This is a genomic window from Vreelandella titanicae (genome assembly GCF_014697095.1).
In the GTDB taxonomy this organism is placed as follows: Bacteria; Pseudomonadota; Gammaproteobacteria; order Pseudomonadales; family Halomonadaceae; genus Vreelandella; species Vreelandella titanicae.
In genome coordinates this window covers 4593582-4649265 of sequence record NZ_CP059082.1, presented here as the reverse complement: position 1 = coordinate 4649265, position 55684 = coordinate 4593582, and the positions used below count along the sequence as shown (strand labels likewise).

Genomic DNA, 55684 nt, shown 5'->3' with positions numbered 1-55684 from the left:
GTGCTTTGGGTTTCAGTGCTTTGGTTTTCGATCTTAGTGGTCATGGTCGTGTCCTATAAAAGAAAAGGGGTAGGGCCACCGGAGGTGGCCGTTGGGTGGAGGTGCTTTACACACCCAGGGCGGCGCGGCGCTCTGCCAAGCGATCCTTGCCGCGGACTTTGAAGATGAAGCCAGGCACGTCGCGCTCGATGACCTCTTCGCCATCGACGATTAACTTGAAGTACGAAAGGGTGGTGGTGACGCTGATTTGGTTGTTGTCGCCCTTTGATGCGTCACCCATGTTGATGGTCTTGTGGCGGCCGCGCATGACGATCTCGACAGGGATGATCCCGCCGTCTTCGTCGGATTCGTAAGAGCCGGTCATACGCAGCATGGCGGCGTCGTGGATAGGGCTGCCGAAGCTGTCGTAGATATCGACAATCATGCCGCCGGCCGTCCATTCGAATTCCTGCAGTTGACCACCTTGGTCGATGTCAACTGGCCCTTCCATACCGCCGCCTTCGTACTCGACCATGCGGCGGGCCAGCTCGGGCAGGGTGAGTTCGGGGATTTGGCCCTGCCAGTTGTTGCCGTCGCCGAACAGGTTGAAGTCTTTAAGAATGTGGGGAAGTGCCATGGTCAGTTGCTCCTGTTAGGCGTTGATGCGGTCGGCAAAATCGACGAGGTATTGGTCGGTAATGCGCTGCTGCAGCATGAGGTTTTCCAGCGGGGGCACCGGGGTGTAGTCGTAGTCGATGTAGAGCTTGCCGCTTTTCAGCACTTCCTTGCTGTTCAGCTCGGGATCGAACCAGGCCTCGCCGCCCAGGATGTAACCTTTGCGGGTGAGTTCGCGGAACTTGGCGTTGATGCCTTCGATAATGTCGCGCACCAGGCTGGGGTGCATGGGCTTATCCACTGCCCACAAATGCGCTTCCGCGATGGTGTCGGCGAGCACCTGGGCGGTGCGGGTATAGGATTCAAACGCGAACAGTGGGTCTTCGGTGCAGGTGCGAGAGCCCCAGAAACGGAAGCCGCTTTTGTTGATGAGCGTGGTGACTTCGGCGGCGTTGAGGTACCCGGCATCGGTGGCGGGGTCTTGGAGATCCCAAAACACATCGTGGGTAATGCCGGTGACGCTGTTCACGGGCATGTTGGAGAGGGTTTTGTGCCAGCCGATTTCGTTATCCAACCGGGCGCGGTGACCCAACGCCTTGGCAACGGCGGAGAGCGGGCGGGATTCCTGGGCGTTAACGTCGAAGTTCTGGAAGTTGGGCCAGATCACCATGGCTTCCCGTTCGCCGAAGTTCTCCCGGTACATCACCGCCTCTTCTTTGGTTTCGCAGCCGTGAGCAGATACGTAGGCGAAGGCGCGTAGCTTGATGGCGATGCTTACCAGGGCACTTGCGACGTTTTCGTTATCCAGCTCTGGCACGCCGAGGATGCGCGGTTTCACGCCAAAGCGCTGTTCGGCGGCCAGTAGTGCCTGAATGCCGGTCTTTTGCCCGGTGGGGGTGACGCTGCCAATCACGTTGGCGGTGGTTTCGCCTTCGTCTTGGCCTTCAGCGACGCGCACCACGACACACAGGGCGCGAGTTTCTTCGACAATGGCACGCAGCGAGCGGGCCAGGGTGCCGGTGGTGCCTGCCGCGCCAATAGCACTATAAATGTCGGTGACCAGCACCGGGGTATCGAGGGGGAAGCGTTCGGCGTCTGCCTCCGGGCCAGTGGCCACCAGCCCGATAACGGCGGTGGCCACCGTGCGGATGGGGCGTGTGCCTTCGTTGATTTCAACGACGCGGACGCCGTGATGGTAATCCTGGGCCATGCTTGTCTCCTGCGCAGGTTCAAGCGGGTACGGTTGAGGTGTGCTGCTATGGTGGGCAGGCTTCGCGCGGGAGGGTAGTGGCGGGCGTTGTGCGGAGAAGGTGGTACAGTATTGTTAAGAACATAATATTCACATACACCAAAATTATTGAAGCAAGGACTTAATTTTTATGGGAAAAGTTACTTGGAAATGCTGCAGTGTATTGGTTGCTATCGTTGTGATTGCCGCAGCATTGCCTGTATTAGTTGAAAATTCTTTCTATGTTTCTGAGTGGGATGCCGCTTGGATTCAAGCTATAGGCTCAGTTTTTGCCGTTCTAGTAGCCATTTACGTTCCCTGGAAAATAAACGAAGATAGAAATAAGGCTGAAAAAGCTAGAGCTGATGAGCTTAGTAGAATTTCTGGCAGTGCTATAGCCCATGAGTTATGGGTGATGAAAGAGTTTTTTGTATATAGTAAATATGCAGTTGAAAATTATATCGAGGTTGATATTTCGTGTTTGTCAGCAGGCTTGGCTCCTATAGACACCAAATCATCTGTTGTTATTGATCCAGAAAAATTCTGTATTATTGAAAATCTTCCAAATGATATTGTTGAGATTTATTTTAAAGCTTTGTCAATGCGTCATTTGGCTATAAGTTTTATGAGAAGTTTTCGTTTTGTGTTAATGACTGAAGACAGGCTTAGAACTACTGAATGTCGAGAGACTGCTATGTCTTATTGTGATCAGGGCGCGATTTTGTGCCAAAGTGCAATTGATAAACTAGGTTATGTTTTTGATGAATCCGCTGACATTATAAGTTTAGATTTAGATGTTTTTAGATGATTAGTGATCGCCACCATATGACAGGCTTTTACTTTCAATCACCATTCAAGGCTACTTGATAACCGCCACATATTCCGGCGCTTCCGCTTAGGCTGCAGCATCTTTTAGCTGCCAGCCTTGCTGGTATATGGCCCGCATGCACTCAAAAAAGTTGACTAACCATAATTTACCTTTAAGGTTTCCCGGCAAACTAAACCTCAAAACTAAAAAATGATGCTGCAAGGGGAACACATGAAGTGCTTGAAAATTATCGGGTTATTGGCAGGGTTAGCGCTGTTGCACGGCTGTGCGGCCGTACCCGAGTCTCATAAGCTGGCCTATGAACCACAACCAGACGTTACCCCTGTTGAGGGGGCTTCACAGGTTGCGGTCAATGTTGTGGTTGAGGATGCGCGTGAGGATCAGCGCCGTATCAGTCATAAACGACACAGCTGGGGCTTTCCGATGGCATCGATTCATAGTGAGGAGCCAGTAGAAGAAGCTGTGAAAGCTGCCATCGAGCAGGAGTTAGCAGCCAGAGGGTTTGGGTTAGACGGTGATGCTTCTGTCATTATTCAAGGCGATATCACCGAGCTGTACTCGAACTTACACCTGATAGACACCTTCTTTACAGGCAAGGCGGTAGGTAAGTCTACGATTCAGCTAGAGGTGATGTCAGAAGCCGATGAGGTGCTGTTCAGCAGAGAAATATCCGTTGCCCCTGAACATAAAGGGGTGGTGTATCAGTCGGCCTCTAACCTAGCCAGGCCTGTAGAATTGGCGATTGAAGAAACGCTTGATGAGCTGTTTGATGATCCGCTGTTTATGGATGCTTTGCTAAGCGATAGCCATATCAGTGGCGTTAGGTAACGTATCGTTCTAGCTCCGAAGAGTGAAGCCCACCAACATTGGCGGGCTTCATTCGTTTAGAGTTGGTGTTACGCTTCCGGCGGCCGGTAGCGGTTGAGCTGCTCAATGGCTTGCTGGGCCGCCTCTTCTGCGGCTTCGATGGTTTCGGCGCGTTGCACTGCTGCTTTACCACCCAGGCGCAGGTTGCGGATATCGCGCAGGGCGGTTTCCCAGGCTTCAGCGGTGGCGACGATCTCCTGGGCGGCGGCCTCGGCGCTGACCCCAAACATATCGATGTGATCCTGCACGCTGGATGGAATCGCCGCTTCATCCTTGCCGCCTGCTAACCACTCGCTGGCTTCTTGCTTGGCCAGTAAGTACTCCTGATCGATGTAGCTGCCGGGGCTGACGAACGCGGCGCGGGCGTTGCCTGCGGCGGTGTCGATGTCATCGCCTAACTGCTTATGGGCAGCAGGCAACAGCACCGCTAAACGAAGGTTAGTATCACTAGTCGAGACACCAATATGGATCTGTCCATTATGAATAACTTTAGAAATAAACATGGTGCAAGTACCTTATTACTGAATAGTGAAAGAAGAACGGACGTTTTTTAAATCGAGGTTGTCAAACAAGTCCGCGGTAGAGGTAAGACTGCCACCTACTACCAACTGGTTGGCTACAATGTCGACTGGCACATAAGGGTTAAAGTAGACATGCAGGAGCCTGGGGTTATGAACATACTGACCACTACCGGCGCCCGGTGCTTCTCCGGTAACCTCGCAGCTAGCCCCTAGTACGACTTCATAACTGGCAAAATCGCCCAGGCTGCCGCTCATGTAGATTGTGCTGAATGGCAGGTCGTGTAATTTAAGCTTTACATTGCGAAGCTTAAATCTAGACGCGTTTGAGAGCAGCGAACCGGCATAACATATCCAATCAGCATCTCGGTTATTCGCTGCAATTTCAGGCCAGTCATGGCCACTCGGAAACTCAGCGGTATGCACTTCCAAATCCGAGTCCCCTCCACTCTGATCAAACATCACGTAAGGCGCATTACATGGCTGCACTGGGCGCCCATGAGACCTAAATCCTTGATATATTTTAGTAGGCTCCCCAGGCGCAGTTATTGCCCCGTATTGCGTAATACGCAGCATTTCGCGTGCATTCAATACGGTGTCCATCACTAGCGTCGTACCTGAGCGCACTAGCACAACGACACGATCATAAATAGTTAAGGTTCCTCCCGTTATTTCACGAGCTCGCGCCCAGTTTTGGATAGGCGCTGAGGAAGCCACACCACTATTACTGTCACTGCCCTCTAACGGGTCGATGTAGATATTCAACTGCCGAGCGCCACTAACACGCTCTGGAAAGTCTTTACCCGTAAACTCTTCAAATTTCTTTTGAGCCGCCGTCAGGGAGCTATCAATCCCCTTCATCTTGTTAGCGACTTCGCTGGTGAGCTTATTGGCGGCGCCAACCAGCGCGGTGATTTGGGTTTCTAGGCTCATGTGGCCTCCTGTTCGTTGGTGGTGCTGTTTTGGATAGTGGCGGCGCCTTGGGTGAAGGCGTCGGTTAGGGCAGTGAGGGCTTCGCCGAACTGGGTTTCGATTTCACCCACCTGGGTCTTGGTGGCTTTCTTGGCCAGCTCTTCGGTGATGGTGGTGGCGAAGTTGGGGTTGTTGCCCAGGGCTTCGGCGAGCTCGGCGAGGGTGTCCAGGGTTTCCGGGGCGCTGCCGATCAGCGCTTGAACACGCTCGTCAATTTGCGCCGTGGTGGGCACGTCGGCCTTATTCGCCTTGTTGCGCAGCTTGCCGTCGATCACCCCCAGGGTGTGGGTGACGGCTTGGCGCAGGGCGATGAGATTTTCATCAAAGCTCATGGGGTGGCGTCCTCCTGGGCGGCGATCATGCCGCCGTGGTAGCTAATGGCGTCGGTGAGCGCGGCCATCATGCTGCCGAGCTGCTGGGTGGCGTGGCGGGCTTCATCCACTTGGGCAAGGATCTCCGGCGAGAGGGTGCCGGGCGGGCCTTGGGTGCCATGGCTGATGACCTGAAAGCGTTGCGGCGCGGGCAACCGAACCGTTACCGAGCGCGCGGGCATGGTGATGGTTAAGCGGGTGGCATTAGCCATGGATCACCCCCGGCGTTAGTTGGAAGTGGCCACGCAGCAGGCTGTACACATCGCCGGATGGGAACGTGATGCGCAGCTCGTAACGGGCGCCCGACCACTCCGGCGATACGGCGCCCGCTGTTTGCTCGGGGCGGATATGCACGTTAATGCTGCCTTCGCTGGGTGCCAGCTCGATGCCGTCGCCGGTTTCGCAGGTGAGCAGCGCCGTGCCTTGAGTCGTGGCCACCACGAACGTGGCTGCGCAGCCGGTGAGGTCCACCGGGGTTGCGGCCGTGTCTTCACTGGCCCAGGTCGCGCTAAAGCGGTAGGTGGTACCGGCGACCATGGAGAGCGTGGGGGCCTGGTTGCTCATGGGCGTTTCTCTAACGCTTGCACGCGGAAGAGAAGATCTACTTGCCGGGCCATATTCTCAACGATGGCCGCCGCATTGGCGGTGTACTGCTCGCCCCAGGCGGCCAGCGAGAGGTTCGCGCCGGTGCCTTCCACGGTGACGGATTCGGCAGGCAGGGCGTCCAGGCGCAGGTCGAACGCCAGCAGCAGCGGTACCGCGTTGGAGATGTAGGCTAGCGGCTGGGAATCAGACCAGACGGCGAGCAGGGTGCCGTCTTCTAAAAAGAACCCCACTTCATGCACCCAAAACTCGGGGCCATCGCCATCCACTACGCCGGTGAGGTGAATTTGGTGGGCGCTGACGCGTTGGCCATCGGCGATGCTGACGCGCCTGCGCTCGTTGACCAGCTTGAATTCGTTCTTGCCGGGGTTGCGGGCGTTGTCACCGATGGCGATATGGGTAATACGCGCGGCGAGGCCATCGCTCTCGGCATTGAATACGGCGGCGAGGCCTGCCGTGGTAATAACGGGTACCAGCGCTGTCATGTGGTGCTCTCCATGGTGTGATGAGTAACGGCAAATCCGCGACAGGCACCGGCGACTAACAGCGAAGCCGCCGGGAGGTTGGCTTGGGCCACAGCATCGGGCAGGTCGGTATCTGGGGCGTTGGCCATAAGCCGACGAGTGACGGCCAGCCCGCGATAGGCACCGGCGACTAACAGCGAAGCCGCCGGGAGGTTGGCTTGGGCCACAGCATCGGGCAGGTCGGTATCGGGTGCGTTGGCCATGAGCCGACGCGTGACGGCCAGCCCGCGGCAGGCACTGATAATGGCGAGCCATGCCGGTGCAAGCGTGGCGTCCGCCGTTGCCTGGGCCGCGCGGCGAGTCAATCCACCGGCCTGATGTGTTGCTGTCACGGCCATTTCGGCGTTGATCTCAAGTGGCGGTTGGGTCGGGCGGGCAGCGTTGCGCGCTACCCCCGCCGCCCGTTGGGCGCTGGCTACGCCAATACGACTAGGGCCGAACTGGGCGGAAAGCGAAAAATCGTAGTGGCTGCGCAGGTTCTTGGCGCTTTGAATGGCGTGGTGGATCTGCTGGTAAAACGTGCCGCTGAGCTGGTCGGCCACTTCACGGTTGTCGTTAAGGTGCAGCCGCGCGTGGAAGGTGCCTGGCTTGGTCGTCGGTTGCTGCTCAAACCATTCGGTGAGCGTGACGGTGATGCCCATGGCGGCCAGGGCTTTTTCTACCGCTAAGCGAGTGCCTTTGATGCGGTGCACGGCAAAGCTTTCGGCGATCACGGTGCGCTTGGTGGCTTCTGGCCAGTCGGCTTCCCAGACATCTACCGAAAATGCCCAGGCCAGAAACGGCAGCAGTTCCGCCGGGCAGGTGGCCGGGTTCCAGAGCGTGCGCAGCGGTACCGGCAGGGCCAGCGGGTGCGAAGCAGCAACGCGGGCTTCCAGTGGGCTACGGTTGGGCGGTAACAGGTGCATCATGGTAGCCGCTCCGTAGCGATGTGAATCGCAGTGCAGCGGGGTGCTTGGTGGGGTTGGCTGCGTAGATCCTGCCAGTTCTGGAGCGTGACGTTTTCCACGCCCTGCACGGTGAGCGCGGCGCTAATGCCGGAGCGGGTCACCCAGGTGCCGAGCTTGTAGCGGGCGTCGGTGTAGGTGTTTAACTCCCGGCGGGCTTCCTCGATCACCAGCTCGGCATCGGGGCCGGGGCGTAGGGTCAGCGTGGCGTTGATGGTGTAGTCGACCCGGTCGGCGGGCTGCAGGGTGAGCCGGTCGGTCAGCGGCCGGAAGGGTTCCAGGTAGTCGCGCACTGTGTTGAGCAGCGCAGGGGTGGCGATGCCGTCGTTTTTGCGGGACAGCACGGTCAGCACCACATCCACCGGTTCGGGGCTTTCCACGGCCACGTCGCGGACATCGGGATGCGCGGCAGCGGCGTGGAACTGGTAAGCGCCCACCGGCCCGGCCACCGATAGCCCTTCGAACGCTAATTGGATGCGGGCGCGAAAGTCGCGGTCATGCTCATAGGTGGGCGGTACCGGCGGCACGGCGTTGGGGTCGCCGGGGTCGAGCATTAAGCGGGTGACTTGGAAATTAGCACCCAGCTGATCAAGATCCCCTCCGGCGGCGTAGGCAAGCATGACGGCGCGGGCGGCGTCGTTAATGCGTTCGCGCAGTAGCAGCTCACGGTAGGCGTTTTCCTGCAGCAGCTTGGTGAGCGGTTCGCTTTCAAGTTCCAGGGTGGCCGCGAGATCGTCGCGCTCATCAATGGGCGTGAGTTCGATTAGTCGCGCCTTTCGCTCGCTAAGCAGCGCTTCAAAGTCTAGCGGCTCGATCACATCCGGCGGGGTGATCTGGGAGAGGTCGATGGGCGTGCTCATGTGAACGGCACCTCCACATGGAAGCGCTGACCATCATGGGTTTGGGCGTCGATCTCCAACATGGCGCGGCCGTGCTGGCTGGCATCCACCTGGCGGTTGACGCGCAGCACGCGCACTCGCGGTTCCCAGCGGGTAATGGCCATCACGCTGGCGGCGTAGGCTTGTAAAAGCGTGGTGTCGTTTAGCGGCTGGTCGATCAGTTCCGGCAGCAGCGAGCCGTACTCCCGACGCATCACGCGGGTGCCAATCGGGGTGGTGAGAATGTCGCGGATGCTTTGCTGGATATGGGCCAGCCCGCTAACCACGTGGCCGTTTGATGTGCGCATGCCTGCCATGGTTAGCCTCCAACAAAAACGTTATTGGAGCCGGTGGCCACTAATGAGCCACACGCGACCGGATCACCGACACGCCCCTTGGGGCGGCCGTTCACGAATACTGTTTTGGAGCCCGCTGCTAACACGGATTCATGGGAGCAGTGACGCGCCCAGGCATCGGCCCCGCGGTGGCTGGGGATGCTGTTCACAAACACATTGGGCGATCCTGACACCGACGGCCGTGGGGAGCATGGGCCGTGGCCGGTACATATATCGCCTTGGCGGGTAGCAGCGGGCATGGTGTTCTCCTATAGCGGCGTGGGGGCCGCCATTTCCTGGCGCACGTTGTCGAGCTGATTGCTTTGCTTGAGCGCGTTGATCATCGCGGCGCGGCTTAGGCCGCCATCACCTTTCGTGATGGGGCGCGTGAAAATGCCCAGCTGCTCTTGGCTGGCCCGTTGGCGGATCTGCTCAATGGCCTGGGCAATGGCGTGTTGGCTGGTGGCCAGTGAATTGCCGTCGGCTTGCTTACCGGCATAGAGCGCCTCACGAATCAGCGTGAGTTCGTCGCGGATCTGTTCGCCGACGGCGATCATTTGCGCGAAGTCGTCGGTGTAGTCGATAGCGTTTTCATCGCTGGTTTTAACGCCCATAGCGCGGCCCCTTCGTTTTTCCCAACTCAGTTTTCATAAATGTTTCGGCCTTTGAGGTGCATATCGCCGCTGGCGGTAATGCGGATCTCGCCGGTGGCGTTGATGGTGATGTCGCCAGGAATGTCGACCTTCAAATGATGCTCAACGTGGTTGTAGTCGATCACCGCGCCGTCGGGCATCACGGCTTGGAAGTGGTCGCCGTTATCGCTGGGGGCGGGGTGAAGATCACGAAACAGACCCGTTAGCACCACGCCTGCATTGAGATCCCCACCGGGAGAAATAACGATGACCTGCTCATCGACCGTTGGCGGGCACCAGGTGCGTGTGGTGCCTGCGCGGCTTTCGATCCAGCGCAGCCAACCGGTTTTCATATCGCCAATGTCGACCCGCACGCGCGGTGGTTTCGGCGGGTCGGCATCGGGGTTGCCGTGATCCACCTCGGCGATGGTGCCGATGCGGATCAGGTTATGTATCAGGCGAAGTAGTTCGGCGGCGTTAGTCATGCCGCTAATGGTGGTGGCGTTACGCGCGGATGGGTAGCGGTGGGCGTTGTGCCAACTAGCCAGGACAAGTGACGCTTAGCGGCCGGGTGATGAAAGGTGATTGAGCACGCTGTCGGCGATGCGTTCGCTGTCGGCCGGTGTAATACCAACAAGCTCCCGGCGGGCGTATTGGTGTTGCGGGCCACCTTTCTCGACGCGGTCGCGCAGGCCGTAGTGGTGCACACGGGCGATGCGGTTGATGCGGCCCATAAAGCCCACGGCGGCTTCGTCGGCGTTGGTTTTGATCTTGAGGTATTTAGCGGTGCGCAGCTTGGTGAACATCGCTTTGCGGCGGATGGCTCTGCTGCGGCCGCGTAGTTGGGTGCGGGGTTCATAAGGCGTGCCGTCGGGGTTGGTTTGGGCCTTGATGCGATTGCGGTTGGCAATGCGCAGATCCCGCGCGACTTCCCTGGTCAGCACGCGGCGCTCTTTGGGGCTGAGCTTGTGGGTGAGTGGCGTTAGCCAGCTTTCCAACTGCTGGAGGTCGTCACTCATTCGCCGCCACCTGGGCTTTGCCATTCGCTTTTAAGTACGTGTTCGGCATCGCTTGGGCCTTTGACGTACAGCTGCCAGCTTTTCGCTGGGCAGGCATCAATGGGATATTCAGGCATGCGGTGTTCGGAGTCTATGCGGCCGGTTTCACAGTTCACCTTGGCGACGACGCGCTCGGTTAGGCGCACGGTGATGGCCAAATCCCAGCTGGTGTTATTGAGGATCTCGGCTTCCAGCTGGACGGCTTCGTCGGGATCGAGATCCGGCTGGTAGCTGTTGAGCCACTGGAGCAACGGCACCATAACGGTATCGAGTGAGCCGCTGTAGTCGGTGATGATGATTTGGGCATCTACCGTGTATTGGTGGCTCAGGTTCTGGCCCCTGGCGAATTTGATCTTGCCGTCATTCACGAAGGTGTGTAGCTGCTCGGGGTTGCGTGCCAATTCAGGAACACTAGCGAGTATATGCGCCCTTAAGTGCTGTAATTTGATCATTGCGGTGCTTCGCTGTGGCAAAGGATGATGGCATCCACTTCGGCGGCGCACTGTGCCCAGGCGGCTTCGGTGCTTTCCAACTGCAGGTGCAGTTCGCCGTTGGTTTGCGGGTTACTCGCTGGCAGGCTGCAGGGGCTGGGCGTCGCGCAGCGATTGATAGTAATCACTGGCACCGGTGACGGCGGGGCGCTTGCGCAGGCGGATAACAGCGCTAGGCAGGCGAGTGTTGGCCCAAGTGCGTAGCGTGGCGTTTTCACGTTGCAGTTCCTCTATGGTGGCCAAGCGGTTGGCGGCGGTTTGGCTAAGCGCGGCCTGTTGTTCAGCCAGGGCGCGGCGTTGGGCTTCCAGGCGGCGGGCGTTTTCCCAGAGCGCATCAATAATCACCAGGCTTTTTTGTTCCCGGTAGTGGGATGCAGCCAGCTGCTGTTCGGCCAGTTCGGCGCGGGCATCTGCGGCGATGCTTCGCTGCCAAAGTGCCCAGGTGACCAGCACCACCAGCAGCAGGATGGCCAGGGCGGCGAGCAGGCGGTTCATGGGGTGGATTCCTCTTGAATGCCTTCCAGGCACAATTCGCGTTCCGTGGCGCGGCGCTTGACCAGGCCGTTCAGCTTTCTACTCCCGGCGTAGACCCAGCGGCTTAGCTCTTGGCAGGCACCGCTTAGATCCCCGGCGTTGAGTTTGCGCAGCAGGGTGGAGCGGGCAAAGGCGCCTTCCCCCACGTTGTAAACAAACGAGGCCAGCGCGGCGCGGGTGGGTGGCGGCAGATCCACCTGGGCGCGTCGATCCACGGCCGAAAAGGCGTGACCAAGATCCGCCTGCAGAAGCTGGGTGCAGCGCTCCTGACTAAGCGTTTGCCCCATGCGTGCGGTGGCGGTGTGGCCAAAGCAGATGGTGGGCACGCCGACCGGGTCGCGGTAGGCGGTGGGCTGGTAGCCTTCGTAATAGGAGACCACGGCGGTGGCGATGCTGAGCGCGCCTGCCGTCGCGCCAATGGCAAGACGGCGTTTAAGACTCACGGCGGCGCTCCTCTAGGTAGTTACGGATGCGTTTTAAGTAGCGCGGCAATAGCAGGCCGATTTGCAGCGCGAGATAGAGCAGCGTTAACACCGTGACCCAATCGGCGGGCGTCATGCCGCCCATATGCAGTAGGGAGACGATGGCCGGAGGGGCGGCTTTGACGCTCTCGGTGGTGATTTCATACGGGTGGCTCATGGTCGCTTAGTTCCAAAGCTGGATGGGCGGTTGGGTGGTGTCGCGTGCTTCCGGTGGCGGGGGCAGCGTGACCGGCGTGCCTTCGCGCAGGACTGGCTCTTGATTAACCAGGTGCGGGTTTAGCTGCAGCGCATGCTCGGTGATATCGGCGGTTTTGCCGTATACGCGGTAGAGCAGGGCGTCCAGCGTTTCACCCTGGTGGGCGTAAACGGTGCGCTTCATATCAGCTCGACCGTGGTGTGGCTGCGGCCGACTAACTCGGCGATGGCCCAGCGGGCATCGGCGCGGTAGTCATCGGCGGCCAGGTCTTTGGTTTCGCCGCGTTCATCGCCTTTGCCGGTGGCGGAGGCGTCGCGGTAGCGCTCTAACAGATCCGCCTGGGCCTGGGCGTATACGGCGCGCGTATAAAGCAGCTGAATATCGCCGGGCGATTGCCAGGGTTCCGGCGGTATGGCATCCCAGGCCATGCGACCCGCCTGTTGGTGCGCGTGCTGGTAGTTGGCCAACTGGCGGTTAACATCGGCCACGGCGGCGCGCAGCGATTGGCGTAAACGCGTCGGCGTAACGTTGTGCACGCGCTCCTCTTCGCGGAATTCGTTGGGGTCGATATCCGGCCAAAAGCCGTTATTGATGATGACGTCCAGCGTTGGGCTGGGTGGGTTGGTGCTGTGGCCAAGCATAATGGCGACCTGTGGTTACCTACTGGGTTAAGAAGGGGGTGGGCGGCGTTTGAGCATGAGCGTTGCCGCTTTGCTCTCACGTCGCGCCCCCTGACGTCGGCGGTCGACTCGGTTGGCCGCTAGCCCGTAGGCTTTGCGGCAGCGTTCTGTTTAATTTCTCTGTCCAGGCGTTCCAGGTCTTTCTTCACGCCAATGCGGTCGTTGAGTGACAGGGCGCGCTCCAGGTTGGCCTGGGCGGCTTCTAGCTGGGCATTGGCGCGCTGGGCGTAACCCAGGGCTTTGTGAAGCTTGGCACGAATCTGATCGTGCATATCCGCATCGCCGGTGAGCTGCTTGACTTCCTCCAACTGGGCGAGCAGCTCGGCGGTGTTGGTGTTGTCATCGTCCAGCAATTTAAGGGCCTGGTCGGCGACTTCCTCGGCGATGATGGCGGCGGTGCCGCGCTCGAATTGATCCGGTGGGGTGAGGTCATGCTTGGTGGCGTACTTGGCGATCGCAATGGCACCGGCGAGGTCACCAGCATCTATTCGCCAGAGCATGACGCGCATCAGTACGTCGTCCTGGGCGCCTTGCCCGGCTTCCAGTACGCCGGCAACGTACTCGGCGTAGTTGGGCAGGATCTCGCGCTTGATCTCGATCTTGCGCTCGATCGATTGGGTAGCTTTGAGGCGGCGATAGTCTTCAAACAGCGCGGCTTGCATGAGTTCGAAGGCTTCGCCTTGCATGGGCGCTTCGCCCGCATCAGCGGCCGCGAGGGCGGCGCTGACGCGTTCATAGTGGCGGCGGGCTGGGCTGGTCATCGTTTACCCCTTATCTCTAAATTTAAGAGCCGTTGAGTGCTTTTTCGGAAAGCTCGATGTTTTCCACCAGACAGCCCGCGCCGAAGTCTTCCACCACGTAGGCGTCGTTGGATGACTCGTAGTTCTCCACGCGGTTGCGCTTGGGGTTCTCGGTGACGTAGCGGCGGCGGGCACCGTTTTGCCAGTAGACGGAGAGGTTATCCAGGGTGGTGACCATCAGCGCGTTATCGGGGAAGAAGGGCACATCCATACCTTGCAGCCCACCGATGCGCTTCTGGCTGATGACCAGGTCGGCCGCCATCTGCTCGGTGGGCGGTAGCTGGTTTAGCAAAGGGAAGTATTTATCCGACATCAGGTTACGGCCGAGGATGACCACCAACCCTGGGAGCTTGCGGAACCAGGGGGCGATCAAGCTGTTCACGACGTCATAGACCAACGCGTCCAGCGTGGAGTAGTCGCCCACGATGCCTGGTTCGTTTGCGTTGGCCGTTGGGTCGATCAGTACCTTGCCGTTGGTTTTGCCGTCCTTCATCACACGCGCCGGGGCCTGGGTGCGGTAATGCTGCAGCCAGCCGATGTTGACGTCTTCCAGGTAGGGATTGGCCACCGGATCGGTTTGGGAAGCGGCAGAGGTGCCGTTAAAGCCGATCATCATGCGATCCAGCGCCTGCTGGCGAACAATCACATCACGCACCATCGCCTGAAAGTTGGGGAACTTGGCCCAGGCATCCAGCTTGGCGTAGCCCAGGTGGGTGTCGAATTCGGTCATTCGGCACTCGTAGCCCTGGGCATCCAGCGTGGTGAGGTCGCGGGTTTTACGATCCTGGTTATTGACGTTGGTGCGGGCGGCGATAGGGCCGGTAACACCCAGGGCGAGTTTTTCGCCTTTCAGTTCATCGACGCCGACGATGTTGATGCGCGAGAGGAAGTCGCTGGACTCTTGGATGCGCTTCTCCAGCCGCTGCTGGATGGTAGGGTCGACGGCGAATTTCTGGGTGGCGTCCGGGACGCCGTTAAGCTTCGCCACCTGGGCGGAGAAGTTGTTGAAGTGCGTGCGGGTATCGTTGCGCATGGGCGTGGGCGTCTCTTAGCAGTCGGTTTCGATGGTGCCGTCGTTGCCGGTGGCAGGCGTACGCGACGGGCGGCTGGGGGTGTTGTCGAGCTGGGTGTAGAGCGCGTCGAACTCTTTTTTCAGCGTGTCGTGGGCGCTTTTGAGCTCATTGAAGGCGGCCTGGGTGGGACGCTTTTTAAGCGCTTCGCTGAGTGCCTGGTGTTTTTCCACGAACAGGCCGAGGGTCTCTTCCAGGTCGGCGCGGAAGGCAGCGAAGCCGGCTTCTGTTTTGGCGTCCTGCTTTTTGAACAGCGCTTTGACGCGCTCGGCCAGTGACGGGCCTTTCTCTTCCTGTTCTTCTTCCTCGCTGAATGAGAGCTCGGTTTCGATAGCTTCAGAGAAGAGGTTTTCCGGGCGCTGCTTGCGGGCGGCCAGCGGGGAGTTCTTACCTTCCGACGCGCTGAACTTGAGCATGGAAGTCCCCAGCGAGGCGGGGGAGTCGGTCACGGCCAGGCCGACCAGGTACGCCTCACCGGAGTCGGCAAAGTCGAGGTCGATCTCCATGGAGGTGTAGATCTTCTGGCGCTTTTCGACCATGGCCTTGAGCTCATCGGTCGGGTCGATCTCGGCGTATAGGCCGAGCTTGCCGTCGTCGTCCGCTTCGGTTTTGAGCGCGGTCACGTCGCCGTAGGCTTTGAAGGGGCCTTCCGGCAGCAGGCCTTTGATGTGTTCCATATTGACCCGGCAGCCGTAGTTGTCGGGGTCGAAATTGGCGGCCATTTGGGTAAGCCATTCGGCGCTGATGGTGCGGCCATCGGTGGTTGCGCCTTCTTTTGCAATGCGGTGCCAGGGCATGGGCGGGCCTCTGTTGGTGTGTTGGGCTGTAGCTGCCGTCAGGTTCCGCGTGTCGCGCGTTTGACTCAACGCTTGGGCGTTGTGCCAGTGAGGCAAGACAAGGTGGGGTAGGCGTCGGGTTGTCATGCGGCAGGTACGCTGGCGTCATGACACCGCTAGCTCATATCGACGAAGACCATCACCGCCTCTCTGCACGCCATCTCTATTGGATGGGGTGGCGGATTGCGCGCATTGCCGAGTTCCTGGATATCCCCCGGGCGACCATCGATTCGTGGAAGAAACGCGATGGCTGGGAAGAGGCAACGCCTACCCAGCGGGTAGAGGGGGCGCTGGAAGCACGCCTGGTGCAGTTGATCTGGAAGGAGCAAAAGGAGGGGAAAGACTTCAAGGAGATAGACCTGCTGGGCCGCCAGATCGAGCGGTTAGCGCGGGTGCACAAGTACCAGGACAGCGGGAAGGAGAGCGACCTTAATCCCAATATCGAGCGCCGTAATGAGGGGCCGAAGAAGAAGCCCGCCCGTAACGACGTGGGTGATGAGGGTGTGATTCAGATTGTCGAGGCGTTCGAGGCCTCGCTATTTGATTACCAGCGGGGCTGGTACCGGGCGGGGCAGCATGAGCGTATTCGTAACCTGCTCAAGTCGAGGCAGATCGGTGCCACCTGGTACTTCGCACGCGAGGCGATCGCCGATGCCATGGAGACCGGCAAGAACAAAATCTTTATGAGCGCGAGCAAGGCTCAGGCGCACATCTTCCGGCATTACATCGTGCAGTTTGTGAAGGAAGTCACCGGCGTTGAGTTGAAGGGTGATCCGATCATTCTGGCCAACGGCGCCGAACTGCATTTTTTGGGTACCAACGCCAAAACGGCCCAGGGCTACCACGGCGATACCTACTTAGACGAATACTTCTGGATTCATGGCTTCGAGACGTTCCGCAAGGTGACGTCGGGCATGGCGATGCACAAAAAGTGGAAACAGACCTACTTCAGCACGCCATCGTCCGTGGCCCATGAGGCTTACCCGTTCTGGACAGGTGACCGTTTCAACAAACGTCAGAAAAAAGCTGACCGGGTGAAGGTTGACGTAAGCCACGCGGCGCTGAAAGCTGGGGCGCGCGGGCCGGATGGCCAGTGGCGGCAGATCGTCACGATTGAAGATGCGATCGCCGGGGGCTGTGATCTGTTCGACATTGATCAGTTGCGCCTTGAATACTCGGATGATGAGTTTGCAAACCTGCTGATGTGCGAGTTCGTGGATGACACGCAGAGTGCCTTCCCGCTGGCGATGATGCAGCGCTGCATGGTGGATAGCTGGGATGCCTGGCGGGATCTGAAACCCTTCGCGCCGCGACCCTATGGCGAGCATCCGGTATGGATCGGCTACGACCCGGCCGGTGATGGTGAAGATGGCGATGGGGCGGGTCTGGTAGTGGTGGCACCGCCGAAAACCGCCGATAGCAAGCACCGCATCCTGGAGCGCCACCGCCTCAAAGGCCGCGACTATGAGGCCCAGTCAGAGTTTATCCGCAGCGTGACCCACCGCTATAACGTGACCTTTATCGGCGTTGATACCTCGGGCCTCGGTGAAGCCGTGGCCCAGCTGGTGGCGAAGTTTTTCCCCACAGTGACCCGCTACCGCTATACCCCAGAAATGAAGTCGCGCCTGGTCATGCAGGCGCAGCAAATCATCAATAAGGGGCGTCTTGAATTCGATGCGGGCTGGGTGGATCTCGCCCAGTCGTTTATGGCGATCCGCCGGGAGTTGACTGCCTCCGGACGCCAGATGACCTACACCGCCGGGCGCAATAACCAGACCGGCCACGCTGACCTAGCGTGGGCGACCATGCACGCTTTACACAATGAGCCACTCGATGGCCCGGTCGATCACGGCACGGGCCGTTCCCTAATGGAGATGTACGGATGAGCGAAGCGGCAGAAAAGCCGCGGGTACGCGTGCCCGCTTACGATGTGAATGAAGCGGGTGCGACAGCAGCGCCTGCTAAGGCGGAGGCGTTCACCTTTGGCGAGCCGACGCCGGTGATCGATGGCTATGACTTTTTCTATACCGGCTGCTGGATGCTGGGCAATGAGTGGTACGAACCGCCGGTGGATTTTCCAGCGCTGGCCCAGACCTACCGGGCCACGGCGCACCATGGTTCGGCCATTCAGGTGAAGCGCAATATCCTGGTGCGTTCGTTTATTCCCCATCCGCTGCTCAGCCGCCAGGCGTTTAGCGCGCTGGCCACCGATTACCTGGTGTTTGGCAACTGCTACCTGGAGAAGATCTATGGACGCTTGGCCAGACTGCTGGCGTTGAAGCCAGCACGGGCTAAATACGTGCGCCGCGGAGCGGATCTTAGCCGCTACTTCTGGGTGCCCAACTGGTCGGATCGCAGCGAATTTGACGAGGGCAGCATCATCCACCTGCTGGAACCAGATATAAACCAGGAGGTATATGGCGTGCCGGATTACCTGGGCGCGCTGCAGTCGATCTACCTCAACGAGAACGCCACGCTGTTTCGCCGCAAGTATTACCTGAATGGCTCCCACGCGGGCTTTGTGATGTACGTCTCAGATCCGGCCCACGATATGACCGACATCGATGCTATGCGTACAGCACTGAAGGAGTCGAAGGGCGTGGGCAACTTCCGCAACCTGTTCCTTTACAGCCCCAACGGCAAAAAAGACGGCATCCAGATCATCCCGATCAGCGAGGTGGCCGCCAAGGATGACTTCGAAGCCATCAAGAACATCACCCGCGACGACCAGTTAGCAGGCCACCGCATTCCCCCACAGTTGATGGGCATTATCCCCAACAACACCGGTGGATTTGGCGACGTGGAGAAGGCTGCCAAAGTATTTGTAACCAATGAGCTTGAGCCTGTGCAGGCTGTGTTCAGTGAGATCAACGATGTGTTGGGGGAAGAGGTGATTCGGTTTAGGGAGTATTCGTTGGAGCCATAAATAAAAAAAGCGCCTGGCGTGACCAGGCGCACATCGCTCGTTTCATCCCTGAAAACAGTGGGAGCGTCCCGGCCCCGCAAGCGATACCAACTACTGTATATCAATACTGTATATATGAACAGGTATCATGGATGATGAATCGACCGATATTGCCCTGGATGGGCGGCAAGCGACGCTTGGCCAAACAAATCTTACCGCTGTTCAAACCGCACACTGCCTACGTGGAACCGTTCTGCGGTGGGGCAGCGCTCTTCTTTATGAAAGGACCCAGCAAGGTGGAAGTGATCAACGACGCGCACGGGGAGTTGGTGAACCTCTACCGCGTGGTGAAGCACCATCCTGATGAGTTGGTGAAGCAGTTCCGCTGGGGGCTGATTAGCCGGGAAGAGTACCTCACTCAGAAAGAGATCGACCCACGCCACCTAACGGATATCCAGCGGGCGGCGCGGTTCTTCTACCTGCAAAAGCTAGCCTTTGGCGGCAAGGTCAGTGGCCAAACGTTTGGCACCTCTGCCGTCTCCCCGCCGCGCATGAACCTGCTACGCATTGAGGAAGATCTCAGCGCCGCACACCTGCGCCTGGCTCGTACAGTGGTGGAACACCTCGACTGGGCAGAGTGCATCAAACGCTACGATCGGGAAAGCACGCTGTTCTACCTTGACCCGCCTTACTGGGGAACAGCCGGCTACGGCTGTGACTTTCCGCTTGAGGAGTATTACCGCATGGGCGAGCTAGCTAGAACAGGGCAGGGGCAGTTCGTGATTAGTGTCAACGACACGCCTGAAATGCGGGATGCGTTCCAGGGTCTAACCCTCTACACCACGCAAATTCAGTACACGGTAGGACAGCAGGCAACCGAGCCACGCGGCGAGCTGATCCTTACAAACCGCTAGGCTCGTAACCTGTACCATACAGCCGCTCCAGGGCGGCTGTATCAGTCTTCGCAATGCTTACATTGCGGGATGGGCTGGCTTGTAAAAAACACAATTAGTAAACCAACCCCCAAGCTGATGTTAGTTGTACCGATAATTTGACCCCAAAATTTAGCGTCACTAAGTAGTTTACTCAATGCGTCAGATTCAATTCTTCCAGCATCATGAAGTACTTGATAAGTGGTGGTCATACTTTCAAACAAGTACTGTCCCGAAGCTCCGAAAAATATACAGATGAGGGCCGCTAGTAAAAAAATGGGGCTACGTGGGTTCCCGTTATAACCCCACATTGCAATTAATGCGAGTGCAAGGGGGACTCCACCGACGACTATTGCTAAGTGATGGTTCAATATTGGATCCATCTGGACTCCTTTCTTTTCAAGTTTACTTGATGATTTTATCAGACTCGTTTCACGGAAAGTGACGGAGCCCCTTGAGGACTGCCTACCGGCGCGCCGTCGACTCCCCGCCCCGCCTGCGCGCTAAACCTGTGTGTTTTTATGCACCCATGCACTAGCTACCAAGCCGTGCAGGTGCTGGGCTTTATGGCCCTTTTACAAGGGAGCTTTCTCATGCGGAATCTTGCGAATTTAATGGAGTCACCCGAGACAAGGAGGGCACGGGGGTAACCTCTCAGAAAGCATGGGGTTCTCGGAAAAAGGTAATCTGGGTAATTTGGCTGTTTTTCCTATATAAGCTTTTGTTTTTATTTGTTTTTAAGGTTACCTCTAAAAGGTAATAAAAGGTGATCTAAAAAGTAATCTTTGAGTAAGTTGCTGAAAATATTAGGGTTTATAAAAACAAGAATTTACCTATTTAAAAGGTAATGTGGTTACCTATTGATCACCTTTTTATTACCTTTTGAACGAGTGTTTTAATTACTTGTATTTCAGCAGCTTATATTATTTTTTCGAGATTGGTTACCTTTATTACCTTTTTCCGAGACCCCCGAACATTCTGACGTATCCCTCGTATATGATGCGCGCACGCACACGTCATGGGTGATTCTGTAAAAAGCTAGGGAACATGCTGGGAATGAAATATCTGAGAATGACCATGTATGTGCTTTATAAATCAGTAGGTTAAGTACCTAAAGGCCTGTGGGTGTGGTTTCGAATCCCTCCCCCTCCGCCACAGAATTTTAAAGGCCGTCAAGCTCTTAGCTCGACGGCCTTTTTTGTTTTTGGCTCTCAGGGACTAACTTGGGAATGCTTCCAGATTTAATTGCTTCTCAATGGCGCTGGAATATCTGGGCCGTCGCTGCGAATCCACTTACCATAACGCTGTTGGATCATGATGATCGTCGCGTGGCCAACGTGGTTAGAGATCCAGTGCAGCGGCACCACTTTTCCAATGAGAGCAGCTGGCTTATGAACGGGTGCCGGCACTGGTTGGGGCCGCGGTAGCGAACGCCGGCGTGTTTTAGGTGGGTTTTCCAGAAGCGCTCGCGGATAGCGTTCTCGTAAAAGGGCGAGTTAGCCCAACTGGTCACCATGGCGATATTGACCTTCTGTGGTGTTTGTTAGCTTACAGCTAAAAAATTTCTATATTTATTCTCTATTAGCTATAATGCTAGTAATGAAGACGATCACTTACCGTAAAAGTGCACTAAAGGTGCTGCAGCGAATGCCGCGGCCTGAGTCGAAGCGCATACAAGGTAAAATCAAGGCCTACGCGGAAGACCCGGAAAGCCAACGCAATAATGTGAAGGCGTTGAAGGGGAGCGATTATATTCGCCTGCGGGTAGGCGACTGGCGGGTGATCATCGACGAGCGTGGCGATGTGTTGGACATCATTAACATCGGTGCCCGTGGTGCTATTTATCAATAAAGCATCAATAATGCACCCGGCAATTAACAGGAGGCGGCATGAGTGCACCTCAGATTATTCAAACGCCCACTGGCGAGCGGCTGGTGGTACTGCCCGAGCAGGAGTACCACGCATTGCTTGCGCGGTTGGAAGACCAGGACGATATCGACGCTGCCAACGCGGTTGTGGCGCGTGGTGAAGAGTCATTTCCCGCAGCGGTTGTGGATGCGCTGCTGGACGGCGTGGCACCCGTGAAGGTGTACCGTGAATACCGTGGCCTACGCGCAGGTGAACTGGCGGAAAAAGCAGGGATTAGCCAGGGGTACCTCTCCGAAATAGAGTCAGGAAAAAAGAGCGGCTCGTTGAGTGTGCTGACCCGCATTGCGGCTGCGTTGGATGTGGAGTTGAGAGATATTACCTGACGGTCACGGCCCTCTCGGTGAGCAATGAACAGCGGCCTGCTTTTTGATATTGGCTCGCATGATCCTGAATAAACGCTTACCTCAGTCAGATCCTCTAGCGAAGCACGCGGCGGCCTTTTTTAATAGGCCCCGCCCTTCGATACGCGTTTTAGTTCCGTCTTCAAGCGTCGTCTTTCAGCTTAGATCATCATCTTTTTTTCCGGAGTTCTACAGGTCTGTCGTAGCGCTTGATCAAATGGTACAAACTGTGGTCTGAGACGCCTAACCGAGCAGCAACTTCAGCGACTCGATGGCCCCACGCTCTACCACCTGTTGGACGGCTTTGATTTTGAATTCTTCAGTATAACGGGGATGGCTCATGTATCCTCTAGATGCCTTTAGTATAAGGCCTAGAGTTGTCTACTAAACCCAAGGCGATTCAAGCTGATTAAACATGAGTGATTGGTTAGAAATCAAAAATGGCGTGAAAGCCAATAAAGGCTTTCACGCCATGGGTGTACATTGGTGGATAGATCAGTTAAACCAGCGCTTGAGGGTCTGTTGTGCCTGTTCATAGTGTTCATCTTTTATATGCGCTGCCACTATTGCCAGTGCACCGGCAAGAACGCCTATGTCGTCAGTATAGCCAAGAACTGGAGTTAGATCAGGTATGGCATCAACAGGAGAGATGAAATATCCAAGCGCACCATAAACCGTAGTTTTTGCCCACATTGGGGTGTCGCTATCCTTGGCTGAGTAGTACATCTTCAATGCTGGTGAGAGTGTTTTTTCACCAGCCTTCTTGGCGTACTTAGTCGTCTTGTTCCAGAAACTCTCATCTGAATAACTGTCTGCATGTGCGTCGATCTTTTCATCCAGTGATGCTTGTGGTTCGCCCTTGCTCACGTTGCCCCCTATAGTTAAATACTTGATATTATTTCATTTATCTTAGTCGTTAAGTTCCTTTGCTGGCAGTGATTGAGATTCACGGGTCAACCCAGGCTCAATCACCTTAGGTAATCATCCAGTAGATGAAGAAGCTTGTCACCCCCTGCCTGAAGAAAATTCAACTCAGCACCAATGATGCTCACTGCATTCGACTCATATCAAACGAACGCAATGAAGTTGCTCGCATTGACTTGGAAACATTTATCTGGAGGATTTAATTTGCTGGGTTTACGCTGCCTCCAGTTAAGCGAGCAATTATTGGCTTATTTTCATGCAGTTCATGACAGCCGTTCAGACTCAAGTTGCATCAACATCCGGTAAACCCTCAGCATGGCGGATGTATTTGCAGGTAGCTCTGATTTCAAGGTTGCTTTTAAAGATGTACTTGACCATGCTCGATATGCCTGGGTAGTGAGTTCAGGCAGTGCAGACCGACATCGGCATTGGTGGTTTTCGGAGCAGTAACGACAAGTGCGGCTACGTCATATTTTTAAATGAAGCAATTCCCCACAAGCACCCTAACTAGCGGGTGGCTTAAAACGCTAAGATGGATTAGCGAATTTTAGATGAATTCGGGATTAAAAACGTCCCTCCGAGAGGGCTACTCTAATAAGCAAGGGATATAGAATGAAAAAAGCGATTTTTGTTTTACTAAGCCTCATTTCTCTAACGGGCTGTACAACAGTTTCCTACAATGGGGGGGAAGAGTTGGTTAATCGGGTGAGTTATCCTGAGATCGGTGAAGTTATGACCGTGGGCGTGGGAGAGCACATGGTTGAGAAAGGCTCGATGGTTGAGGTGGGCGTTCTCCGAGTAAACCAAATGATTGATGGGGCTATGTATGACATCCCTAATAGAACCTATCGCCAGATTGGGCACGATACGGAAAATGATTTTTATGAACCTACAGGCGTGGTCAGAGGAGCCTTTGCTGATCCAATCCAAGCGCTAGCAGTTGCCAAAAAAGACAATGCTGAAATATGTGTCATAACTACTTTTGGAGGTAGTGCTTGCTATGCTGGTGACTACACAAAGGCGAAAAGGCTATCTGAGCAAGAAGACAGCTTCCAGCAGACGCTCATATATAATGGTCGCATTGGAGATAAAATCAACATTGGTTACAGAGAATTTAGCTCCAGTCTTGCCAGGCCAGCTTTCAATAACGAAGTAGAGTATGATTTAAGCACCTCCGACGAGATAAGTTACAAAGGAGCCTCCTTAGAGGTAATTGAAGCTGGAAACACAGGTATTACCTACAAGCTAATCCGGAACTTCCCTGATTGATGTAACTGTTACCTTTGAACCCGCCGCGCCGCCACTGAACTGCACCTCAAAAGTTGGACACTCATCCAACGATTGGGATGCAGTTCACAATCAGCGGGCTTTTTTTGTGCTCAGGTCAGATGCTTAGCGTCGAGTTCCTGAGAACCCTCTGTTCACGACGTTTAAAAAGGCAGCACTCCGCCGAAGCCAATACCCAGCACGGCAACGATAACCACAACGATAACGACGATAGTGGTAGTAGACATATTCTCTTCCTTTGAGTAGTGAGCGTTGCTATAGCGTAGTCGCGAAAGCGTTATTTCGCACGTAGGCGACAACGACTGCACTGCGGTTTCCTCACGACGGAATGAGGTGGTCGGCGGGAGTAGGGCAGGTAGGGGGGCTGCTGGGCTTGGCGCCGTGCTTACCTGACTTGCTGTTGTTCTTTTAGGCAGTTAAGCAGCAACTGACGGATTTCTTCATGCTCCTCCGAATCGCCGCGCCATATGCAGTGCGACTGGTGTCGTGTCGTTGAATCGGTTAGGGGGAGAAAGCTCACATTGGAAAACCCGGCTTTGGCAAGTGATTGAGGAACCAGGGCAACGCCCATCGCATTGGCTACCAGGGCAAGAATGGTCAACCAGTGGGAGACTTCGTGACAAATATGGGGGTTAACATCGGCGTGGTGGAACAGGCCAATGATCCTGTCGTAATAGTGAGGGGCAAGGTCGCGTCCAAACAGGATGATGGGCTCATTGGCCAGTTCCTTGACCGCCAACTCGCGTCGGCCTGCCAGGTGGTGATGCGCTGGCAAGCAGCACAGGAAGGGTTCGTCCGACAGGATGACCGACTCGATTTCCTCGGGTAACGGCATCGAGTGGATGAAGCCGATATCGAGCTGCTCCTGCATCACTGCTTCTACTTGATCTGCCGAGTTGCGTTCGATCAATTGTATTTCGATGCCGGGATAGCGGGATTGCAGGCGTTTGAGCAGTTCTGGCAGGCCGCGAAAGAGCATGGCGGGTGTAAACCCGACGCGCACCAGGCCGGTGGTGCTTGAGGCAATGCGCTGCACCAGCGTTTGCGAGTCTTCTAGCTGCTCGAGAATCCGGCGTGCCTGGCGCTGGAAGGCTTCTCCGGCGGGCGTGAGGGTAACGCGTTTGCTATTGCGCAGCAGCAGCTTGACCTTTAGCTCCTCTTCCAGTTGACGCAGGCTGGCACTTAGCGGTGGTTGAGAGATATGCAGACGCTGTGCTGCTCTGCCGAAATGCAGCTCCTCCGAGAGCACTAGAAAGTAACGCAACTGTCGAAATGTCAGCGCCATTGGCTTCGTTCCTTATCGTTTCTTGTTCTTCAATCATACATAAAACTGAATCAATGGATCCTAAAACAGTATTGGAGACGGCCTCCATACCGACCTAATGTGACGATAAAACATATAATAAGTCCAAGAGGTACGCCGTCGTGAATGAAATGATACACCGCAATATCCCCGATTCCTGGGGGCAGAACAGTTACCATAACGATCCCACCCTTTCCCAACTTCTGGATCTCTATTTGCCGGCGGCGCTACGTCAGCATCTGGAGCGCCACTTCAATGAGATGGGAGCCCTTGCTGGCGGTGAACTGGAAACGCTGGCTATCGAGGCTGACAAGCATCCACCTGAACTTGCCCTGCGCAGCCGAAATGGCGCCGAGCGTCAGCAGATCCTCAAACATCCAGCCTATCAACGCCTGGAAGCGTATGCCTATGGGCAGTTCGGGCTGGCGGCCATGTCGCACCGCGGTGGAGTGCTTGACTGGTCGGAACCCATGCCGCCGGTAGTGAAGTATGCGCTGACGTACCTGTTCGTGCAGGCAGAGTTTGGCCTTTGCTGCCCGCTTAGCATGACCGATGCACTGACTCGCACGTTGCGCAAGTTTGGCGACGAAGCGTTGGTGAACCGCTACCTGGAAGCGTTGACCTCACAGGATATGGATCTGGCCTATCAGGGAGCCATGTTCATGACCGAGCAGGATGCAGGCTCTGATGTAGGGGCGATTACTACGGAAGCGAGGCAGGAAGACGGCAAATGGCGCCTTTATGGCGACAAATGGTTCTGTTCTAACCCCGATGCCGCGTTGGCGATGGTGTTGGCGCGCCCCGAGCAGGGGGAGCGGGGCACTCGCGGTCTCACGCTGTTCCTGCTACCCCGGTATCTGGAAAATGGTGATCTTAACCATTACCGCATCGTACGCCTGAAAGACAAGCTGGGTACTCGCTCCATGGCGAGCGGTGAGATCCTGCTCGAAGGCGCCGAAGCTTATGTGGTGGGAGAGCCGGGGCAGGGCTTCAAACAGATGACAGACATGATCAACATGTCTCGTCTCTCGAACGGGGTGCGGTCGGCGGGGTTGATGCGGCGCTCACTCAACGAAGCTCTATTCATTGCCCGCCATCGTCAGGCGTTCGGTAGCCAGCTCATCGAGCTGCCGCTTATGCAGCGTCAGCTCAGCAAGATGATGCTCACTGCCGAGCAGGGGCGCACGATGGTTTTCCATACGGCCGAGTGCCTGCGGCGTGCCGATGCGGGGGATGCCCAGTCAGCCAAGCTATTGCGCATCCTGACGCCCATGATCAAGTTCCGTACCACGCGGGATGCACGCAAGGTGGCTGGGGATGGCATGGAAGTACGTGGAGGATGTGGCTACATCGAGGAGTGGTCGGATGCCCGCGTGCTGCGCGATGCCCACCTTGGCTCAATATGGGAAGGCACCAGCAATATCGTTGCCCTGGATGTTTTCCGGGCGATTCGGCGTGAACAGACCTTGCCGGTACTGGCTGACTACTTGCACCAGCAGTTGCAAGCGTCCGCCCTTGAGGAGCACGAGCGCCACCTGTTGCAGGTGCTCCTCGACAAGGCAGTGGCGAGCGCGAATGCACTGGCAGAGGATCCTGCCTGCGAGCACGACGCGCGGCGGATCGCCAGCGGTCTCTACCACATTACCTCCGCCATTCTTATGGCCTGGGAGGCGTCCAGGATCACGGGGGATAGGCGGCGACTGGCACTGGCCTGGCTGGTGGTATGCCACAAGTTACTACCCCTCGATCCGCTATCGGTCAGTCGAGCGTCACCGGAAGCGCTGGCGATGCTGCTCAGCGAAGCGCCGATGACCGACGAACAGGTCGTGGCGGTTGTGAATACCCAAGCACTGGCGCGTTCTCACGGGCTGGGGGTGGGTCATGGATAAGCCAAATGGCGCACTGAGCGGAATCAGGGTGATTGATCTTAGCCGTGTGCTGGGAGGCCCGTACTGCACCCAGGTGCTGGGTGACTACGGTGCGGATGTGATCAAGATCGAGCCTCCCGGGGGTGATGAAACCCGCGGCTGGGGGCCTCCTTTCGAAGGCGATGCAGCTTCCTATTTCCACGGCTTGAACCGCAGCAAGCGCGGGATGGCGCTGGATCTTCGTCATCCTGACGGCAAGGCACTGTTACTGCAGTTGCTGGAGGGCGCCGATGTGCTGGTGGAAAACTTCAAGCCGGGAACCCTGGAGAAGTGGGGGTTGAGCTATGACATTCTCAGCGCGCACTTTCCCTGCCTGATCCAGTGTCGAATCAGTGGGTTTGGTGCTGATGGTCCGATGGGCGGTTTGCCTGGCTATGACGCCATCATCCAGGCAATGGCGGGGCTGATGAGTGTCAACGGTGAGAAACAGGGGGAGCCACTGCGAGTGGGGCTGCCCATTGTCGATATCGTGACCGGCCTCAATGCCGTCATCGGTATCACCTTGGCTCTCCATGAGCGTACGTGCAGCGGGCGTGGGCAGTTTGTCGAGACAGCACTGTTCGACTCCGGGCTGTCCTTGATGCACCCCCACTTTCCCAACGTGTTCTACGGTGGGCCGCCGCCGGGCCGCACGGGAAATGAGCATCCCAACATTGCCCCTTATGAGGTCTACCGGACGGCGACACAGCCGATTTTTCTGGCGGTTGGCAATAATGTGCAGTTCGCGCGCTTATGCGAGTTGCTCGAATGCCACGACGTTAGCCAGGATGAACGCTTTGCAACCAATGGTGCCCGCCTGGGTAACCGCGATGCACTGCGTGATGTGCTGGAGAGTGCCATGGCCAGGTGGGAAGGCGATAAGCTTGCCGACCGGTTGATGCGTATCGGCGTTCCCTGCGGGCCCGTACTCGATACCACGCAAGCGCTGGCGCATCCGCATACCCAGCACCGCGATATGATCGTCAATATAGGCCATTACAAGGGCACTGGCTCGCCGATCAAGCTGGCTCGTACGCCCTCGCGCTATGAAACCCCACCGCCACGCTTTGCCGAACATACCGACGCAATCCTTCATGAAGCAGGATTGACCGTGCAACAAATAGAGCACCTGAGAGCGAAAGGCGTGCTGCCAGATATGCCGGTGGCATGAAGCCTTTTGCACAACACGCTGTACACCATTGCCCAATCCTAAGGGCTGAAAAAGAAACACAATTAACGTTACGCCAATAACAACACAATATGAGAGCAAACCCATGAAACGCACGCACCTGGCCACTGGCCTTATCTCCACCGTTTTTGCCGTTCTAGCCAATACGGCATCGGCCGCAGAGCTTCCCAGCACCATGACATGGACCGCCTATGATGTGGGCTCGCAAGGACACTCGGAGGCCTCTGCTATCGCTGATGCCTTTGGCAAGACCTACAACACCCGCATCCGTATCCAGCCTGCAGGGTCAGCCATTGGGCGACTGCAGCCCCTGGTAAGTGGCCGGGCTGACTATGCCTACCTGGCCACGGAGTCCTTCTTTGCAACGGAAGGAATTTACGACTTCAGCGAGCGCCGCTGGGGGCCCCAAGACCTCAGAGCCGTTGCCGGAAGACCGTCTACCTTTGGTGTGCCATCGGCTGCCGACGCCAATATCCACACGCTCGAAGACTTGCGGGGGCAACGGGTTGCCTACGTGGCAGGCAACCCTTCGGTCAATGTGAAATGTGATGCGATCCTGGCCTTCGCAGGGCTGAGTCACGACGATGTGGAGGCGGTGATGTTCCCGACTCACGGCGCCGCCATGAGCTCGCTGGTCGAGGATCGGGCCGATGCCACCTGCACGACCACCACCGCCAGCCAGCTTTATGAGCTGGAAGAGTCGTCGCGTGGTATTCGCTGGGTGGATATTCCTGCCGATGATGAAGAGGGCTGGGCGCGCATGAACCAGGTGGCTCCCGTCTTCCAGTCATTCCGTGAAACCATTGGCGCCGGGCTAAGCGAAGAATCTCCCGCCAACATGCTTGCCTACCGTTACCCGATTATCGTGGCCATGGCTGATCGTGACGAAGAAGAGGTCTACCAGTTCATCAAGAGCCTGGATGAGAGTTATGACCTTTATCGTGACGCGACCGCTGCCATTCACCGCTGGGCAATCGAGGACTCCGGCGTGCCGCCTATCGATATACCTTTCCACCCTGGGGCTATCCGCTACATGCAAGAGAAAGGGCTATGGAGCGAGAAGATGCAGACATGGAACGATAACCGCCTCGCCCGCCTGGAAGCACTGAAGCAAGCTTGGGATAGCCTGCTGAACGCGGAGCCAGACCTCGAAGGGGATGCGCTTGCCGAACGTTGGGAAGCTCGCCGGCAAGAAGTGATTGGCGCGCTTTGACCACGGGGTGGATGTGTAACTGGGAGCGACATCATGAGCAATTCAAGTCAAGAGCGATTGGAAGGTTCGGCAAGGTGGATAGTGATGGGATTGGGGGCCGTTGGTCTGTTGATGACGATCAACCAAACCTTTGCCCTCAAGCTGTTGGGGTTCTATCCGATCGGTAATGCCTTCATCTACTATCTGATAGGGCTGTTCCTATCGGCGGCACTACTGATCTTTCCGGCTCGCAAGGCTGATACTGAACGCCTTCCCTGGTATGACTGGGTGCTGGCGGGGGCTGCTCTTGGCGGCGCCATCTACCTCGGCCTTAATGGCCTGCGCATGACCCAGCAAGGGTGGGAGTATTTCGCCCCGCTCGAAGCCACGCTGGTGGCAACGATGATGCTGCTACTGGTGCTGGAGGGCGTTCGTCGCTGTGGTGGCTGGGCGATTTTTGCCGTGGCACTGCTGTTTGGGCTCTATCCGCTCTATGCAGGCCACATGCCTGGTTTCCTGTGGAGTAACGGTTTTGGATGGGGGGAAACCATCCGAGCCCATGTCATGGGGGCGGAAAGCATTGTGGGCGTGCCGATGCAGGTCGTCGCCAACCTGATTATCGGCTTCGTCGTATTTGGGATTGCGCTAACCATCACCGGTGGCGGTGAGTTCTTTATGAATTTCGCCACTGCATTGATGGGCCGAAGCCGCGGCGGGCCCGCCAAGGTGGCCGTCGTTTCCAGTGCCTTCATGGGCAGCTTATCCGGTAGTGCGGTATCCAATATCCTGACCACAGGGACAATTACCATTCCTGCCATGAAGCGCAGTGGCTATTCACGCGAATATGCCGCTGCCGTAGAGGCGTGCGCCTCCACGGGCGGAACCTTGATGCCGCCCGTTATGGGGGCCGTTGCCTTCATCATGGCTTCCTTCCTAGGCGTCAGTTACGGTGAGGTAATGCTGGCGGCGTTGCTGCCTGCGGTGCTCTTCTACCTGGCCCTGCTGCTTCAGGTAGATAACTATGCTGCCCGCAAAGGCCTCATGGGCATGCCCGCCAAGGATATTCCCAGGGTGCGTGACACGCTGCTCTCTGGATGGCCGTACCTACTCAGTTTGGGCGTGCTGATCTACATGCTGCTTGTCATGCGTCTGGAAAGCCAGGCGCCTTACTATGCCACCCTGATATTGCTGGCGATTGCACTGGTACGCCGTCAGCAGCGGCTGCGTATCAGCCAACTGCTGGATTTTTTCTATCAGTTGGCACACGGGGTGGGGAGTCTGGTCGCCGTTTTGGCCGGTATCGGTTTGGTGGTCGGTGGGCTTTCCTATACGGGGGTTGCAGGAGCTTTCTCTCGCGAACTGCTGTTGTATGCAGGTGACAGCATTCCCCTGATGCTGGCGGCGGGTGCGATTACCAGCTTTATCCTCGGGATGGGAATGACGGTCAGCGCATGCTACATATTCCTGTCGATCCTGCTTGCGCCAGCGCTGGTGGGTGCTGGTCTCAATCCTCTTGCCAGCCATCTGTTCATTCTTTACTGGGGAATGCTCTCCTATATCACGCCACCCGTGGCGCTGGCCGCCATTACTGCGGCCGGTGTTGCGGGCGCCAACAGTACCCGAACGAGCCTGCATGCCGTGCGGTTGGGAGCCGTGCTGTTCGTACTGCCGTTCCTGTTTGTGCTCAACCCATCGCTGATTTTGCAGGGCCCCCTGTTGAGCGTGATGGCCTCCGCTTTTACAGCCATGACCGCGATCTGGTTGGTGGCAGCGGCGATGGAAGGATACCTTTATCGAATAGGTTTGGTGGGAGTGCGCATGCGTTGTGCACTGCTGATACCTGCCGCGCTGATGATCTACCCCGAATGGATCAGTGACCTGCTGGGCTTTCTAGTGCTTGCATTGTGCTATCTGATGGCGGTGCTGCACACCACGAAACGCGCAGATATTACGAAGTGCTCTACCTAGGTGAAGCTGTTTTATACACCCACGGCGTTCGGCAGCAGAGCCTGTCGAGCGCCGTCATGCTTACTCTGCATTCCGCAACGCTTTCCCCAGCCTGCCAAAGTAGTCGCTGAACGCTGCATTGATCTGTTCCCGCTGTGCGCCCCGTGGGTAAAGACCTCTTTCCGCTTCAGGAGAGGCCTTGGTGCCTTTGACCAGGAAGTGATTGGTGATGGCCGCATCTTGCACAAACCCTTCAAAGGCGCGTGCGCAGAGCTCTTCGGGTTTACTGTAATAGAGCTGTCCAAGTTTTTTATCCACCTGCACCGAGTGCTGAAACAGCTCGCTAGGCTGATCGCCTGCTGGCTGCAGCAGAATAGCTTTGAAGCAGTCCATCAATAATTGATTCAGAGGGTGTGCAATGGGCGTTGCATCAGCTAGCCAAGCGGTAGAGGCGAACATACCGACGGGTGTGCCGCGAAAACACTTGCTGACGATGTAGTGATCAAAAGCATGAAACCACTCGTGGGCAATGCTGCCGGGGCCAGCGTTTTTAGCCAGCGCAAAACTGCGTTGGCTGGGGTCATAGTGGGCAGAAACACCCGGTCGACCACCGCTGCCGTACTGCAGCGCGATTGAGCCGCGTAGGGAAATCAACGCCTCTGTTCCCTGTAAAATCAACATAAGATCGCACAGTGCATCATGAAACAGCTCCGCGGCACGGTCGCGCTCAGCGTTGGTTACCCAGCGTCCAATCTCAATGGAGCGAAAATCAAACTGACGCCGGATCAGGGCAAAACTGCTGGCTTGCCCCTGGCGATGGTCAGGACCACTGCGATAAAAATCCCGCGCTTCGATGTTCACTTGTCGTTTCTCCTTGCATTCCGCCATCCAGACCCCCACTAACTAACCGTAACGCATTTTAATTGCCTCATTTTCCACCGTCAGGAGAGAGATATGAGCAAGCGTATTTTAGTAGTACTAACGTCTCACGATCAGTTGGGCGATACCGGTAATAAAACCGGTTTTTGGCTCGAAGAGCTGGCAGCCCCTTATTATGTCTTTAAAGACGCGGGTGCTGAAGTAACGTTGGCATCGCCCAAGGGTGGGCAGCCGCCGCTTGACCCCAAAAGCGACGCAGACGATAGCCAAACCGATGAAACGCGCCGCTTTAAGCAAGATGAAAAAGCTAACGCGGAGCTTGCCGCTACCCATCGCTTGAGCGACATGAAGGCTGATGATTTCGATGCGGTATTCTACCCTGGGGGCCACGGCCCGCTATGGGATCTCGTTGACGACGCGGACTCGATTCGCTTGATCGAAACCTTTATCGCCCAAGGCAAGCCGGTTACCTCGGTTTGTCACGCGCCGATAGTGTTGGTAAATGCTAAAGACAGCGCAGGTGAACCGCTGGTAAAAGGCCGCCAGGTAACAGGCTTCACCAACGGCGAAGAAGAGGCCGTTGGCTTGACCAATATCGTGCCGCATCTCGTTGAAGATGCCTTGCAAAAGTGCGGCGGGATTTATAGTAAAGCGGATGATTTCACTCCTTACGTACGTGAGGATGGCCAACTGATCACCGGGCAAAACCCTCCTTCCTCAGCGCTCACGGCTGAAACGCTAATGGCGTGGCTGGCGAAATAACCCTCCGGTATTAATACCGGGTTTGGTGACGACGGCGAGGCTCTCCTCGCCGTTTGTATTTTTGGGTGCCGATTAGATTCTGACTATGCTTATAGGGAGATAGGTTATTTATTTTTAAGTAGCTATGTGCTCAACAGCGCAGTTCTCAGCAGCGCAACAAGGAGGCGACTAACATGGAGACAGCACGCGTCTATCGGATGAAAACAGCGGAACATCTCTGCCCATTCGGTATGAAAACAGTCGATTTGTTAAAACGCAAAGGCTATCAGGTCGATGACCATCCGCTTACATCCCGAGATGAAATTGAAGCGTTCAAGGCCCAGGAGAATGTCGATACCACTCCGCAAACCTATATCGGTGATAAACGTATTGGCGGCTATGAAGAGGTGCGTGAGCATTTAGGCATGAGCGTGCCGAGTGCAAAAGAGACTTCCTATCGGCCGGTGATCGCGATTTTTGTGATCGCTTTGCTCATAGGTCTGGCGGTTAGTTGGGTTGCCAATGGCACCTTAGTGGCGGCACGAATGCCTGAGTATGTGGTGGCCACGGCCATGGTGCTGCTGGGTTTGCAGAAGCTGCAGGATGTAGAGAGTTTTAGCTCGATGTTCCTTAACTACGACTTACTGGCTCAGCGCTATGTCCCTTACAGCTATGTGTACCCCTACGCAGAAACCCTGGCAGGGATACTAATGCTGGCCGGTGCCATGCTTTGGCTGGCAGCACCGCTGGCGCTGTTTATCGGCACGGTGGGCGCGGTGTCGGTTTTTAAAGCCGTATATGTGGATAAGCGTGAGCTGAAATGCGCTTGCGTTGGCGGAAGCAGCAATGTGCCACTAGGGTTTGTATCGCTGACAGAAAATATCGCCATGGTGCTGATGGGGCTATGGATGCCGCTGAAAATGTTGCTATAACAATCGTCGTCAAAAACTTGCTTGGTTAAAATGCTATTTAAAATCCAAAAATCCGTTAAAAAACAATTTATTTGCCGCTACATATCACAGGTTAGATAAACCCGCTGTTATAAAGCGCACTGTGTGCACACAGCGAAGGGAACTCGCGATAGGGAAGAACAAGCAAGGATTGCTTGTGTAGCACAAGGATGCACAAACAGGATGTTTGTGGTGCAAGATCAGGGAAGAACAGATGAAAACCCGGCCAAGGAGTGGCCGGGTTTTTTTCCCTCGACATAAATAACAAGTTAATTAAGCTCTTATGACGTTTTTATTAACAATGCATTGCTTGTGATAATAAAAGGACAGTGGTGATGAAATAAGCCTTTTTATAACAAGCGCTAAAGTTAGCAAGTGCTTACTTTAGCAAGCGTAGTGATAATAAAGCGAGCTTAATTCACTCAAGGGTATTTCAACCGCTGTTTGACAGTTCAGGCAGCGTACGGTGGTACTGTCTTTACCGGTGCCTTCTAAACGGAAGCGGTTCAAAAACGGGTCTTTGGGTGACTCTGAGTTACCACAATGACGACAGATGACATCCAGCCCGTTGACTTTGCTGCTAATAATAATGTCTCGCACGCTGACCTCCTACCATTAGGTTAGATGATGGTTCAGGCGTGGTAACGTCCGTGTAGAGTAGCATCGTTGCCGATACTTTTAATAGTATAGCGCTGCAAGGCATATGTGCCATATAAAAAAGCGTGCTTTAAATAGGTGCAGTTAATCTGAATAAAAAAAGATAAATTTTTTCCGATTTAATAACATAGGTTAGATAAATAGAGTGTTTTAAGGTTCACTGTGAGTACACAGCATAAGGAAGTGGCAACAGGGAAGATAAAGCTAGGGAAGCTTACGCTCATGGATGCACAAACAGGATGTTTGTGAAGACGAATCAAGGAAGGTTTGACAAAGCCCCAGCCAGGGAGTGGCCGGGGCTTCTTTTTTTATACGCTTGTTTTATTTCTTCGCTTTTTTCTTACTTTTCTTACTGTCGTTGCCATGGCTAACTGTTTTGCCTTCGCTGCTACTCTCGTCTTTGCTGTCTTCCTCCTCTCTGTCAGGCTTGGCGCCGCCTTGATGGGTGAGCGGGCTCGCTTGGTCTAAGCGCGGGTGGTTATCCAGGAATTCACGCTGTAGGTCAGGCATGGCATCCAAGGCTTGCAGGGTATGGGTGAGGGCGTGAATAGCCGCCAGCACATCCTGGGTATGGCCTGTTTCTGAGATGGTGTGCATGTTGCGGATAGGGAAGCCAATCGAGGTAGCGGCACTGTCAATAGATGCCAGTACGCCTGCCATGCCATCGGTACCCGTATCCACACCGACAATATCGCGCTGTAGCGGAATGTCCTGCTCTTTAGCGGCGGTGGCGATAATCCGATTGAGCTGTTCACTGGCAATCGAGCCCACCGCCATGGTGAAGCCTTTGCCCATCTCTAACGGCTGCATGCGCTTGTCGCCGATGCCAGGAGCAGCTACATAGTCGTGATTTACATCGACGCCAATCAACGCATCCGGCTTCATTTCGCCCGCCATCACGCGGCTACCGAAACGGCCAATCTCTTCGTAGCTGGCAATCGCAAACAGCACGCGCACATTTTTCGTGCCCCCTGCTTCGGCGATCAAACGTGCCACTTCGGCGGTCACAAAGCAGCCTAGGCCGTTATCCAGGTAAGCGCCGTAGAACGTATTAGGACTAAAGCCTGGGCGGATAGGGCGGTCGAAAATAATCGAATCGCCAGGGCGTACACCCAGGTTCAGCACCTGTTGCTTTTTATTCTCACCGTGGATCTGTAGATCCAGGTAGATCTGCTCTTTTTTCAGCCCTTTGCTGCCATCGCGCTGGGCAGGATCGGAGAAGTGAATCGCGCCCAGTGCTTCTACCGTGCCGCCTTCAATGCAGCGGTAGCTGCCGGGGGCGTCCGGGTCTTCGCTAAACAGCTTCACCTCATGGCCGATAAGCACGGTGGGCAGGAAGGAGTCCGTGTTGATCCAGATCTTGCCGTCCTCACCAATCGAGCGCACCTGCATGCGGATTTTATCCGCATGGCCGATCAGCATGACCTTGAACATGTCGTCACGGCCAGGGTGAGTGTCCAGAACCACGCCCGCGTTGCCCTTGAACTGGTGAAGGTGCCAGCTTTTAGGTGCAAAGCTCTCAAAATGCGGTTTGAGCACGCCGTAAGTCATGGCGGCTTCCAGACCGACGGGGCTGGGGGCGGCAAGAATATCGCGCATCAGTTTGAACTGCGCGTCGGGCATTGGCTGTGTCCAGGGTTTTGCAGTATCGCTCATCGTTGTCGCTCACTCATTTTTAGGTGGATGTTAATCACCTCTAGTCTGCCAGATTCCCGCACGGTGTGTAGAGAAAGCCGCTTATACATGGTGATGAATTAGCTCGCGCAGGGCGCTGGTGGCGGCGGAAGGAGGGTGACGGCGGCTCAATATAATGCCCAGCTCACGGCGAATGGTTGGCTCGACCAGCGGGCGGTACTCAATCCCATCGGCGGCAATTTGACGAAAACTGAGCGAGGGCAGCACGCTAATGCCTAATCCCGCAGCTACCATGCGGCCTACCGTGGCGATCTGGCGCGCATCGCATAAAATATCCAGCCGCTCTCCCACGCTCTGCATAATACGGTCAATATCCTGGCGTGAGCTGGAAAGGCGATTAATGCCAATAAACGGATACTCAGCCAGCTGTCTCCAGGCCACTGTCGATTGTGCCAGCAGCGGGTGCCCGCTGGGGCAAACGGCCACATAGCTATCTTCGAGGACGGGCTCAAACGTCAGGTCATCTGCATCGCTTGGCGGCACTGAAAGCCCCAGGTCAGCGCGGCCTTCGCGCACCATCTGATTGATCTGTTCGGCCAACACGTCGTGCAGGCTGAGGTTGATGCGCGGATAGGCCTCATGGAAACGCTTAATAACTCGAGGAAACAGACCCGCTGCGAGGGTGGGCAGGGCGGCGATCGTCACCTTGCCACGCTGTTTTGAAAACTGGTCGTTAAGATCCTCAAAAGCTTCATTCCAATCATTCAATAGCCGCACGGCAACCGGCAGAAAGGCTTCGCCTTCCGGTGTGAGGGCAAGCTGGCGAGTAGTGCGGGCAAACAGCGCGCCGCCCACACTTTCCTCAAGTTTGCGTAACGCGATGGAGATCGCCGGTTGGGAAAGGTGTATCCGCTCGCTGGCCTCTGCAAGGCTGCGGGAATGGGCGACGGCTACAAAAACACGCAACTGCTGGATGCTTGGATTCATTTAGAAAGTAAAACATAAATTAAAAACTATTCAATATACAAAATTAAACCGGAGCACCATGCTTGGCTTACGTGACTCGATTCGTCGCGATCACCGTTTTACATAAAAAACCGCTCTACAATAACAATAGCTCGCCTAGCGAGCTTCGGAGACACGATGAAAACGCTACTTACTGCCATGGTGGCCAGCGCCACGGTGCTGGCCGCTGCTACCCTTCACGCTGACGAGCGCCTGTTGATCGGCTCTACCTCAAGCTCCTCCAGCCACTACAGCTACTTTGTCGCGGTTAACCAGATTATTAATAACCAAGTCGAAGGAATCAGTTCTTCGGTTGCCGAAACCGGCGCCACGGTGGATAACCTGCGCCGTTTAGGCCGCAACCAAATCGATATGGGCCTGGTGACCACCAATACGGGTTATCACGCTTACGCGGGCGAGGAGGATTTTGAAGGCCGCCCCGTCGATAATCGCCTGCTCTGGGTCTACACCGTGGCACCGCAGAATGCCGTAATGCGCCAGGATGCCGAGGTGGAAACCTTCGCTGACTTAAACGGTGTGCGCTTCAATCCAGGCATTACGGGGTCAGCCACTGAGAAAACCACCGAAGCGGTAATGCGCGCACTCGGCATCGAGCCGGATTATGTACGTGGATCCACCACCGACATGGTTGACGCCATGAAAGATGGTCGCGTGATGGGATCGGTTAAGTCAGGTGTCGGGGAACGCCTGGATGGCTCCTCCATGGACATCGCCACTTTCACACCGATAAGCGTGCTGTCGCTCGACCAAGAACAGGCCGACACACTGCGCAGCGAAATGCCCGATGTGGCGATTGTCGATGTACCTGAAGGGGCTGCAGAGGGAATTCCTGCCTACACCACTTGGGCCTTTGGTGTGGCCGTGCACGCCCATCCGGATATGGATGAAGAAACCGCCTATCAAATCGTCAAAGCCGTGATGGAAAACCCGGAGCCGCAGGTTAACGCCTTTGCGGCCATGCAGGACGCGGATATGGCGAAGATGACGTTGGAGGTTGGCACTGTGCCACTTCACGCCGGTGCTGCACGTTATTTCGAAGAGCAGGGGTACGACATCCCCGATGCCTTGCAGCCTGTTCAGTAAGGCCAATCGGAGAAGATGATCATGCGCGAGACAGTCACCAAAGGCTTGGCGCTCCTGCTGGGTGGGCTAATCCTTTATACCTCCGCCACTGGGCCGTTCGAGAGTTTGATTCAGCGGAGCATCTTTCTCGCGCTGGTCATCCTGCTAGGGCTTGCCGTATACCCGTTAGGGCAAGGCAAGCGCTGGCGCCCGCTGGGCATCGCTATTGATGCGGTGCTGGCAGTGGGCGTGGTAGTTGCCTGCAGCTATGTGGCGCTTAACTACGAACAAATTCTGGTCGAACTCCCCTGGGCAACACCTCGGGATATGCTGCTGACCGGCGTACTGCTAGTGGCTATTCTAGAGTTGTCACGCCGTGCCATCGGCGTGATCTTTCCACTGCTGGTGTTAGTGGGATTAGCCTACGCGTGGTTTGGGGCCGCCATTCCAGGGCCGCTTGGCCACCGCGGCTTTGATCTTTACTACATGACCGAAACCATCTACCTCGGTGACTTGGGCGTGTGGGGCATGCTGGTGGGCGTCGCTGCGACGACCATTGCTGCCTTCGTACTGTTCGGCTGTTTGCTGCTACATACCGGAGGCGGCAATACCTTTATGGATCTGGCGTTGCGTATTAGCGGCCGCTCGCCGGGCGGTGCTGCCAAAGTGGCCACGGTGGCCTCCGGGCTGTTTGGCATGGTCAGCGGTAGCGCGGTGGCTAATGTCGCCACCACGGGCAATTTCACCATTCCCATGATGAAGCGCTTGAACTACCCACGCCCCTTCGCGGCTGGGGTAGAAGCGGTGGCCTCGACCGGCGGCCAAATCGCACCGCCGATCCTTGGTGCTGCGGCATTTATCATGGCGGAAATTCTCGGTGAGAGTTACCTGCGTATCGCCTTAGCGGCCTTGCTGCCCGCGATCCTTTTCTACCTGGGGGTGTTTGTCACTATTCACTTGGTCGCCAAGCGCCGCCAACTGCAGGTAGTGCCTGACGATGAGCTGCCAAGCTGGTCAGACGTGATACGCCCTGAACGTATTATTCCCATTCTGGCTGCATTAGGCGGGCTGTTTTACGGCGTGCTTAGCGGCCGCTCGATTCAAATGTCGGCGTTCTACGGCATCTTAATGACCGTGCTAACGTTCGTGCCTTTTGCGCTCATGGCTAAGATGCCGCTGCGCGAGATCCTCGGCAAGCTGGTGGCAGGCTTAGTCGATGCAGGTAAAGGCATGGTGATTATCGGCGTGCTGCTGGCCGGGGCGCAGATTCTGGTGGCGATGATCGGTATGACCGGCATCGGTGTGACCTTAGCCAGCTTGATCGTCACGGTGGGCGGCGAATCGCTGTTCCTGGTCGCCTTTATCGTCGGCGGCGTGTGTCTGATTTTGGGCATGGGGATTCCGACCACGGCAGCGTATGTGCTGGTGGCATCAGTACTGGCGCCAGCGCTCACCACCATCGGTGTTGAGCCGCTGATTGCCCACCTGTTCGTTTTCTACTTCGCCACCCTGTCAGTGATTACACCGCCTGTCTGCATTGCGGTGTTCGTGGCCTCAGGCATTGCCGACACCAACTGGCTGCCTGCGGCGGTTGAATCAGTGCGCTTGGCGGCGGCTATCTATGTCATTCCCTTCCTACTGCTTATCTACCCGGCCTTGGCGGGGTTTGGTTCTGCCCTGGAGATCGTCCTGGCCAGCTGCCAAGGGGTCGTGTTTGTGATGGCGTTTGCCGCACTGATGTCCCGGGTAGCCATGACGGGTAAGCGCGTGGTCGATGTCTTGGGGCTGATCGCGGTGATTGGACTTGCGCTGACCCCCGGCTGGCTCACCACGCTGGCGGCGCTAGCCTTGATCATTGGGCTATTCATACGCCGCCGCTCGCTGCTGAGAGTCGAGCAGGAGCCTGTCGCGGGCGACCACCACTCTCTTCAGGCCAAGGAGACACAGCTATGAGCTTTTTATTAGGCAGTGGCGCAGGCTTTTCAGGTGACCGTACCGATGCGGCCGTGGCGGTGGTGGCAGAGTTGATCAAACGTCAGCAACCCTCTGCCCTGGTTTTTGAAACCCTGGGTGAACGGACATTAGCGGCAGCCCATCGCGCGATGCGTGATGATCCCGAAAGCGGGTTTGAACCGCTGTTAGACGAGCTGCTGGCGCCGGTGCTGCGCGACTGCCTGGATCACGATATTAAGATTTTAGGCAACTTTGGTGCGGCGAACCCCAGTGGTGCTTGTCAGATAATTGCTGACTTGGCGACACAGCTTGGGCGCGGGGATGTGCGCATTGCCCAGGTGCATGGTGACGATATCCGCCAGCAGCTACATAGCTTGGACTTACAGCGCTGGGAGGCCGAGCGGCTGGAGTTGCCAAGCGATGACTCCCTGATCTCAGCCAATGTCTACCTGGGTGCCAAGGCGCTGGCAGAGGCGTTAGCCATGCAGGCGAATGTAGTGGTTACAGGTCGTGTTGCCGACCCGGCGCTGTTTTTAGCGCCGCTGATGCACCACTTCGATTGGCGTTGGGACGACTGGGATCGCCTGGCTTGCGGGATGATGGCGGGGCATTTAGCAGAGTGTGGCGCCCAGGTGAGCGGCGGCTACTTTGCCGATCCGGGTTTTAAAGACGTGCCGGGGCTCGCCACGGTGGGCTACCCGATTATTGAAGTGGAGCAGGATGGCAGCCTTATTATTACCAAGCCTGCCAATACCGGTGGCTGTGTTACCGAGCAAACGGTGAAAGAACAGCTGCTTTACGAAGTGCATGACCCGGCGAATTACCTAACCCCGGATGTCACGGTGGATCTTTCCCACGCCGAGGTGCGTCAGTTGTCACCCAATCGCGTGGAGGTGACAGGAATTCGCGGCAAGCCTGCGCCTGAGCGGCTAAAAACCACCGTGTGCTATGAAGGCGGTTGGCAGGGCGAGGCGGAAATCTCCTATGCCGGCCCGAACGCCTTGGCACGAGCCCAGCTTGCAGCGCAGGTACTGCGTGAACGATTGGTGTTTCGAGCCCCTGCTGAGCTGCGTACCCGCTTGGATATCATTGGCTTGGCCAGCGTATTCGATAGCGATAGCGGTGAGCTGCAGCGTAGCGCTTCAGCGTCTGCCAGCGGCGATTATCGGCTGCGACTGGCGGCCGAGCACAGCGAGCGGCGCTGGGTAGCCCGCGCCACCCAGGAGCTATTGGCGCTTTATTGTGCCGGGCCCGCGGGTGGCGGTGGCGTGCGGCGCCAATTTCAAAGGCGAGTATTTACCGCCTCTTATTTGGTCAAACGTAGCGACGTTAATGCTCATGCCAGCCTGTTTGAATCGTCGCCGCTCGGCGAACGTAGGAGTGAACGTTATGCTGCAAGCTGACCACACGCAAACAACGGTGCGCCCGGATACCTCAGTCGCTCTTCATCAACTCGCCCATGCCCGCGCAGGTGATAAGGGGGAACGGCTAAACGTGGCACTGTTTGCCTATGACCCAGACCATTACACCACCCTGCTGGAGCAGGTAACCGAGGAGCGTGTGCTGGCGCTGTTTGCTCATCGTGGTGCCAGCCGAGTGCGGCGTTACCCTTTGCCTAATTTGGCGGGCATGAACTTCGTGATCGATGACGTGCTGCAGGGCGGCGTTAATGGCGCGCTCAACTTGGATGGGCATGGCAAGACGCTATCGTTTTTGCTGTTAAGCATGGAGGTTGATGCGAGCTAGGCCTTTTTAACCTCGCTCCTCGACTTAGGTGGTCATGACCCGCTGCCTGAAAGGCCTTACTATGACGATAAAATACGCACGCTAATTAACATAACGTCCGCTCAGTCGTCGTTAAAGAGCCGTTCAGGAGTAGCCCCATGACCGTCGCAACGCTAGGTGCCCAGCGCTTCAAAGTGCTGTTGGCGGGCGTTTTTAGCCAAATATTATGTGTTGGCATCGCGCGCTTTGCCTATACCCCATTGCTACCGGTGATGCAGCAGCAGACCTGGATGGGTGATGCCGATGGCGGCTGGCTGGCTGCGGTTAACTACGCGGGCTATATGCTGGGGGCCGTGCTGGCCGCCTCTATTCACAGTATTTATATCAAAGACACGCTATTTCGCTGCGGGTTAATCCTGGCGGTAATCACGACTGCGGGTATGGCGCTTACCGATCACTTCTGGGTTTGGGCGGGGTTGCGTTTTCTGGCGGGTCTTTCAAGCAGCGCTGCAATGCTATTAGCGTCAGGGCTGATTCTTCACTGGTTAATCCAACATCGCCAGCGCGGCGAGCTGGGAATTCATTTTGCCGGTTTGGGGCTAGGCATGATTGTCGCGGCGGTGGCAGGGGAGATGATGCTCCAGTTTTCCTTTAGCTGGCAGACCCAATGGTGGGGCTTTAGCCTGCTGGGTGCCGTGCTGCTGGTGCCTGCCTGGCGCTGGCTGCCGCGGCCGGAAAGGCCGCTAGAGGGGGCTCACGTGGCGAGTAGCCGAACCGCTACGCCGCCAACACGTACTTTTATGCGCTGGATGCTCGCCGCCTACTTTTGCGCCGGTTATGGCTATGTGATCAGCGCTACCTTCTTAGTTGCCATCGTTGAGCGTGAGCCGCTGCTGGCGGGGATGGGCAACTGGACGTTCGCTCTGGCCGGTTTAGCCGCCGCCCCAGCGGTGATGCTGTGGGATCTGGTCGCCCGTCGAGTGGGCTATTTAGGGGCGCTGATTCTCGCCATGGGGATTCAGGTAGTGGGGATCGTACTGCCTGCGATTACCGCGAACTCAGCAGTGGTACTGCTCAGTGCGGTGCTCTATGGCGGTACCTTCCTTGGTTGCGTCAGCCTTGTGCTGACCATGGCAGGTAGGCTCTATCCTTCCAGCCCCGCGCGGCTAATGGGGCAGATGACTCTGGCATACGGCGCCGCCCAGATATGCGCCCCGGCATTAACCGGTATGTTGGCTGAAACCTCTGGCCACTATGGTGTTGGGCTGTGGTTGGCGGGCGGTTTTGTAACGCTTGGCGCGGTGCTGCTGGCCTGTTTGCGCCGGGTCGATCAAACCGCTCAACGCCTGGATGCCGCCGCAAAAGCCATGGTGTACGCCTAGGAACTGGGGCCTAGTGGGCATTACCCTCGAAATCCTTTAGGATGAGCGCCTTTTTCTACGGGATATGGGCAAATGACCTCTTCTAGGCAACCTCGCACCCAATGGCTAGGCCGCTGGGGGTTTATGTTGGCGGCCACCGGTTCGGCGGTGGGGCTAGGCAATATCTGGAAATTCCCCTACATGACTGGGGAGTTTGGCGGCGGCGCCTTCGTGCTGGTCTATCTAACGTGCATCTTTGCCGTGGGTGTGCCGGTGATGATGGTTGAAATCGCGTTTGGTCGGCGGGGGCGTGGTAGCCCGGTGGATGCCATACGGCGCGTGGTCAATGAGTCTGGCCGTTCATCGGCCTGGTCGTTGATTGGTTGGATGGCCATGCTCTGCGGCTTTATGATCCTGTCGTTTTACGTGGTGGTGGCGGGCTGGTCGTTCTCGTATCTGTGGAAGATGCTGACCGGGGGGCTCGCGGGCAGCAGCGTTGATGAGATGGCCGCTGTGTTCGGGGCCAATAACGCCAATCCGCTGAACCTCGGTTTCTGGAGCACCCTGGTTACGCTGGCCACCATGTTGATCGTGGGTAAAGGCGTGCAGCAGGGAATCGAGAAGAGCGTTAGCTGGATGATGCCGGGGCTGGTGATCATGCTGGTGGTGTTGATTGGCTTTGGTATGTTTTCCGGTGGCTTTGGCGCTGCGGTTAACTTTCTGTTCTCCTTCAATGCGGGCAGCCTCTCTAGCGAAGGCCTTCTGGCAGCGCTGGGTCATGCGTTTTTCACCCTCTCGCTGGCCTCTGGGGCGATTCTGACCTATGGCAGCTACTTGCCTAAAGACGCTTCTATTGGCCGCACCACGGTGAGTGTGGCGGTGGCGGATACCGTTGTTGCCTTGATGGCGGGGCTTGCGATCTTCCCGGTTATTTTCGCCAATGGCATGAACCCCGGCGAAGGCCCTGGGCTAATTTTTATGAGCCTGCCGTTGGCCTTCCAGGCGATGCCGCTGGGCACCCTGTTTGGCATTCTCTTCTTCCTGATGCTCTCTATGGCAGCGCTGACCTCTTCGATCTCTATGGTCGAAGCCACGGTTTCCTGGCTGTGCGACAACAAAGGTATCTCGCGTTCGGCAGCCGCCTGGGGCACCGGTATTGTGCTGTGGTTGATTAGCACACTGGCGATGCTGTCGTTTAACCTGGGCGCGGATTGGACACTGGCCGGTAAGAACTTCTTTGACTGGCTGGATTATTTAACCTCGCGCTGGATGATGCCGTTGGGTGGTCTGGGCACGGTAGTGGTAGCGGGGTTTGTGCTGAAAAGCGAGACCTTCCGCGACGAGCTGGGGCTTGCTCCCTTGCCTTATGCGCTGTGGCTGACCATGGTGCGCTACGTTAGCCCGCTGGGCATTGTGGTGATTTTTGTCGACGCGCTGGGCGTTTATCAGGTCTCGTTTGCGGCTCACTGGCCCTGGTTGCTGGGGATTCTGTTTGCCATGGTCGCGCTTGGAGAAACCTTAAGCCCGCGGCTGCGTACTGCGCTTAGTGCTGGTTAACGCCTGCTGTTTTTTCTGCTTCTCTTTCTGCTTTGCCTCGGCGGCGGCGACTGCGCCGGGGTGAGTGCCCACTTTCATCAACTCGTCCCAGCGCGTGGTATAGCGGTCTGAGCGGTGGGCGCAGCGCAGTTGCCAAGCAGCAGGGGCATCCGTCATACCAAAGCTGATAGTGCCTTGCCCCATGCGCTGGTTGATCTGATCCACGGTTGCCATTAAAAACGGATGGCGATCACGGACTGGCGGATGCAGCAGCGAAAGCTGGTGCTGCTCTGCATCCACTAAATCCAGCAGCATCACGCCAGCTTTCATGAACTGGTAGCGGGGGCGATGAATCTGCTCAAGGCCTTGGCGTACGGCATCAAGGATCACCCGGGTATCGTCGCTGGGTGAGGGCAGGGCGATCAGCGCCTGCGGGAAGTATTGCAGTTGATCGCGGCGATGACGGTTAGTGTTGAGAAATACCATCACCGCACGAGCTAAGCTACGTTGCTCGCGAAGTTTTTCAGCGCTGCGCTGGGCGTGGCGCCGTAGTGCATTATGTACTTCTGCAAAAACGCCGGTGGGCTGGCCGAAAGAGCGCGAGGTCATAATGCGTTGGCGCGGTTGATCCAGGGCGTTCATCTCCATACAAGGCGTGCCACGCAGCTCGAGCGCGGTGCGCGCCAGCACCACAGAGAAGCGCTTGCGCAACTGCTTGTCGTCGCTTTGACGCAAGTCCCAAGCGGTGGTCACGCCGCCAATCGCTAAGCGCCCGGCAAGCCGATGGCCGACGCCCCACACGCTGCCCACCGGCGTACGTTTGAGCAGCGCCTGCGTCGTGTGATCTTGTCCATTAAGCAGGCAAACGCCTTGGTAATGTGGGTCTTGCTTGGCAAGGTGATTGGCTAATTTGGCGAGCGTGTGGGTGGGTGCCAGCCCAACACACACCGGTAACCCTAAATGGCGGCGAATACGATGGTGCAATTCTCGCCCCAGCCTCTCACACTGCTCTGTGGTTAATCCTTCCAGGTAGACGAACATTTCATCTATTGAGTAGGGCGCAATTGCAGGGCAGGCATCGCGTAGTAGTTGGGTCAGCCGTGCCGACATATCTCCGTAGAGTTCATAGTTAGACGACAGCAGGTGGATCTCGCCGCGCTGACGCATTTCTTCAAGCTTGAAGGCTGGCGCACCCATAGGGATACCCAGCGCTTTTAACTCGGCGGAGCGGGCGATGACACAGCCGTCGTTGTTCGACATTACCCCCACGGGCCTACCTTCCAGCTTGGGCTGAAAAACCCGCTCGCAGCTGACGTAGAAGTTGTTGGCATCGACTAGACCGATCATCGCAAGTACTCGTGCACGACGGCGCGCACTACCCCCCATAGCTGGCAGTCGCTGCCTTCAAGTGGCAGTGGCGGATAGTTAGGATGTGTTGAGCACAGGTGCGGCGTTCCCCGATAGAGCGCATAGCGTTTAATTAGGGCCTCGCCCTCTAGCATAGCGACCAGAATATGTCCCAGTTGCGGTTCAATACTGCGATCAACCACCAGCAAGTCACCCTCAAAAATTCCCCAACCCTCCATGCTGTCGCCGGTGGCGGTGACATAAAACGTCTCAGTAGGGTTTTTAACCAGCCGTGTGTTGAGATCCAGCGTGCATGGCTCGTAATCCTGGGCTGGCGAAGGAAAGCCACTAAAACCAGCGCGGCCACAAGGCTGCGGCTGAGAGGTTAACGGCAAGGCAGGGGTAAAGTGAGAAGACTGGCCCGGCATCGTCGGCATCCTGGTGCTTAAAATATTGTATAAATATACAGTATTTTGCATGGCGAAGGAAAACGCAAATTGACGCCCCCTGAGATCGCTTCATTGCGTTCGCGATGACACTTTCTCTGTCATTACATGAATCACGCTCATGCAAGACCTGACGAGGATGCGATGAAAGTCGCGTCAGGCTGCGTTATGATAGCGCCCTCGCTTCTTCCATGATGACCCTTTCTCGTTACGAGGTTCCCGCCGATGTTCAGCCGCGATATGACAATTGCCGGATTTGATGATGTGCTGTTTGATGCCATGCAGAAAGAAGTGGAGCGCCAAGAGGCCCACATCGAACTGATCGCTTCCGAAAACTACGCCAGCCCCCGCGTACTCGAAGCTCAGGGCAGCCAGCTGACCAATAAATACGCTGAGGGCTACCCCGGTAAGCGCTACTACGGCGGCTGTGAGTTCGTCGATATCGCTGAAAACCTGGCCATTGATTACGCCAAAGAGCTGTTCGGCGCCACCTACGTGAACGTTCAGCCCCACTCAGGCTCGCAAGCCAACAGCGCGGTGTTCCAAGCGCTGGTTAAGCCAGGCGATACCATTTTAGGTATGAGCCTGGATGCGGGCGGCCACCTGACCCACGGTGCCAAGCCTAATTTTTCTGGCAAACACTACAACGCCATTCAGTACGGTCTGGATGAGCAGGGGTTAATTGATTACGATCAAGTGGCCCAGCTTGCTCGCGAGCACAAGCCCAAAATGATCATCGCCGGCTTCTCAGCCTATTCACAAATTGTTGATTGGGCCAAGTTCCGTGAAATCGCCGATGAAGTAGGCGCTTACTTACTCGTTGATATGGCCCACGTCTCTGGTCTGGTCGCGGCAGGCGTATACCCCAGCCCCTTGCCCCATGCCCATGTGGTCACCTCCACCACCCACAAAACCCTACGCGGCCCCCGCAGTGGCGTGATTCTCTCAGCGGAAAACGACGCTGATATCGAGAAGAAGCTACAGTCAGCGGTTTTCCCCGGCGGCCAGGGTGGCCCCTTGATGCACGTAATCGCCGCCAAAGCGATCTGCTTCAAAGAGGCTATGGAGCCCGAGTTCAAAACCTACCAGCAGCAGGTAGTTAAGAACGCTCAGGCAATGGCCAAGGTGTTTATCGATCGCGGTTACGACATCGTCTCTGGTGGTACCGAAGACCACCTCTTCCTGCTTTCGCTGATTAAGCAGGGCGTAACGGGCAAAGATGCCGATGCTGCTTTGGGTCGTGCTCATATCACCGTGAACAAGAACGCTGTTCCTAACGACCCGCAAAGCCCGTTTGTCACCTCTGGCCTGCGTATTGGCACCCCAGCGGTGACCACGCGCGGTTTCAGTGAACAAGAGTGTAGTACGTTGGCAGGCTGGATCTGCGATATTCTGGACGTACTGGCCAAGGGCGATGACACCAGCGCCATCGAAGCCCAGGTGCTGGATAAAGTGGCCGAGGTTTGTGCGCGGCTTCCGGTTTATAAATAAGCAGCTGTAACCATTCTCCTTGGCAAAGGATAGCCACAAAGAACGGGCGGCCCATTAGGGTCGCCCGTTCTTTGTTAGTGCTCTGTTCTTTGCTAAGAGTAAGGCCCCTAGTTCAGCTTTTCGAGAGCGGCCAAGCTCTGTTTTACCAGTGCCGATGCATCTGCTTGTGAAGCAGATTCGCTATAGCAGCGCAGCTCCGGTGCATTGCCAGAGGGGCGAAGGTGCACGATATCGCCATTTTCAAGCGTGGCTCTCAAGCCATCAGTGCTATTGACTGCTGAAATGCCAGCTTGTAAACCTAATGTTTGCTGCATCAGCTCAGGTGAGGTTTGCCATTCGGCCAGTAACGCATGGCTTTTCTCCGTGGCGAAATCCTTGAGTCGGTCGCTTGCCGTATAGCGGGCAGGTAAGTCAGCGATTAGCTGCGAGAGGTTAATCCCGCGTTGGGCGGCCATCACCATCAAAGTAAGGGCGGGGAGCAGCGCATCACGGGTGGGTAGGGCGGCTAATTGACGACCATCACTCTCCAGTCTGCTGCCCAATAGAAAGCCGCCGTTGGCCTCAAACCCAGCCACTCGCGTAAACCGCTTACTGAGCTTAGCCATACTGTCCAATACATACGGTGAACCAATGCGCGTGCGCTCAACTAGCTGGAAGGCACCGCAGGCTTCTATCGCTGTATTGCAGCTTACCGGCACAGCCAGCGCTTCGATTCCCAATGCACGGGCGCAGAGTAACCCGACAATATCACCACGCTGCCACGTGCCCGTTTCATCTCCAAGCAACGGGCGATCTCCATCGCCATCGGTAGAAAACAGGGCTTGTAGTTGGTGTTGGTTTGCCCAGGCACTCCCTTGAGCCTGATCCTCGTCGCTAACGGCCTCGGTATCTACGGGCACAAAGGCTTCGCTGCGGCCTAGTACCACTACATCCGCACCTAACTCGCTCAGAATATGCGCATTCAAATCGCGCCCTGCGGCTGAGTGTTGGTACAAGCCTACCCGCCAACCTTTCAATGGCTCACCTGGAAACCAGGTGGTGAAGCGCTCTGAGTAGGCCTGATTAGCGGCTTCAGAAACCTCCCCGCGCACTGGCGCGGGTAGGGTAGGCATAGCCGCCTCAGCATTAAGAATAGCGGTTTCATCAGCTTTGGTAATCTCGCCATCAGGGCGGTAAAACTTGATGCCGTTACGGTTAAACGGTATATGGCTGCCGGTAATCATGATGCAAGGTATGCCATCCGCCATTGCCTTTAACGCCAGGGCAGGCGTAGGCAGTACGCCATAGTCATTGACCTTCACTCCTAGCGTATGGGCCGCACTGGTACAGGCGGCTGCCATCGCCGGGCTGCTGGGGCGGCGATCCATACCTAGCGCAATACGTTCTACTGGAAAAGAGTCTCGCATGGCGGTAATAAATGCCACGGTGAAAGCTGCACTTACTTCATCGGTAAACTGTTCAACCAGCCCTCGTGCGCCGCTGGTACCAAAAGCAATGCCGCTGTCATGAATAATAGCAGTAGTGGAACGTACTGAACTCAATGTATTTCTCCTGAAAAAAGTGCTTGCGGTGAGTTTAACACCCTAGGCGGGAAGCGCTACGGGGCGCTTTGAGCGCTGAAGCGATCAGGGGTAATGGCTAGTAAGACAAAAAATGGCCCCCGCAAGCGGAGGCCATCTCAAAAGGTAGTACGTTTAATTAAGCTTCAGCTAGGCCTAAGTTCAGGCCTACTAAGATAGGATCGTGGTCTGAACTACGGAACGCATCATCGGCGTATAGGTTGTCATCCTGACGATCATTAGTGAAGTCGGTGTTGTAATCCAATGCCGATGCTTCATCCGCATTGATATGCCAAGTCGTGGTGCCCGTGACCTGTGTTGCGAGCGTTTCACTGGCTAACGCATGATCCAACGAACCCCAGAATCCATCAAAGACATAGCTGTAATCATCGTCCTGAAGGGTATAGCCCGCATCGGTCAGGGTCATGATGGGGTCTTCCATGGCATAAGAGTTCAAGTCACCAAGAATCAGCACGTCGCTGTCATTGCTACCGGTGGGGTTGGTGGATAGCCATTCAAGCAATTCCTCCGCGGCCTCGACCCGTGTGGGGTTGTTGTTGGCCTGTCCGTCGCCGATAGCGTCTTCACCATTGACGACACTGCCTTTGGATTTAAAGTGGTTAACCACCACCGAAAAGGTTTCACCATTACTATCTTCAAAGGTTTGCATCACCGGTGCACGGTTTGCAGTGGCGAAAGCTCCATCGGTTTTAGTGGCTGCAGCGCCAGTAGGTGTCACCGCCTGACTATTGTAGATGACCCCAACCGCAATGGCATCATCCCCAGGGCTAGTGGTGTTGCCATTCCCATCTTCGGGGACGCTGTAAGCCCAAGTGACATCCTGAATGTTTTTATCCTGCACATCTGCATTCAGCGCATCAACCAACGTTGCAATGGCGCTATCGTCACCATAACCGTTGTTCTCGATTTCCATGAGCCCCACCACATCAGCACCGCTGGTATTAATTGCCTCGACGATTTTGGCTTCCTGACGGGCAAATTCTTCAGCATTATTGGCGCCGCGTGGATCATGCAGAGTGCCATTTAAGGTCTCTGTTTTGTTGCCGTTTTCATCCAGGGTAGTGAAGTAGTTCAATACATTGAAAGAGGCCACTGTAATATCGGCATCACCCAGAGCATCTGTATCAGGTGTTGCCGGACGCTCAGCGCCGGTAAAGTCCAGGCCTTCGACGTTTTGCACTTTCCACTCTTCGAAGTTGTAATCAAGCACACCTTCGAGAGTCTGAAGCTCATCTCCACCGCGCAGCGGGTTAGAACCAGAAAGCTCCTCACCGTTACGACCATAAATAATCGGATCAGCGTTTTGTGTCGAATTCGCATCATCGATTTTAATGGTGCGTGCCTCGGCGTCGTCAAGCCAAGCGCTATAGCCTGCCACATCAGGCTCGTTGACTTCCGTGAACTGCTCTAAGCGGCCTCCTGATGCAAGCGTAACTTCGCCGTAACGGCCCAGCTCGTAAAGCTCAGTGACCACCAACGGCTCACCGTCCAGCGCTTCAATGGCTACGCGCATACCTTCAAAGGCTTCCAGGCCTTGTTTGTCGGTAAACGGCATGATGATTCGCTGGCTTTCAGGCAAAGGCACATCGTTAGCCAGCACCTCAAGGCTGTTGTGTTCGGCAGTTAACTGCGTTTTCTCGAAATACTCTGAGACCTCGCCGCTAATGCGAATTTGATCACCGGCAGTGAGCTGCTCCAGCCACTCACCACTGCTGCTGCCCGTGTAAACAAAGATACCCTCTGAGGTCTCGGCATTATTGTCGTTATCGCTATCTTCCTCTTGCAGGAAGAAGCCATCCAAGCCAGGCGCTACCATAGTGACGATGGCTTCAAGCGTAACGTTTTCACCCTCTAAAGTGCTGCTGCTTGAGTCGCCCTGTACTGCAGAAATCAGTGTAATATCTACCTGGGGCTGATTAGCAAGACCAGGTGACGCTACGGCGGGTACATCACTACCATCACCGCCCAGTGCATCAGAGCTAATCGCCCCCTCAGTATCAGTGGTGGTGAATTTGCCTAAATCCACATCCCAGGAAGCGGCGTCAAACCCGTCGGTATCTGGGTAGGCTTCCATTGCCACCTGGTTGCCATCAACACGTGGGTCGCCTTGCCACAGCGTTACGGCATCGCCGCCACCGCCCAGGCCAGAAGCATTCTCGGCATAACCAATTTTCAAGGCATCGATATTATCCAGATTGCTCCACGCTGAACGGAATTCCGCAACTGATTCGGCATCGCCATCGACCATAACAATCGCTGATTCACCAGGAGCCAGCGAGCTTAGCCCCTTAATTTCTATAGCATCTACGGGATCGGCACTGTCATCATCGTAGTAAAGCGGCATATTGCTGAAATCAAGCGCTTCTGACGAACGGTTGGTAACTTCAAACCAATCAGCGGTGACGTCAGAACCGCTTTGGCCCGACCATATCTCAGTGATGGCTAAACCAATGTCGCGCTCGCCCGGCACATAAGGAGCTTCCATCGTGCCCACATGAAAGTCAGTGGTGGCATTGGTGGGTAGTTCAGCGTACTCAAATGACCAATTTTCAGGGTTGCCAACGGCGCTTAATAGCTCCTCCGCCGTGCCGAAGCCATTACCGGTAAAGGCGGCGTTGCGTGCGCTGCCAACGGCAACCGCCGTGACACCCTCTTCAAGGCCAGGCGGCAGGGCAGAATTATTAGAGGAGTCAGCAGTTTCCTGCCACGCATCGCTGTTGGTTTGAGCCGCGTAGATAAATGTTGGGTCGCTAGCCTCGCCGACGAAAGCAAGTACTTGGTCACCGCTGACCGAAAGATTAAACCCGTTATTACCCACCTCGCTGCCGTTAGCAGTAGTGAATTGCGGAGAATCCGTAGTGTAAGTAACAACCGTGCCTGCAGGTACGCCGCCTTCAGGCGCCGTCCACTTAACGGCGCCTTCGCTGGCACGGAAGCCATCGCCTGCCCAGCCTGAGTCAGTAAAGGTAATTTCCGCACCTTCGCTGATACCCTTCAATGCTACGAATTGGAAGGATTTTTCGCTGCCACTGACCGCAGTAATCGCAATGTCACCGGCTTGAGGTGCAAAATCAGGCAGGTTGAATTCAATGTCTGTGCTCACAAAGCGCTGCTGTTCGGCGGGTAGATCCTTAGACTCTTGACCATCCTCTAACCAATCCACCGTGCCGCTATCAAACAGCACGCTCGCAGTAACGCCCGACTCGGTGATGGAAACATCAAAAAGTGATTCCGGCTTCGCCGTCAGTGCGTCCGGTAGGGTATTGAGATCCGGGCCGTCTATTTCACGAACGGCATAATCGCCATCCCATAGGTAAAGACCAAAACCTACGTCGTCGTCATCGTTAACCGGGCCCGCCAGGATCAGATAACCTTCATCGCCAGCAGGTTCAATAGAGCGCACAGCGCGACCATCCAGGTCTAAACGCAGGGGGTCGCCAAAGGAAGCTTCGTTAGCCTCACCAGAGACGATGTCAATCACGTTTTCTACCGGTACTAATTGTGCGAAGCCATCATCCAACGGCGAGCGTAGGCCAAGATAAAGGGAATCACCGATAAACACAGCGCCTTCAATATTGACCCCTAACGAGAGGCTCAGCGCATTTTCACCAAGCCCATGGCCATTTTGGGCATCCCAGTCGTTAAGCTGGCTGGCTAAATCGGTAAACTGGCCCGTCACCTCGATGCTCAAACTCTCAGCGTTATCACCTGTTACTTCAGTGGCGAAAATCATCGAGCGCTGGCTGCTCTCGTGGGAGCCTAACCAGTAGTGGGTACCTTGATAAGTCGCCACCGCTTCCAAGTCCACCTCTTGGGTGTCATTCAAACCCAGAGCAGTATTTAGGTTAATTTCCGCCAGAGGGGCGCCGTCAGTGTCGCGTTCATAGAGGCGTAACACTTGGTCTTCGTCATCCGCCACCAGCATGAAACCCTCACCCACGGCAATCGCTGCTGAAGCGTCAGAAGTGCCCGTGTGGTAACGCTCTCCCAGATTGAAGTTTGGATTGCTTGGCTCAGGCTGACTGGGGTCAGTTGGGTTGTTGGGCTCTTCAGGTTCTGTTGGCTCTTCAGGTTCTGCTGGCTCTTCAGGTTCTGTTGGTTCTTCAGGTTCTGTTGGTTCTTCAGGTTCTTCTGGCTCTTCAGGTTCTTCTGGCTCACTCTCAAGCTGCTCAATATAACGACTCAGTAGCGATGCAACATCATCCACGCTGGAGCCATCGCCGAGTAAAGGAGCTAATACACGTGCTGGTTGCTGTTCAATGCTTTCGCTGCTGTTCATAAATGCTGTGGCAAGCTCCTCACGAGACAGCCCGTCCGCCAGCAGCGCTGACCAGTACACTAAGCCTTCTGGGTCAGGCTCGCGGTTCAAAACACTGTTGTAGAGTTGATTTAGCCAAGTGGTATCGTTCAAGTTGGAAACGGTGGCTTCGAACTCATTAGACGCTTGAAAACTATTGGAAATCTCTTCCAATACTAAGCCGTTGCGGTACTCATTGACCCAGTACGCGAGGCCTGCAGGGTCGGCCGTACGTAATAGGTGAACACTATAGAGCGTAATAATAGGCTGGATTTGCAGCTGAAATTCATCGCTGGTCACCATTGAGTCAAGAGTGGTTGCAACATCGACAGTTCCGCTATCCAGGGCGGCAGTCCAATAATTAGCGCCAGCCTCATCCGGCTCACGCAACAAAATATCGTGATATAACGTAGAAACAAGCTCAAAATTGGTCATTTAACCAGCCCTCTCAGAATGAATAGAAAGGTTGAATTTATTACTAAGTCATAGCAATTAAATGACTTAAATGTTTTATTTTAATGATGCTTGGATTACGAAGTGATTTTTTGGCGACGCTAGTATACTTTTTCTTTAAAGCGTCACGTATTTGCAATGGTTGATTGCGTAATCTCTCGATTGCCTATTTTTCTACCTTTTAAAAAAGGGAATCGCCATGAGTAACTTCCAACTTCAACTCCTACACGCAGCCGATATGGAAGGGGGAGGGGGAGATCTGCTTAACGCACCCAATTTCATTTCTATCGTGGATCATTTAGAAGATCAGTACGCCAACTCGCTGTTCATCAGTTCGGGCGATTTAGTTTTGCCTGGGCCGTATCTGAACGCCGCCGCTGATTCAAGCTTACAAACAGCCTTCCAAGCCGCGGTTGAAGAGATTTATGGGCTAGAAGCGGGTTCCATGAGCGGAATCACGGCGGCCTCTGGGCGTGTTGAGACTCTGTTGATGGATCTGGTCGACGCTGCGGCCGTGACATTGGGCAATCACGAGTTTGACCTAGGCACTGATCTAATTGCTGCAATGATCGCGCCTGTGGTTAACGGCGCTACGGCTGCTGAAATTGAATGGCTGGGCTCGCAGTTCCCTTACCTCTCAGCCAACCTGGATTTCTCCGCTGATGCCGCCCTAAGCGAGCTGGCTACCAATGAGTTATTCAGCCAAGACGCTTTCCAAGCTACTTGGGAAGAGCTATTAGCTGGCGCTAATAAGCCTAAGCTAGCCCCGGCGGTGATTGCCGAGCGTGGCGGTGAAAAAATTGGCATTATTGGCGTAACTACCCAAATCCTTGAGAGCATCTCCTCGCCAGGTGATGTAGACGTGCTGACAGGGGGTAGTAACGACATGCAGGCCCTGGCTGACCTTATTCAGCCCGTCATTGATGACCTCGAGGCGCAGGGCATCAATAAAATCATCCTCAGCTCGCACCTTCAGCAAATTCAGTTCGAAGAAGAACTAGCGACTTTGTTGGACGGCGTGGATATCGTCATTGCCGGTGGTTCCAATAGCCTGCTGGCGGATCAAGAAGATCAAGACCGCGGCTTGTTTCCAGGAGCGGGCGAGCCCTATGACTCATACCCCATTGTTACCCAGGACGCCTCAGGTAATGATGTCGTGGTAGTGAATACTGATGGTGGCTGGCGCTACGTTGCAGAGCTGGTTGTCGAGTTTGACGAACAGGGTCGTGTGATTACTGACTCCATCG

General features: G+C 56.0%; 60 protein-coding genes and 1 pseudogene (2 of these 61 only partly in view). 22 read left to right on the top strand and 39 right to left on the bottom strand.

What is annotated here, in order from left to right; all coding sequences use genetic code 11:
* The 3 genes from HZS52_RS21400 to HZS52_RS21390 all read right to left on the bottom strand — a co-directional run.
* A protein-coding gene (locus HZS52_RS21400) for a phage tail assembly protein (protein ID WP_190373641.1) crosses the window boundary here: on the bottom strand, positions 1-44 show its start. The gene continues 340 nt to the left of window position 1, outside the view; only the first 44 of its 384 coding nucleotides appear in the window; it begins with the start codon at positions 42-44; its stop codon lies off the left edge, out of view.
* A 62-nt stretch (positions 45-106) separates the two neighbouring features.
* Positions 107-616: a phage major tail tube protein gene (locus tag HZS52_RS21395; RefSeq protein ID WP_190373640.1), complete on the bottom strand. Its 510-nt coding sequence runs from the start codon at positions 614-616 to the stop codon at positions 107-109.
* 15 nt (positions 617-631) lie between these two features.
* Complete coding sequence (locus HZS52_RS21390; protein ID WP_190373639.1) at positions 632-1804, bottom strand: phage tail sheath protein; 1173 nt, start codon at positions 1802-1804, stop codon at positions 632-634.
* Between the two features lie 169 nt (positions 1805-1973).
* On the opposite strand from HZS52_RS21390, the gene HZS52_RS21385 reads away from it, so the two are divergent.
* Positions 1974-2630, top strand: a complete 657-nt coding sequence (locus HZS52_RS21385) for a hypothetical protein (RefSeq protein ID WP_190373638.1) — start codon at positions 1974-1976, stop codon at positions 2628-2630.
* A 231-nt stretch (positions 2631-2861) separates the two neighbouring features.
* The gene (locus tag HZS52_RS21380; protein ID WP_190373637.1) at positions 2862-3479 is read left to right on the top strand and encodes a YajG family lipoprotein; all 618 of its coding nucleotides are present in this window, start codon (positions 2862-2864) and stop codon (positions 3477-3479) included.
* 68 nt (positions 3480-3547) lie between these two features.
* On the opposite strand, the gene HZS52_RS21375 is transcribed toward HZS52_RS21380, so the two are convergent.
* The 23 genes from HZS52_RS21375 to HZS52_RS21270 form a co-directional block, all read right to left on the bottom strand.
* Positions 3548-4021: a hypothetical protein gene (locus tag HZS52_RS21375; RefSeq protein WP_190373636.1), complete on the bottom strand. Its 474-nt coding sequence runs from the start codon at positions 4019-4021 to the stop codon at positions 3548-3550.
* 15 nt (positions 4022-4036) lie between these two features.
* Complete coding sequence (locus HZS52_RS21370; RefSeq protein ID WP_190373635.1) at positions 4037-4969, bottom strand: hypothetical protein; 933 nt, start codon at positions 4967-4969, stop codon at positions 4037-4039.
* Positions 4966-5340: a hypothetical protein gene (locus tag HZS52_RS21365; protein ID WP_190373634.1), complete on the bottom strand. Its 375-nt coding sequence runs from the start codon at positions 5338-5340 to the stop codon at positions 4966-4968. Before HZS52_RS21365 ends, HZS52_RS21370 begins: the two co-directional genes overlap by 4 nt.
* The gene (locus HZS52_RS21360) at positions 5337-5591 is read right to left on the bottom strand and encodes a hypothetical protein (protein ID WP_159176391.1); all 255 of its coding nucleotides are present in this window, start codon (positions 5589-5591) and stop codon (positions 5337-5339) included. Before HZS52_RS21360 ends, HZS52_RS21365 begins: the two co-directional genes overlap by 4 nt.
* Entirely contained in the window at positions 5584-5943 is a 360-nt protein-coding gene (locus HZS52_RS21355) for an LtfC-like domain-containing protein (RefSeq protein WP_190373633.1), read from the bottom strand. The genes HZS52_RS21360 and HZS52_RS21355 overlap by 8 nt, the downstream gene beginning before the upstream one ends.
* Entirely contained in the window at positions 5940-6467 is a 528-nt protein-coding gene (locus tag HZS52_RS21350; RefSeq protein WP_190373632.1) for a phage tail-collar fiber domain-containing protein, read from the bottom strand. The genes HZS52_RS21355 and HZS52_RS21350 overlap by 4 nt, the downstream gene beginning before the upstream one ends.
* On the bottom strand, positions 6464-7414 hold the full coding sequence (locus HZS52_RS21345) for a phage tail protein I (protein WP_190373631.1): 951 nt from the start codon (positions 7412-7414) through the stop codon (positions 6464-6466). The genes HZS52_RS21350 and HZS52_RS21345 overlap by 4 nt, the downstream gene beginning before the upstream one ends.
* On the bottom strand, positions 7411-8310 hold the full coding sequence (locus HZS52_RS21340; protein ID WP_190373630.1) for a baseplate assembly protein: 900 nt from the start codon (positions 8308-8310) through the stop codon (positions 7411-7413). Before HZS52_RS21340 ends, HZS52_RS21345 begins: the two co-directional genes overlap by 4 nt.
* Complete coding sequence (locus tag HZS52_RS21335) at positions 8307-8645, bottom strand: GPW/gp25 family protein (protein ID WP_190373629.1); 339 nt, start codon at positions 8643-8645, stop codon at positions 8307-8309. The genes HZS52_RS21340 and HZS52_RS21335 overlap by 4 nt, the downstream gene beginning before the upstream one ends.
* 2 nt (positions 8646-8647) lie before the next feature.
* A complete protein-coding gene (locus HZS52_RS21330) occupies positions 8648-8923 on the bottom strand; it encodes a PAAR domain-containing protein (protein ID WP_190373628.1) in 276 nt (91 codons plus the stop codon).
* Positions 8924-8932: 9 nt separating this feature from the next.
* Positions 8933-9277, bottom strand: coding sequence for a hypothetical protein (locus HZS52_RS21325; protein ID WP_190373627.1), 345 nt, complete (start codon positions 9275-9277; stop codon positions 8933-8935).
* Positions 9278-9303: 26 nt separating this feature from the next.
* Positions 9304-9780 carry a phage baseplate assembly protein V gene (locus HZS52_RS21320; RefSeq protein WP_190373626.1) on the bottom strand — a complete coding sequence of 159 codons (477 nt, stop codon included), beginning with the start codon at positions 9778-9780 and terminating at the stop codon, positions 9304-9306.
* Positions 9781-9855: 75 nt separating this feature from the next.
* The gene (locus HZS52_RS21315; RefSeq protein ID WP_190373625.1) at positions 9856-10314 is read right to left on the bottom strand and encodes a phage virion morphogenesis protein; all 459 of its coding nucleotides are present in this window, start codon (positions 10312-10314) and stop codon (positions 9856-9858) included.
* On the bottom strand, positions 10311-10805 hold the full coding sequence (locus HZS52_RS21310) for a phage tail protein (protein ID WP_190373624.1): 495 nt from the start codon (positions 10803-10805) through the stop codon (positions 10311-10313). The genes HZS52_RS21315 and HZS52_RS21310 overlap by 4 nt, the downstream gene beginning before the upstream one ends.
* Positions 10802-11014: an Rz1-like lysis system protein LysC gene (gene lysC, locus HZS52_RS24785; protein ID WP_138800245.1), complete on the bottom strand. Its 213-nt coding sequence runs from the start codon at positions 11012-11014 to the stop codon at positions 10802-10804. The genes HZS52_RS21310 and lysC overlap by 4 nt, the downstream gene beginning before the upstream one ends.
* Complete coding sequence (lysB, locus tag HZS52_RS21305) at positions 10917-11339, bottom strand: Rz-like lysis system protein LysB (protein WP_190373623.1); 423 nt, start codon at positions 11337-11339, stop codon at positions 10917-10919. The genes lysC and lysB overlap by 98 nt, the downstream gene beginning before the upstream one ends.
* Positions 11336-11821, bottom strand: a complete 486-nt coding sequence (locus tag HZS52_RS21300) for a lysozyme (protein WP_190373622.1) — start codon at positions 11819-11821, stop codon at positions 11336-11338. Before HZS52_RS21300 ends, lysB begins: the two co-directional genes overlap by 4 nt.
* A complete protein-coding gene (locus HZS52_RS21295; RefSeq protein ID WP_041158967.1) occupies positions 11811-12017 on the bottom strand; it encodes a phage holin family protein in 207 nt (68 codons plus the stop codon). Before HZS52_RS21295 ends, HZS52_RS21300 begins: the two co-directional genes overlap by 11 nt.
* Positions 12018-12023: 6 nt before the next feature.
* A complete protein-coding gene (locus HZS52_RS21290; RefSeq protein WP_190373621.1) occupies positions 12024-12239 on the bottom strand; it encodes a tail protein X in 216 nt (71 codons plus the stop codon).
* On the bottom strand, positions 12236-12697 hold the full coding sequence (locus tag HZS52_RS21285; RefSeq protein WP_190373620.1) for a head completion/stabilization protein: 462 nt from the start codon (positions 12695-12697) through the stop codon (positions 12236-12238). The genes HZS52_RS21290 and HZS52_RS21285 overlap by 4 nt, the downstream gene beginning before the upstream one ends.
* A 119-nt stretch (positions 12698-12816) precedes the next feature.
* The gene (gene gpM, locus HZS52_RS21280) at positions 12817-13497 is read right to left on the bottom strand and encodes a phage terminase small subunit (protein WP_190373619.1); all 681 of its coding nucleotides are present in this window, start codon (positions 13495-13497) and stop codon (positions 12817-12819) included.
* 22 nt (positions 13498-13519) lie between these two features.
* Positions 13520-14569 (bottom strand): phage major capsid protein, P2 family, encoded by a 1050-nt coding sequence (locus HZS52_RS21275; RefSeq protein ID WP_190373618.1) that lies wholly within the window; start codon positions 14567-14569, stop codon positions 13520-13522.
* A 15-nt stretch (positions 14570-14584) separates the two neighbouring features.
* Positions 14585-15403 carry a GPO family capsid scaffolding protein gene (locus tag HZS52_RS21270; RefSeq protein ID WP_190373617.1) on the bottom strand — a complete coding sequence of 273 codons (819 nt, stop codon included), beginning with the start codon at positions 15401-15403 and terminating at the stop codon, positions 14585-14587.
* A gap of 146 nt (positions 15404-15549) precedes the next feature.
* Here HZS52_RS21270 and HZS52_RS21265 point away from each other — a divergent pair, with 146 nt between their 5' ends.
* From HZS52_RS21265 to HZS52_RS21255, 3 genes are all read left to right on the top strand, one after another.
* Positions 15550-17328, top strand: a complete 1779-nt coding sequence (locus tag HZS52_RS21265; protein WP_190373616.1) for a terminase large subunit domain-containing protein — start codon at positions 15550-15552, stop codon at positions 17326-17328.
* Positions 17325-18368: a phage portal protein gene (locus tag HZS52_RS21260; protein ID WP_190373615.1), complete on the top strand. Its 1044-nt coding sequence runs from the start codon at positions 17325-17327 to the stop codon at positions 18366-18368. The genes HZS52_RS21265 and HZS52_RS21260 overlap by 4 nt, the downstream gene beginning before the upstream one ends.
* Before the next feature lie 131 nt (positions 18369-18499).
* On the top strand, positions 18500-19261 hold the full coding sequence (locus HZS52_RS21255; protein ID WP_223827988.1) for a DNA adenine methylase: 762 nt from the start codon (positions 18500-18502) through the stop codon (positions 19259-19261).
* Between the two features lie 41 nt (positions 19262-19302).
* On the opposite strand, the gene HZS52_RS21250 is transcribed toward HZS52_RS21255, so the two are convergent.
* Positions 19303-19662, bottom strand: a complete 360-nt coding sequence (locus HZS52_RS21250; protein WP_190373614.1) for a hypothetical protein — start codon at positions 19660-19662, stop codon at positions 19303-19305.
* Between the two features lie 1207 nt (positions 19663-20869).
* On the opposite strand from HZS52_RS21250, the gene HZS52_RS21245 reads away from it, so the two are divergent.
* Together HZS52_RS21245 and HZS52_RS21240 are read left to right on the top strand one after the other, a co-directional pair.
* Positions 20870-21130 (top strand): type II toxin-antitoxin system RelE family toxin, encoded by a 261-nt coding sequence (locus HZS52_RS21245; RefSeq protein ID WP_022520398.1) that lies wholly within the window; start codon positions 20870-20872, stop codon positions 21128-21130.
* Between the two features lie 38 nt (positions 21131-21168).
* Entirely contained in the window at positions 21169-21531 is a 363-nt protein-coding gene (locus HZS52_RS21240; protein WP_022520397.1) for a helix-turn-helix domain-containing protein, read from the top strand.
* Between the two features lie 187 nt (positions 21532-21718).
* Here HZS52_RS21240 and HZS52_RS24780 read toward each other — a convergent pair.
* Together HZS52_RS24780 and HZS52_RS21230 are read right to left on the bottom strand one after the other, a co-directional pair.
* A pseudogene (locus tag HZS52_RS24780) lies at positions 21719-21793 on the bottom strand (hypothetical protein); the annotation flags it as partial.
* 251 nt (positions 21794-22044) lie between these two features.
* Positions 22045-22416, bottom strand: coding sequence for a YkvA family protein (locus HZS52_RS21230; RefSeq protein ID WP_190373613.1), 372 nt, complete (start codon positions 22414-22416; stop codon positions 22045-22047).
* Positions 22417-23085: 669 nt separating this feature from the next.
* On the opposite strand from HZS52_RS21230, the gene HZS52_RS21225 reads away from it, so the two are divergent.
* Positions 23086-23742 carry a hypothetical protein gene (locus HZS52_RS21225; RefSeq protein WP_027959639.1) on the top strand — a complete coding sequence of 219 codons (657 nt, stop codon included), beginning with the start codon at positions 23086-23088 and terminating at the stop codon, positions 23740-23742.
* Between the two features lie 161 nt (positions 23743-23903).
* Here the strand turns inward: HZS52_RS21225 and HZS52_RS21220 are convergent, their stop codons facing one another.
* Together HZS52_RS21220 and HZS52_RS21215 are read right to left on the bottom strand one after the other, a co-directional pair.
* Complete coding sequence (locus tag HZS52_RS21220) at positions 23904-24068, bottom strand: hypothetical protein (RefSeq protein WP_155830865.1); 165 nt, start codon at positions 24066-24068, stop codon at positions 23904-23906.
* Between the two features lie 77 nt (positions 24069-24145).
* The gene (locus HZS52_RS21215; protein ID WP_190373612.1) at positions 24146-25045 is read right to left on the bottom strand and encodes a LysR family transcriptional regulator; all 900 of its coding nucleotides are present in this window, start codon (positions 25043-25045) and stop codon (positions 24146-24148) included.
* Positions 25046-25194: 149 nt separating this feature from the next.
* On the opposite strand from HZS52_RS21215, the gene HZS52_RS21210 reads away from it, so the two are divergent.
* From HZS52_RS21210 to HZS52_RS21195, 4 genes are all read left to right on the top strand, one after another.
* Positions 25195-26952, top strand: a complete 1758-nt coding sequence (locus HZS52_RS21210; RefSeq protein ID WP_190374954.1) for an acyl-CoA dehydrogenase family protein — start codon at positions 25195-25197, stop codon at positions 26950-26952.
* On the top strand, positions 26945-28141 hold the full coding sequence (locus tag HZS52_RS21205) for a CaiB/BaiF CoA transferase family protein (protein ID WP_190373611.1): 1197 nt from the start codon (positions 26945-26947) through the stop codon (positions 28139-28141). The genes HZS52_RS21210 and HZS52_RS21205 overlap by 8 nt, the downstream gene beginning before the upstream one ends.
* A gap of 103 nt (positions 28142-28244) precedes the next feature.
* On the top strand, positions 28245-29372 hold the full coding sequence (locus HZS52_RS21200) for a TAXI family TRAP transporter solute-binding subunit (RefSeq protein WP_027959636.1): 1128 nt from the start codon (positions 28245-28247) through the stop codon (positions 29370-29372).
* Between the two features lie 33 nt (positions 29373-29405).
* Positions 29406-31319, top strand: coding sequence for a TRAP transporter permease (locus HZS52_RS21195; protein WP_223827987.1), 1914 nt, complete (start codon positions 29406-29408; stop codon positions 31317-31319).
* Positions 31320-31379: 60 nt separating this feature from the next.
* Here the strand turns inward: HZS52_RS21195 and HZS52_RS21190 are convergent, their stop codons facing one another.
* On the bottom strand, positions 31380-32159 hold the full coding sequence (locus HZS52_RS21190; protein ID WP_190373610.1) for a CLCA_X family protein: 780 nt from the start codon (positions 32157-32159) through the stop codon (positions 31380-31382).
* A gap of 93 nt (positions 32160-32252) precedes the next feature.
* Between HZS52_RS21190 and HZS52_RS21185 the strand changes: the two genes are divergently transcribed.
* The gene (locus HZS52_RS21185) at positions 32253-32939 is read left to right on the top strand and encodes a type 1 glutamine amidotransferase domain-containing protein (protein WP_190373609.1); all 687 of its coding nucleotides are present in this window, start codon (positions 32253-32255) and stop codon (positions 32937-32939) included.
* 173 nt (positions 32940-33112) lie between these two features.
* Positions 33113-33850 carry a glutaredoxin gene (locus tag HZS52_RS21180; protein WP_190373608.1) on the top strand — a complete coding sequence of 246 codons (738 nt, stop codon included), beginning with the start codon at positions 33113-33115 and terminating at the stop codon, positions 33848-33850.
* Between the two features lie 402 nt (positions 33851-34252).
* Here HZS52_RS21180 and HZS52_RS21175 read toward each other — a convergent pair whose 3' ends face one another.
* From HZS52_RS21175 to HZS52_RS21165, 3 genes are all read right to left on the bottom strand, one after another.
* On the bottom strand, positions 34253-34468 hold the full coding sequence (locus HZS52_RS21175) for a hypothetical protein (RefSeq protein WP_039860163.1): 216 nt from the start codon (positions 34466-34468) through the stop codon (positions 34253-34255).
* Positions 34469-34846: 378 nt separating this feature from the next.
* Complete coding sequence (locus HZS52_RS21170; protein WP_190373607.1) at positions 34847-36181, bottom strand: M20/M25/M40 family metallo-hydrolase; 1335 nt, start codon at positions 36179-36181, stop codon at positions 34847-34849.
* 81 nt (positions 36182-36262) lie between these two features.
* Positions 36263-37147: a LysR family transcriptional regulator gene (locus HZS52_RS21165; protein ID WP_190373606.1), complete on the bottom strand. Its 885-nt coding sequence runs from the start codon at positions 37145-37147 to the stop codon at positions 36263-36265.
* A gap of 156 nt (positions 37148-37303) precedes the next feature.
* Here HZS52_RS21165 and HZS52_RS21160 point away from each other — a divergent pair, with 156 nt between their 5' ends.
* The 6 genes from HZS52_RS21160 to HZS52_RS21135 all read left to right on the top strand — a co-directional run bounded on the left by HZS52_RS21160 (position 37304) and on the right by HZS52_RS21135 (position 44844).
* Entirely contained in the window at positions 37304-38269 is a 966-nt protein-coding gene (locus HZS52_RS21160; RefSeq protein WP_190373605.1) for a TAXI family TRAP transporter solute-binding subunit, read from the top strand.
* A 21-nt stretch (positions 38270-38290) separates the two neighbouring features.
* Complete coding sequence (locus HZS52_RS21155) at positions 38291-40201, top strand: TRAP transporter permease (protein ID WP_223827986.1); 1911 nt, start codon at positions 38291-38293, stop codon at positions 40199-40201.
* A complete protein-coding gene (locus HZS52_RS21150) occupies positions 40198-41604 on the top strand; it encodes an acyclic terpene utilization AtuA family protein (protein ID WP_190373603.1) in 1407 nt (468 codons plus the stop codon). Before HZS52_RS21155 ends, HZS52_RS21150 begins: the two co-directional genes overlap by 4 nt.
* Positions 41591-41947: an AtuA-related protein gene (locus HZS52_RS21145; protein ID WP_022520381.1), complete on the top strand. Its 357-nt coding sequence runs from the start codon at positions 41591-41593 to the stop codon at positions 41945-41947. The genes HZS52_RS21150 and HZS52_RS21145 overlap by 14 nt, the downstream gene beginning before the upstream one ends.
* 137 nt (positions 41948-42084) lie before the next feature.
* The gene (locus HZS52_RS21140; protein ID WP_190373602.1) at positions 42085-43308 is read left to right on the top strand and encodes a YbfB/YjiJ family MFS transporter; all 1224 of its coding nucleotides are present in this window, start codon (positions 42085-42087) and stop codon (positions 43306-43308) included.
* Positions 43309-43380: 72 nt separating this feature from the next.
* Positions 43381-44844, top strand: coding sequence for a sodium-dependent transporter (locus HZS52_RS21135; RefSeq protein ID WP_041157895.1), 1464 nt, complete (start codon positions 43381-43383; stop codon positions 44842-44844).
* On the opposite strand, the gene HZS52_RS21130 is transcribed toward HZS52_RS21135, so the two are convergent.
* Both HZS52_RS21130 and HZS52_RS21125 read right to left on the bottom strand, forming a co-directional pair.
* Entirely contained in the window at positions 44806-46170 is a 1365-nt protein-coding gene (locus HZS52_RS21130) for a Y-family DNA polymerase (protein WP_190373601.1), read from the bottom strand. The two genes, HZS52_RS21135 and HZS52_RS21130, sit on opposite strands and share 39 nt — an antisense overlap.
* On the bottom strand, positions 46167-46598 hold the full coding sequence (locus HZS52_RS21125) for a LexA family protein (RefSeq protein ID WP_022520377.1): 432 nt from the start codon (positions 46596-46598) through the stop codon (positions 46167-46169). The genes HZS52_RS21130 and HZS52_RS21125 overlap by 4 nt, the downstream gene beginning before the upstream one ends.
* Before the next feature lie 243 nt (positions 46599-46841).
* Here HZS52_RS21125 and glyA point away from each other — a divergent pair, with 243 nt between their 5' ends.
* Positions 46842-48107 carry a serine hydroxymethyltransferase gene (glyA, locus tag HZS52_RS21120; protein ID WP_159176454.1) on the top strand — a complete coding sequence of 422 codons (1266 nt, stop codon included), beginning with the start codon at positions 46842-46844 and terminating at the stop codon, positions 48105-48107.
* 107 nt (positions 48108-48214) lie between these two features.
* On the opposite strand, the gene HZS52_RS21115 is transcribed toward glyA, so the two are convergent.
* The gene (locus HZS52_RS21115) at positions 48215-49648 is read right to left on the bottom strand and encodes a phosphomannomutase (RefSeq protein ID WP_190373600.1); all 1434 of its coding nucleotides are present in this window, start codon (positions 49646-49648) and stop codon (positions 48215-48217) included.
* Between the two features lie 157 nt (positions 49649-49805).
* On the bottom strand, positions 49806-54419 hold the full coding sequence (locus HZS52_RS21110) for an ExeM/NucH family extracellular endonuclease (protein ID WP_190373599.1): 4614 nt from the start codon (positions 54417-54419) through the stop codon (positions 49806-49808).
* A 217-nt stretch (positions 54420-54636) separates the two neighbouring features.
* Between HZS52_RS21110 and HZS52_RS21105 the strand changes: the two genes are divergently transcribed.
* On the top strand, positions 54637-55684 hold the 5' end (the start) of the coding sequence (locus tag HZS52_RS21105) for a DUF4214 domain-containing protein (RefSeq protein ID WP_190373598.1). Its footprint extends 1292 nt past the window's final position; the window shows 1048 of its 2340 coding nt (coding positions 1-1048); the start codon lies at positions 54637-54639; its stop codon lies off the right edge, out of view.

Excerpts from the sequence above, each read along its gene's own strand:
- HZS52_RS21395 (WP_190373640.1), bottom strand. The coding sequence starts at position 616 with ATGGCACTTCCCCACATTCTTAAAGACTTCAACCTGTTCGGCGACGGC.
- HZS52_RS21390 (WP_190373639.1), bottom strand. The coding sequence starts at position 1,804 with ATGGCCCAGGATTACCATCACGGCGTCCGCGTCGTTGAAATCAACGAA.
- HZS52_RS21385 (WP_190373638.1), top strand. The coding sequence starts at position 1,974 with ATGGGAAAAGTTACTTGGAAATGCTGCAGTGTATTGGTTGCTATCGTT.
- HZS52_RS21380 (WP_190373637.1), top strand. The coding sequence starts at position 2,862 with ATGAAGTGCTTGAAAATTATCGGGTTATTGGCAGGGTTAGCGCTGTTG.
- HZS52_RS21375 (WP_190373636.1), bottom strand. The coding sequence starts at position 4,021 with ATGTTTATTTCTAAAGTTATTCATAATGGACAGATCCATATTGGTGTC.
- HZS52_RS21370 (WP_190373635.1), bottom strand. The coding sequence starts at position 4,969 with ATGAGCCTAGAAACCCAAATCACCGCGCTGGTTGGCGCCGCCAATAAG.
- HZS52_RS21365 (WP_190373634.1), bottom strand. The coding sequence starts at position 5,340 with ATGAGCTTTGATGAAAATCTCATCGCCCTGCGCCAAGCCGTCACCCAC.
- HZS52_RS21360 (WP_159176391.1), bottom strand. The coding sequence starts at position 5,591 with ATGGCTAATGCCACCCGCTTAACCATCACCATGCCCGCGCGCTCGGTA.
- HZS52_RS21355 (WP_190373633.1), bottom strand. The coding sequence starts at position 5,943 with ATGAGCAACCAGGCCCCCACGCTCTCCATGGTCGCCGGTACCACCTAC.
- HZS52_RS21350 (WP_190373632.1), bottom strand. The coding sequence starts at position 6,467 with ATGACAGCGCTGGTACCCGTTATTACCACGGCAGGCCTCGCCGCCGTA.
- HZS52_RS21345 (WP_190373631.1), bottom strand. The coding sequence starts at position 7,414 with ATGATGCACCTGTTACCGCCCAACCGTAGCCCACTGGAAGCCCGCGTT.
- HZS52_RS21340 (WP_190373630.1), bottom strand. The coding sequence starts at position 8,310 with ATGAGCACGCCCATCGACCTCTCCCAGATCACCCCGCCGGATGTGATC.
- HZS52_RS21335 (WP_190373629.1), bottom strand. The coding sequence starts at position 8,645 with ATGGCAGGCATGCGCACATCAAACGGCCACGTGGTTAGCGGGCTGGCC.
- HZS52_RS21330 (WP_190373628.1), bottom strand. The coding sequence starts at position 8,923 with ATGCCCGCTGCTACCCGCCAAGGCGATATATGTACCGGCCACGGCCCA.
- HZS52_RS21325 (WP_190373627.1), bottom strand. The coding sequence starts at position 9,277 with ATGGGCGTTAAAACCAGCGATGAAAACGCTATCGACTACACCGACGAC.
- HZS52_RS21320 (WP_190373626.1), bottom strand. The coding sequence starts at position 9,780 with ATGACTAACGCCGCCGAACTACTTCGCCTGATACATAACCTGATCCGC.
- HZS52_RS21315 (WP_190373625.1), bottom strand. The coding sequence starts at position 10,314 with ATGAGTGACGACCTCCAGCAGTTGGAAAGCTGGCTAACGCCACTCACC.
- HZS52_RS21310 (WP_190373624.1), bottom strand. The coding sequence starts at position 10,805 with ATGATCAAATTACAGCACTTAAGGGCGCATATACTCGCTAGTGTTCCT.
- lysB (WP_190373623.1), bottom strand. The coding sequence starts at position 11,339 with ATGAACCGCCTGCTCGCCGCCCTGGCCATCCTGCTGCTGGTGGTGCTG.
- HZS52_RS21295 (WP_041158967.1), bottom strand. The coding sequence starts at position 12,017 with ATGAGCCACCCGTATGAAATCACCACCGAGAGCGTCAAAGCCGCCCCT.
- HZS52_RS21290 (WP_190373621.1), bottom strand. The coding sequence starts at position 12,239 with ATGAAGCGCACCGTTTACGCCCACCAGGGTGAAACGCTGGACGCCCTG.
- HZS52_RS21285 (WP_190373620.1), bottom strand. The coding sequence starts at position 12,697 with ATGCTTGGCCACAGCACCAACCCACCCAGCCCAACGCTGGACGTCATC.
- gpM (WP_190373619.1), bottom strand. The coding sequence starts at position 13,497 with ATGACCAGCCCAGCCCGCCGCCACTATGAACGCGTCAGCGCCGCCCTC.
- HZS52_RS21275 (WP_190373618.1), bottom strand. The coding sequence starts at position 14,569 with ATGCGCAACGATACCCGCACGCACTTCAACAACTTCTCCGCCCAGGTG.
- HZS52_RS21270 (WP_190373617.1), bottom strand. The coding sequence starts at position 15,403 with ATGCCCTGGCACCGCATTGCAAAAGAAGGCGCAACCACCGATGGCCGC.
- HZS52_RS21265 (WP_190373616.1), top strand. The coding sequence starts at position 15,550 with ATGACACCGCTAGCTCATATCGACGAAGACCATCACCGCCTCTCTGCA.
- HZS52_RS21260 (WP_190373615.1), top strand. The coding sequence starts at position 17,325 with ATGAGCGAAGCGGCAGAAAAGCCGCGGGTACGCGTGCCCGCTTACGAT.
- HZS52_RS21255 (WP_223827988.1), top strand. The coding sequence starts at position 18,500 with ATGATGAATCGACCGATATTGCCCTGGATGGGCGGCAAGCGACGCTTG.
- HZS52_RS21250 (WP_190373614.1), bottom strand. The coding sequence starts at position 19,662 with ATGGATCCAATATTGAACCATCACTTAGCAATAGTCGTCGGTGGAGTC.
- HZS52_RS21245 (WP_022520398.1), top strand. The coding sequence starts at position 20,870 with ATGCTAGTAATGAAGACGATCACTTACCGTAAAAGTGCACTAAAGGTG.
- HZS52_RS21240 (WP_022520397.1), top strand. The coding sequence starts at position 21,169 with ATGAGTGCACCTCAGATTATTCAAACGCCCACTGGCGAGCGGCTGGTG.
- HZS52_RS21225 (WP_027959639.1), top strand. The coding sequence starts at position 23,086 with ATGAAAAAAGCGATTTTTGTTTTACTAAGCCTCATTTCTCTAACGGGC.
- HZS52_RS21215 (WP_190373612.1), bottom strand. The coding sequence starts at position 25,045 with ATGGCGCTGACATTTCGACAGTTGCGTTACTTTCTAGTGCTCTCGGAG.
- HZS52_RS21210 (WP_190374954.1), top strand. The coding sequence starts at position 25,195 with ATGATACACCGCAATATCCCCGATTCCTGGGGGCAGAACAGTTACCAT.
- HZS52_RS21205 (WP_190373611.1), top strand. The coding sequence starts at position 26,945 with ATGGATAAGCCAAATGGCGCACTGAGCGGAATCAGGGTGATTGATCTT.
- HZS52_RS21200 (WP_027959636.1), top strand. The coding sequence starts at position 28,245 with ATGAAACGCACGCACCTGGCCACTGGCCTTATCTCCACCGTTTTTGCC.
- HZS52_RS21195 (WP_223827987.1), top strand. The coding sequence starts at position 29,406 with ATGAGCAATTCAAGTCAAGAGCGATTGGAAGGTTCGGCAAGGTGGATA.
- HZS52_RS21185 (WP_190373609.1), top strand. The coding sequence starts at position 32,253 with ATGAGCAAGCGTATTTTAGTAGTACTAACGTCTCACGATCAGTTGGGC.
- HZS52_RS21180 (WP_190373608.1), top strand. The coding sequence starts at position 33,113 with ATGGAGACAGCACGCGTCTATCGGATGAAAACAGCGGAACATCTCTGC.
- HZS52_RS21170 (WP_190373607.1), bottom strand. The coding sequence starts at position 36,181 with ATGAGCGATACTGCAAAACCCTGGACACAGCCAATGCCCGACGCGCAG.
- HZS52_RS21165 (WP_190373606.1), bottom strand. The coding sequence starts at position 37,147 with ATGAATCCAAGCATCCAGCAGTTGCGTGTTTTTGTAGCCGTCGCCCAT.
- HZS52_RS21160 (WP_190373605.1), top strand. The coding sequence starts at position 37,304 with ATGAAAACGCTACTTACTGCCATGGTGGCCAGCGCCACGGTGCTGGCC.
- HZS52_RS21155 (WP_223827986.1), top strand. The coding sequence starts at position 38,291 with ATGCGCGAGACAGTCACCAAAGGCTTGGCGCTCCTGCTGGGTGGGCTA.
- HZS52_RS21150 (WP_190373603.1), top strand. The coding sequence starts at position 40,198 with ATGAGCTTTTTATTAGGCAGTGGCGCAGGCTTTTCAGGTGACCGTACC.
- HZS52_RS21145 (WP_022520381.1), top strand. The coding sequence starts at position 41,591 with ATGCTGCAAGCTGACCACACGCAAACAACGGTGCGCCCGGATACCTCA.
- HZS52_RS21140 (WP_190373602.1), top strand. The coding sequence starts at position 42,085 with ATGACCGTCGCAACGCTAGGTGCCCAGCGCTTCAAAGTGCTGTTGGCG.
- HZS52_RS21135 (WP_041157895.1), top strand. The coding sequence starts at position 43,381 with ATGACCTCTTCTAGGCAACCTCGCACCCAATGGCTAGGCCGCTGGGGG.
- HZS52_RS21130 (WP_190373601.1), bottom strand. The coding sequence starts at position 46,170 with ATGATCGGTCTAGTCGATGCCAACAACTTCTACGTCAGCTGCGAGCGG.
- HZS52_RS21125 (WP_022520377.1), bottom strand. The coding sequence starts at position 46,598 with ATGCCGGGCCAGTCTTCTCACTTTACCCCTGCCTTGCCGTTAACCTCT.
- glyA (WP_159176454.1), top strand. The coding sequence starts at position 46,842 with ATGTTCAGCCGCGATATGACAATTGCCGGATTTGATGATGTGCTGTTT.
- HZS52_RS21110 (WP_190373599.1), bottom strand. The coding sequence starts at position 54,419 with ATGACCAATTTTGAGCTTGTTTCTACGTTATATCACGATATTTTGTTG.